The sequence below is a fragment of the Brevibacterium gallinarum genome (genome assembly GCF_014836885.1).
Lineage (GTDB): Bacteria > Actinomycetota > Actinomycetes > Actinomycetales > Brevibacteriaceae > Brevibacterium > Brevibacterium gallinarum.
Map to the genome: position 1 here is coordinate 227,164 of NZ_JACSPY010000002.1, position 57,671 is coordinate 284,834.

General features: G+C 67.7%; 47 protein-coding genes (2 of these 47 only partly in view). 22 read left to right on the forward strand and 25 right to left on the reverse strand.

What is annotated here, in order from left to right:
- Positions 1-1,255, forward strand: the 3' portion of a protein-coding gene (allB, locus tag H9634_RS03305) for an allantoinase AllB (RefSeq protein ID WP_191725514.1). It extends 71 nt beyond the left edge of the window; 1,255 of the gene's 1,326 nt are visible here — the last part of the coding sequence; the start codon falls outside the window, past its left edge; its stop codon occupies positions 1,253-1,255.
- A 381-nt stretch (positions 1,256-1,636) separates the two neighbouring features.
- Here allB and bcp read toward each other — a convergent pair whose 3' ends face one another.
- The gene (bcp, locus tag H9634_RS03310) at positions 1,637-2,104 is read right to left on the reverse strand and encodes a thioredoxin-dependent thiol peroxidase (RefSeq protein WP_102163051.1); all 468 of its coding nucleotides are present in this window, start codon (positions 2,102-2,104) and stop codon (positions 1,637-1,639) included.
- A 50-nt stretch (positions 2,105-2,154) separates the two neighbouring features.
- On the reverse strand, positions 2,155-3,360 hold the full coding sequence (locus tag H9634_RS03315) for a glycerate kinase (RefSeq protein WP_191725358.1): 1,206 nt from the start codon (positions 3,358-3,360) through the stop codon (positions 2,155-2,157).
- Positions 3,361-3,856: 496 nt separating this feature from the next.
- Here H9634_RS03315 and uraD point away from each other — a divergent pair, with 496 nt between their 5' ends.
- The 3 genes from uraD (at position 3,857) to pucL (ending at position 5,623) form a co-directional block, all read left to right on the forward strand.
- Positions 3,857-4,351, forward strand: coding sequence for a 2-oxo-4-hydroxy-4-carboxy-5-ureidoimidazoline decarboxylase (gene uraD / locus H9634_RS03320; RefSeq protein ID WP_191725359.1), 495 nt, complete (start codon positions 3,857-3,859; stop codon positions 4,349-4,351).
- Positions 4,348-4,674: a hydroxyisourate hydrolase gene (uraH, locus tag H9634_RS03325; protein WP_191725360.1), complete on the forward strand. Its 327-nt coding sequence runs from the start codon at positions 4,348-4,350 to the stop codon at positions 4,672-4,674. Before uraD ends, uraH begins: the two co-directional genes overlap by 4 nt.
- 64 nt (positions 4,675-4,738) lie before the next feature.
- Positions 4,739-5,623, forward strand: a complete 885-nt coding sequence (gene pucL / locus H9634_RS03330; protein ID WP_191725361.1) for a factor-independent urate hydroxylase — start codon at positions 4,739-4,741, stop codon at positions 5,621-5,623.
- Positions 5,624-6,124: 501 nt separating this feature from the next.
- Here pucL and H9634_RS03335 read toward each other — a convergent pair.
- A complete protein-coding gene (locus H9634_RS03335) occupies positions 6,125-6,301 on the reverse strand; it encodes a hypothetical protein (RefSeq protein ID WP_191725362.1) in 177 nt (58 codons plus the stop codon).
- Positions 6,302-6,416: 115 nt separating this feature from the next.
- Positions 6,417-7,199, reverse strand: coding sequence for an IclR family transcriptional regulator (locus tag H9634_RS03340; protein WP_102163056.1), 783 nt, complete (start codon positions 7,197-7,199; stop codon positions 6,417-6,419).
- 178 nt (positions 7,200-7,377) lie between these two features.
- Between H9634_RS03340 and H9634_RS03345 the strand changes: the two genes are divergently transcribed.
- The 3 genes from H9634_RS03345 to H9634_RS03355 all read left to right on the forward strand — a co-directional run bounded on the left by H9634_RS03345 (position 7,378) and on the right by H9634_RS03355 (position 11,098).
- Positions 7,378-8,796 carry an NAD-dependent malic enzyme gene (locus H9634_RS03345; protein WP_191725363.1) on the forward strand — a complete coding sequence of 473 codons (1,419 nt, stop codon included), beginning with the start codon at positions 7,378-7,380 and terminating at the stop codon, positions 8,794-8,796.
- Positions 8,793-10,163, forward strand: a complete 1,371-nt coding sequence (locus H9634_RS03350) for a DUF6986 family protein (RefSeq protein WP_191725364.1) — start codon at positions 8,793-8,795, stop codon at positions 10,161-10,163. Before H9634_RS03345 ends, H9634_RS03350 begins: the two co-directional genes overlap by 4 nt.
- Positions 10,164-10,243: 80 nt before the next feature.
- A complete protein-coding gene (locus tag H9634_RS03355; protein ID WP_191725365.1) occupies positions 10,244-11,098 on the forward strand; it encodes a bifunctional allantoicase/(S)-ureidoglycine aminohydrolase in 855 nt (284 codons plus the stop codon).
- A gap of 94 nt (positions 11,099-11,192) precedes the next feature.
- On the opposite strand, the gene H9634_RS03360 is transcribed toward H9634_RS03355, so the two are convergent.
- The 3 genes from H9634_RS03360 to H9634_RS03370 are packed head-to-tail and all read right to left on the reverse strand — an operon-like array spanning position 11,193 to position 14,867.
- Positions 11,193-12,989, reverse strand: a complete 1,797-nt coding sequence (locus H9634_RS03360) for a cobaltochelatase CobT-related protein (protein WP_191725366.1) — start codon at positions 12,987-12,989, stop codon at positions 11,193-11,195.
- Positions 12,990-12,991: 2 nt separating this feature from the next.
- The gene (locus tag H9634_RS03365) at positions 12,992-13,984 is read right to left on the reverse strand and encodes an AAA family ATPase (RefSeq protein WP_191725367.1); all 993 of its coding nucleotides are present in this window, start codon (positions 13,982-13,984) and stop codon (positions 12,992-12,994) included.
- A gap of 10 nt (positions 13,985-13,994) precedes the next feature.
- Positions 13,995-14,867, reverse strand: a complete 873-nt coding sequence (locus tag H9634_RS03370) for an IclR family transcriptional regulator (protein WP_318244985.1) — start codon at positions 14,865-14,867, stop codon at positions 13,995-13,997.
- Between the two features lie 202 nt (positions 14,868-15,069).
- Between H9634_RS03370 and xsc the strand changes: the two genes are divergently transcribed.
- Complete coding sequence (gene xsc, locus H9634_RS03375; RefSeq protein ID WP_191725368.1) at positions 15,070-16,872, forward strand: sulfoacetaldehyde acetyltransferase; 1,803 nt, start codon at positions 15,070-15,072, stop codon at positions 16,870-16,872.
- Between the two features lie 431 nt (positions 16,873-17,303).
- Here xsc and pdxR read toward each other — a convergent pair whose 3' ends face one another.
- A complete protein-coding gene (gene pdxR / locus H9634_RS03380) occupies positions 17,304-18,845 on the reverse strand; it encodes a MocR-like pyridoxine biosynthesis transcription factor PdxR (RefSeq protein ID WP_191725369.1) in 1,542 nt (513 codons plus the stop codon).
- Between the two features lie 212 nt (positions 18,846-19,057).
- Positions 19,058-20,176, reverse strand: coding sequence for an alanine dehydrogenase (gene ald / locus H9634_RS03385; RefSeq protein ID WP_191725370.1), 1,119 nt, complete (start codon positions 20,174-20,176; stop codon positions 19,058-19,060).
- A gap of 351 nt (positions 20,177-20,527) precedes the next feature.
- Between ald and H9634_RS03390 the strand changes: the two genes are divergently transcribed.
- The 5 genes from H9634_RS03390 to cls all read left to right on the forward strand — a co-directional run bounded on the left by H9634_RS03390 (position 20,528) and on the right by cls (position 28,633).
- Complete coding sequence (locus H9634_RS03390; protein WP_225210531.1) at positions 20,528-21,931, forward strand: aspartate aminotransferase family protein; 1,404 nt, start codon at positions 20,528-20,530, stop codon at positions 21,929-21,931.
- A 336-nt stretch (positions 21,932-22,267) separates the two neighbouring features.
- Positions 22,268-23,947, forward strand: coding sequence for an APC family permease (locus tag H9634_RS03395; RefSeq protein ID WP_225210532.1), 1,680 nt, complete (start codon positions 22,268-22,270; stop codon positions 23,945-23,947).
- Positions 23,948-24,063: 116 nt separating this feature from the next.
- A complete protein-coding gene (pta, locus tag H9634_RS03400; protein ID WP_191725371.1) occupies positions 24,064-25,152 on the forward strand; it encodes a phosphate acetyltransferase in 1,089 nt (362 codons plus the stop codon).
- A 210-nt stretch (positions 25,153-25,362) separates the two neighbouring features.
- The gene (locus H9634_RS03405) at positions 25,363-27,000 is read left to right on the forward strand and encodes an FAD/NAD(P)-binding protein (RefSeq protein WP_191725372.1); all 1,638 of its coding nucleotides are present in this window, start codon (positions 25,363-25,365) and stop codon (positions 26,998-27,000) included.
- A 145-nt stretch (positions 27,001-27,145) separates the two neighbouring features.
- Positions 27,146-28,633 carry a cardiolipin synthase gene (cls, locus tag H9634_RS03410; protein ID WP_191725373.1) on the forward strand — a complete coding sequence of 496 codons (1,488 nt, stop codon included), beginning with the start codon at positions 27,146-27,148 and terminating at the stop codon, positions 28,631-28,633.
- A gap of 135 nt (positions 28,634-28,768) precedes the next feature.
- Here the strand turns inward: cls and H9634_RS03415 are convergent, their stop codons facing one another.
- Together H9634_RS03415 and H9634_RS03420 are read right to left on the reverse strand one after the other, a co-directional pair.
- Positions 28,769-29,230, reverse strand: coding sequence for a YtxH domain-containing protein (locus H9634_RS03415; RefSeq protein WP_191725374.1), 462 nt, complete (start codon positions 29,228-29,230; stop codon positions 28,769-28,771).
- Between the two features lie 156 nt (positions 29,231-29,386).
- Positions 29,387-30,409, reverse strand: a complete 1,023-nt coding sequence (locus H9634_RS03420) for a YihY/virulence factor BrkB family protein (protein ID WP_191725375.1) — start codon at positions 30,407-30,409, stop codon at positions 29,387-29,389.
- A gap of 56 nt (positions 30,410-30,465) precedes the next feature.
- Here H9634_RS03420 and H9634_RS03425 point away from each other — a divergent pair, with 56 nt between their 5' ends.
- A complete protein-coding gene (locus H9634_RS03425; protein WP_191725376.1) occupies positions 30,466-31,926 on the forward strand; it encodes an FGGY family carbohydrate kinase in 1,461 nt (486 codons plus the stop codon).
- Positions 31,927-32,071: 145 nt separating this feature from the next.
- Here H9634_RS03425 and H9634_RS03430 read toward each other — a convergent pair whose 3' ends face one another.
- The 4 genes from H9634_RS03430 to H9634_RS03445 form a co-directional block, all read right to left on the reverse strand.
- On the reverse strand, positions 32,072-33,022 hold the full coding sequence (locus tag H9634_RS03430; RefSeq protein ID WP_175293673.1) for an electron transfer flavoprotein subunit alpha/FixB family protein: 951 nt from the start codon (positions 33,020-33,022) through the stop codon (positions 32,072-32,074).
- Positions 33,023-33,059: 37 nt separating this feature from the next.
- Positions 33,060-33,854 (reverse strand): electron transfer flavoprotein subunit beta/FixA family protein, encoded by a 795-nt coding sequence (locus H9634_RS03435; protein WP_191725377.1) that lies wholly within the window; start codon positions 33,852-33,854, stop codon positions 33,060-33,062.
- 435 nt (positions 33,855-34,289) lie between these two features.
- A complete protein-coding gene (locus H9634_RS03440) occupies positions 34,290-35,513 on the reverse strand; it encodes an acetyl-CoA C-acetyltransferase (RefSeq protein ID WP_318244986.1) in 1,224 nt (407 codons plus the stop codon).
- A gap of 75 nt (positions 35,514-35,588) precedes the next feature.
- Positions 35,589-35,978, reverse strand: a complete 390-nt coding sequence (locus H9634_RS03445; protein WP_191725378.1) for a hypothetical protein — start codon at positions 35,976-35,978, stop codon at positions 35,589-35,591.
- A gap of 211 nt (positions 35,979-36,189) precedes the next feature.
- Here H9634_RS03445 and H9634_RS03450 point away from each other — a divergent pair, with 211 nt between their 5' ends.
- Entirely contained in the window at positions 36,190-37,401 is a 1,212-nt protein-coding gene (locus H9634_RS03450; protein WP_191725379.1) for a CaiB/BaiF CoA transferase family protein, read from the forward strand.
- Positions 37,402-37,646: 245 nt separating this feature from the next.
- Here the strand turns inward: H9634_RS03450 and H9634_RS03455 are convergent, their stop codons facing one another.
- Positions 37,647-38,687, reverse strand: coding sequence for a PRC and DUF2382 domain-containing protein (locus tag H9634_RS03455; RefSeq protein WP_191725380.1), 1,041 nt, complete (start codon positions 38,685-38,687; stop codon positions 37,647-37,649).
- A gap of 232 nt (positions 38,688-38,919) precedes the next feature.
- Here H9634_RS03455 and H9634_RS14850 point away from each other — a divergent pair, with 232 nt between their 5' ends.
- The gene (locus H9634_RS14850; protein WP_191725381.1) at positions 38,920-39,774 is read left to right on the forward strand and encodes a phosphatase PAP2 family protein; all 855 of its coding nucleotides are present in this window, start codon (positions 38,920-38,922) and stop codon (positions 39,772-39,774) included.
- Between the two features lie 64 nt (positions 39,775-39,838).
- Positions 39,839-40,858 (forward strand): hypothetical protein, encoded by a 1,020-nt coding sequence (locus tag H9634_RS03465; protein WP_191725382.1) that lies wholly within the window; start codon positions 39,839-39,841, stop codon positions 40,856-40,858.
- Positions 40,859-40,880: 22 nt separating this feature from the next.
- Here the strand turns inward: H9634_RS03465 and H9634_RS03470 are convergent, their stop codons facing one another.
- From H9634_RS03470 to H9634_RS03505, 8 genes are all read right to left on the reverse strand, one after another.
- The gene (locus H9634_RS03470; protein WP_191725383.1) at positions 40,881-41,636 is read right to left on the reverse strand and encodes an iron ABC transporter ATP-binding protein; all 756 of its coding nucleotides are present in this window, start codon (positions 41,634-41,636) and stop codon (positions 40,881-40,883) included.
- Positions 41,633-42,862 (reverse strand): iron chelate uptake ABC transporter family permease subunit, encoded by a 1,230-nt coding sequence (locus tag H9634_RS03475; RefSeq protein ID WP_225210533.1) that lies wholly within the window; start codon positions 42,860-42,862, stop codon positions 41,633-41,635. The genes H9634_RS03470 and H9634_RS03475 overlap by 4 nt, the downstream gene beginning before the upstream one ends.
- Entirely contained in the window at positions 42,855-43,973 is a 1,119-nt protein-coding gene (locus tag H9634_RS03480; RefSeq protein ID WP_175293682.1) for an ABC transporter permease, read from the reverse strand. Before H9634_RS03480 ends, H9634_RS03475 begins: the two co-directional genes overlap by 8 nt.
- A gap of 76 nt (positions 43,974-44,049) precedes the next feature.
- Entirely contained in the window at positions 44,050-45,036 is a 987-nt protein-coding gene (locus H9634_RS03485) for a siderophore ABC transporter substrate-binding protein (RefSeq protein ID WP_191725384.1), read from the reverse strand.
- 304 nt (positions 45,037-45,340) lie between these two features.
- Positions 45,341-46,480, reverse strand: a complete 1,140-nt coding sequence (locus H9634_RS03490) for a tyramine oxidase subunit B (RefSeq protein ID WP_191725385.1) — start codon at positions 46,478-46,480, stop codon at positions 45,341-45,343.
- Positions 46,477-48,099 (reverse strand): hydantoinase B/oxoprolinase family protein, encoded by a 1,623-nt coding sequence (locus H9634_RS03495; protein ID WP_191725386.1) that lies wholly within the window; start codon positions 48,097-48,099, stop codon positions 46,477-46,479. Before H9634_RS03495 ends, H9634_RS03490 begins: the two co-directional genes overlap by 4 nt.
- Positions 48,096-50,123 carry a hydantoinase/oxoprolinase family protein gene (locus tag H9634_RS03500; protein WP_191725387.1) on the reverse strand — a complete coding sequence of 676 codons (2,028 nt, stop codon included), beginning with the start codon at positions 50,121-50,123 and terminating at the stop codon, positions 48,096-48,098. The genes H9634_RS03495 and H9634_RS03500 overlap by 4 nt, the downstream gene beginning before the upstream one ends.
- Positions 50,116-51,420 (reverse strand): MFS transporter, encoded by a 1,305-nt coding sequence (locus H9634_RS03505; protein WP_191725388.1) that lies wholly within the window; start codon positions 51,418-51,420, stop codon positions 50,116-50,118. The genes H9634_RS03500 and H9634_RS03505 overlap by 8 nt, the downstream gene beginning before the upstream one ends.
- A gap of 143 nt (positions 51,421-51,563) precedes the next feature.
- On the opposite strand from H9634_RS03505, the gene H9634_RS03510 reads away from it, so the two are divergent.
- Positions 51,564-52,301, forward strand: coding sequence for a GntR family transcriptional regulator (locus H9634_RS03510; protein WP_191725389.1), 738 nt, complete (start codon positions 51,564-51,566; stop codon positions 52,299-52,301).
- A gap of 102 nt (positions 52,302-52,403) precedes the next feature.
- On the opposite strand, the gene H9634_RS03515 is transcribed toward H9634_RS03510, so the two are convergent.
- On the reverse strand, positions 52,404-53,159 hold the full coding sequence (locus H9634_RS03515; protein WP_191725390.1) for an SDR family oxidoreductase: 756 nt from the start codon (positions 53,157-53,159) through the stop codon (positions 52,404-52,406).
- A gap of 274 nt (positions 53,160-53,433) precedes the next feature.
- Between H9634_RS03515 and H9634_RS03520 the strand changes: the two genes are divergently transcribed.
- The 4 genes in view from H9634_RS03520 to H9634_RS03535 are tightly spaced (each overlapping or abutting the next) and all read left to right on the forward strand, a layout consistent with a single transcriptional unit that may run on beyond the window.
- The gene (locus tag H9634_RS03520; RefSeq protein WP_191725391.1) at positions 53,434-54,522 is read left to right on the forward strand and encodes a TetR/AcrR family transcriptional regulator; all 1,089 of its coding nucleotides are present in this window, start codon (positions 53,434-53,436) and stop codon (positions 54,520-54,522) included.
- Positions 54,519-56,108: an ABC transporter substrate-binding protein gene (locus H9634_RS03525; protein WP_225210534.1), complete on the forward strand. Its 1,590-nt coding sequence runs from the start codon at positions 54,519-54,521 to the stop codon at positions 56,106-56,108. The genes H9634_RS03520 and H9634_RS03525 overlap by 4 nt, the downstream gene beginning before the upstream one ends.
- The gene (locus H9634_RS03530) at positions 56,105-57,064 is read left to right on the forward strand and encodes an ABC transporter permease (RefSeq protein WP_225210535.1); all 960 of its coding nucleotides are present in this window, start codon (positions 56,105-56,107) and stop codon (positions 57,062-57,064) included. The genes H9634_RS03525 and H9634_RS03530 overlap by 4 nt, the downstream gene beginning before the upstream one ends.
- Positions 57,064-57,671, forward strand: the 5' portion of a protein-coding gene (locus H9634_RS03535; RefSeq protein WP_191725392.1) for an ABC transporter permease. It continues 370 nt past the right edge of the window; the window shows 608 of its 978 coding nt (coding positions 1-608); it begins with the start codon at positions 57,064-57,066; its stop codon lies beyond the right edge, outside the window. The genes H9634_RS03530 and H9634_RS03535 overlap by 1 nt, the downstream gene beginning before the upstream one ends.

Here is a 57,671-nt window from a genome sequence, read left to right on the forward strand (position 1 = left end):
GGACGGCATCATCGCCGCCGTGGCCGACCTCGGCTCCGGCCTCGCAGGTGCCGAGATCATCGACATCCCCGCAGGCCAGGTGCTGCTGCCCGGCCTCGTCGACAGCCACGTCCACGTCAACGACCCGGGACGCACGGAGTGGGAGGGCTTCGGCACGGCCACCCGGGCAGCCGCAGCCGGTGGCGTCACGACGATCGTCGACATGCCGCTCAATTCGCTGCCGCCCACCGTCGACGTCGAGGCACTGGAGACGAAGCGTGAGGCTGCGGGTCCTGCGGCGTTCGTCGACGTCGGATTCTGGGGCGGGGCGATCCCGGGCAACAGCGAGAACCTCGTGCCGCTGCACCGTCAGGGCGTCTACGGCTTCAAGAGCTTCCTCGCCGATTCCGGTGTCGAGGAGTTCCCGCCGCTGACGGCTGAGGAGCTCGAGCGCGACATGGCGATCCTGGCCGAGGTCGACTCGGTCATGATTGTGCACGCCGAAGCCTCCGGGGTGCTGGAGGCCGCTCCCCAGGCGCAGGGCCGGGAGTACAGCAGCTTCCTCAGCTCACGGCCGCAGGAAGCCGAAGACGAGGCGATCCGCACCGTCATCGAAGCCGCCCGCCGCACCGGTTGCCGCGCACATATCCTCCATCTGTCCTCAGCCGCAGCGCTGAAGGAGATCGCGGCGGCACGCGAAGACGGCGTCCGGCTGACGGTCGAGACCTGCCCGCACTACCTGGTGCTCGCCGCCGAGGATATCCCCGGAGGCGCGACGACCTTCAAGTGCTGCCCGCCGATCCGTGAGGAGTCGAACCGGACGGCGCTGTGGGAGGGGCTGCGCAGCGGCATCATCGACTGCGTGGTCTCGGACCACTCACCGTCGACTGCTGAGCTCAAGCTGCTCGACAGCGGCGATTTCGGCGCAGCCTGGGGCGGCATCTCGTCTCTGCAGCTCGGCCTCTCGCTGCTCTGGACCGAAGCCCGGCAGCAGGGCATCGACCTCGCCGAGGTCGTCGGCTGGATGTCCGAGGCGCCAGCCCGGGTCGCCGGCGTCGAGGGCAAGGGCCGGATCGCTGCAGGCGCGTCGGCTGACTTCGCCGTCTTCGATCCGGAGTGCCGCTGGGAAGTCCGGGCTGAGGATCTCTGGCACCGCAACCCGATCACCGCCTATGAGACTCGCGAGGTGCTCGGGAAGGTCGAGCAGACCATCCTGCGCGGTCAGCGCGTGGACTTCACGAACCCACACGGTCAGCTTCTCCGCCGCCAGGGCTGAACCTGCCGCCAGGGCTGAACCCGCCGTCGCTGGAGAACGGCTTGTGAACTCCCGACGGACATGGCCTCCGATCCCGCCGGTGCGGGACCGGAGGCCATTCTGATTCCGGAGACGACCGCTCACATACCGAATACGACCGCGGCGGAGTTCGGGGAGTCCTGCGGTGCGGCGATCACCCCTGACTGTGCCACCGCATGCTGAAGGCCCGGAATCACGAGAGAGGATTCCGGGCCTTCTGCCGTCAGCGCCGAGCCGAGCCGAGTCGCGTTCGCTGCCGCGGCTCGGGGCGAGTGCGCTCAGCCTTCGAGAGCGCATAGCCCTCGAGTGCGCACCGCTCTCACGCGCGCACCGCTCTCACGCGCGCTCCGCTCTCGTGTGCGCTCAGCCTTCGAGTGCGCTGCGGAGGCGGCCGACGTGGCCTTCGGGATCGACGTCGTACTCGGCATAGGTCAGTGTGCCCTCGCCGTCGATGGCGAAGGTCGAGCGCAGCGTGCCCTCCACGGTGCGGCCCTGGAGCGTCTTCTCTCCGAAGGCACCGAAGGCCTTGGCCGTGGCGTTTCCCGGATCCGACAGCAGGGGGAAGGGCAGGCTCTCGGCTGCGGCGAAGTCGCGGATCGCATCCTGGTCATCGGGGGAGATGCCCAGCACCTGGTATCCGGCGGACTGCAGGGAGCCTAGGTTGTCGCGGAAGTCGCACGCTTCGGTAGTGCAGCCAGGCGTCGCCGCCTTGGGATAGAAGTACACGATGACGCGTGTGCCGGAGTAGTCGGCGAGCGAAACGCTGCGTCCCTCGGCGTCGCTGAGGGTGAAATCAGGTGCGGTGTCGCCTGCGGTGAGATGACGGGTCATGGTCCATCCTTCCTGAGTACGGGGGCGTGAGAGCGCCCGCCGAGTATCCATTAGTTGGAGAATCGTGTCTCTGATTCGGTTTCAGCTGAGGTGTGTCCGAGGGCCGCCAGGGCGCAGACGTGGGCCGCGGTGTTTTCGATGAGCGACTCCGCCTCCGTCAGCAGGTCCTCCAGTGAAGCGGCTCCGGGTGCGATGGAGAATGCAGCGGCCAGCCCGGCTTCACGGCATTCGGCAGGGGAGAGCTTCACGGTTCCGGCTACTGCGATGACCGGAACCCCCTGCGGGGTGTGGTGCAGGACGGCGTCGACGACCTTGCCGGCCAGCGACTGCGAATCCAGCGACCCCTCACCGGTGAGCACCAGGTCCGCCGGCGCCAGTGCCTCGGCCAGGCCGACCGCCTCGGCGACCAGCTGTGAACCGGGCACTGTCTCTGCTCCCAGCAGGGTCGTCATCGTGACGGGGATTCCCCCGGCGGCGCCGAACCCCGCGCGGGCGCAGAGCTGTTCGGCAGCGTCGGCGTCGGAGCCGCTGCCGAGGTGGGCGCTGAGCACCTGGGCAAGCTGGGTCAGGCCGGCGTCAAGGGTCGTGATGTCCTCGCTGGTGGCGCCCTTCTGCGGCCCGAAGACGGCGGCTGCGCCGCGGGGCCCGGTCAGCGGATTGTCGACGTCCACGGCGATCCGCCACCGCACCTGCCCGGCGCGCGGGTGCAGGCCGGAGGCGTCGATCTCGGCGACGGCGGCCAGCCCCTGGCCGCCTGCCTCCACCTCCTGACCTTCTGAGTCGAGGAACCGTGCGCCGAGGGCGCGCAGCAGGCCGGTGCCGCCGTCGGTGCTGGCCGAGCCGCCGATGCACAGCAGGATCTCGTCGACCTCATCGAGTACGCCAGCGGCGATCAGCCCGACGCCGTAGGTATCGGCCCGCAGCGGCTGCAGCTCGACATCGGAGACCTGGGGCAGACCGTTGGCCTGAGCTGCCTCGATGACGGCCGTGCGACCGTCAGCCGAACGGCCGAAGCGAGCAGTCGCCGGACGTCCGATGGCGTCGACCACACGGGCCTCCTCAGGCTCGGTGCCCCACGCGGCCAGCAGCGCCTCCAGCGTCCCCTCACCGCCATCGGCGAACGGCAGCTCGACCACCTCGGCGGCGGGGAAGACCTGCCGGGCGCCGCGAGCCAGGGCAGCAGCAGCCTCCGCAGCCGAGGCAGAGCCCTTGAAGGAGTCCGGGACGCAGACGATGTGCGGGGGCGAAGCGGTCATCGGAGAATCCTCTGTGAGTTGCGGTGCGGTAGTCGCCAGCGGCGTGCAGCGCGCGCGGTTCTGCCACGGCAGTCCATGCTGTCACGTCGAGCACCCGGGGCGCATCGTGCCGGCACGGCGGGGAGCTTGAGCGCTCCGGCGGAGCGCTCCCTCGGGGATCCGCTGCTGGCACCATGCGCCTGCGTGCTCGCGATGCTCATCGTGTTCCTCCAGGCGGTGAATGCGTCGAATGGGGTGCAAGCTGATAGAGCAAGTATCCGAGATATGGAAATGAAAGTCCAGTGTGTGGATAAGTGCACTGGTGGCTGCGGGTCGCTGTCTGCCGCGGCGCGCGTTCAGTTGTGCGGCGAAGGCGGCTTCGATAGATATGAGTAGGGGTCTCCAGCGGGTGCCGCATCGGGCCGCTCGGTTGACAGGAAATGGAGTCCTGGGTCACACTTTCACACAACACGGAATAAGTATTCCGTAGTGCGAAATCCGGCAACGAGGAGGTTGTGTGGACCTGGAAGACTTCAACCGGCTCTCCGGCGAGGAGGTGCGATCGCTGCTGCGGCCCTGTCTCGATGTGGACCGGTGGATCGACGCCGTGGCGCAGGGACGCCCCTACGCCGATGTCGATGCATGCCTGAGTGTCGCACGCACCGGCGCCCACCCGCTGAGTCCCGAGGAGATCGAATCGGCGATGGCCCATCATCCGCGCATCGGCGAACGCGCCGGCGGTGATTCGGTCGAGGCGAAGCAGTCGCGCCAGGAGCAGGCCGGCCTCGGCTCGCTTGAAGGCTCCGTCAGCGAGCGCCTCGCAGAAGGCAACAAAGCCTATGAGGAGCGCTTCGACCGCGTCTTCCTCATCCGCGCCGCAGGACGCACTCCCGAGGAGATCCTCGCCGAGCTCGAACGGCGCATGCAGAACTCCCCTGAAGACGAGCTCACGGAGACGGGCGAGCAACTGGAGCAGATCGCCGCCCTCAGACTGGAAGGAATCCTCAGATGAGCCATATCACCGCTCATGTTCTCGACTCGATGCTCGGCGTGCCGGCGCGCGGCGTTGAGATCACCCTCATGTCCGCAGCCGGAGAGACGATCGCCACCGCGACGACCAACGACGACGGCCGCGTCGGCGAACTGGGCCCCGAAACCCTCGAGCCGGGGGACTACCGGATCGTCTTCGCAGTCGGAGACTACTTCCGCCATCGCGGACAGGATCACTTCCATCCCTCGGTCACGATCGACTTCAGCGTCCAGGCGGGCGAGGCGCACTACCACATCCCGCTGCTGCTGAGCCCCTTCGCCTACACGACCTACCGCGGCAGCTGAACGCCGCCGCCTCCCCAATCCACCCCCGTCAACCCAACTCGAACTTTCCTGACAGGAGACCATCATGACCGCAGTACGACTCGGCAAGAACCAGTTCGGCAAGGCAGAGAATCGCGTCGTGCGCGTCTACCGCGACACCGACCGCCACGAGATCCGCGACCTCAACGTCACCTCCCAGCTGTGGGGCGACTTCACCACGGCCCACACCGAGGGCAACAACGAGCACGTCGTGCCGACCGACACGCAGAAGAACACCATCTTCGCCAAGGCGAAGGAAGAGGGCATCACCTCCCCGGAGGACTTCCTCAAGGTCCTCGCCGAGCACTTCACCGCCGGTTTCGACTGGGTCTCCGGCGGCCGCTGGGCAGCTGAGGAATACGGCTGGTCGCGGATCAACGACCACGACCACTCCTTCTACCGCTCCGCCCCCGAGGTGCGCACCGCAGTGCTGACCCGCGACGGCGACGTCGACCACCTCATCTCCGGCTTCTACGGACTGACCGTCCTCAAGTCGACCGGCTCGGGCTTCGTCGGCTACCCGAAGGACACCTACACCACCCTGCCGGAGACCGAAGACCGGATCCTGGCCACCGACATCGCCACCCGGTGGCGCTACAACACCACCTCGATGGACTTCGAAGCCGTGTACGCGCGCGTCAAAGAGCTCATCCTCTCGACCTTCACCGACCACTATTCCCACGCACTGCAGCAGACGCTGTACAAGATGGGTGAGAAGGTCATCGCCGAGGTGCCGGAGATCGACGAGATCCGGTTCTCCTGCCCGAACAAGCATCACTTCGCACAGGATCTCTCGCCCTTCGGCCTGGAGAACCCCAACGAGGTGTTCTACGCAGCCGATCGCCCGTACGGCCTGATCGAGGCCAGCATCGTGCGCGACTCCGCACCGGACGTCCCTGAGGCCTGGATGGGCATCGCCGGATTCTGCTGAGCCGGCCGCGACGCTGCTGAGCTCTGCTGAGCCGGCAGCGTCCTTCTCACGCACCGCGGCCCTCCCCGATTCCTTCGGGGAGGGCCGCGGATCTGCATGGGCTGCCGTGCGGTGCGGGCTCCTCATCGAGCGGCGGCGCTTCGTCGCCTTGTCAGCTCCTCGCCTGACGCAGCGGTGCCGCGACCGGGCGCTGCCGGGCCGTCACGCGCTCGCGTGCGCTCCGGGTTGAGCTCGCGTGCCCTCCGGGTTGGGGTCGTCGCTCCCGGTTGGGGTCGTCGCTCCCGGCTGGAACCGCTCCCGAGGTGTCGATGGACAGTGCATCGACGGGCAGTGAGTCGATGGGCAGTGTGTCGATGTGCAGTGTCAGGAACGTCTGCCGCGTGCGCGCCGAGCCCTGAACGCGCTGTGGCCCTCCCCGAGGTTGTCGGGAAGGGCCACGGCTCTGTGCGGGCTCTGCGCTGAGCGGCGGTGTCTGACCGGCTGCTCGGCGCCTCGGCTGCCTCAGCGGCACTGCGGAAGCATGCCGCCGATGACGGGCACGTAGCAGACGAACGGGCGCTGCGGAGTGCCTGCCGGCCGCAGGACGAAGTCGGGGTCCTCGCTGCCGACGACGAACTCCTCAGCGGCCGTATGGGCCTTCTCCGGCGAGACAGCGCGATCAGGTGTGGTGGGGTTCATTGGACTCTCCTTCCAGTGGCAGGAAGCGGCGACTCTGCTGAACTTCCGCAAAGTGAAATTATGATTCCGCTTCGTGGTTACCAGTTTCCGCTATCCCCGGAGGAGAGTCAAGGGGTCAGTCGGTGCGAAGTTCCTCAGCGATCTTGGCGGCTGCGGCCTGCAGCAGCGGAACCGCCCTGTCGGCGAACTTCTGATCCACCCGGCTCGTCGGCCCGGAGACCGAGATCGCCATGGGTGTGGGCGCCTCGGGTACGGCGACGGCAAAGCAGCGGACCCCGAGTTCCTGTTCCTGCTCATCGACGGCATAGCCCTGCTGGCGGATCCGCTCCAGCTCGGCCTCGAGCTCCTCGATCGTGCCGATGCTGTGCGACGTCGGCGTCGGCATGCCGGCGGTCTCGACGATCCGGCGGACCTGCTCGGCGGGGAGCCCGGCGAGGATCGCCTTGCCCACTCCGGTGTCGTGGGTGTGCGTCCGGCGCCCGACCTCGGTGAACATCCGCATCTGCTGCTGCGAGGGCACCTGGTCTGCATAGACGACCATGTCGCCGTCGAGCACCGCGACATTGGCGCTCTCGCTCAGGTCCTGGACGAGGGTGCGCAGGTAAGGGCGGGCGATGGCGCCCAGCTGTTCGCCGGCCAGGTTCCCGAGGCGGATGAGACCAGGGCCCAGGGCGTAGCCCCGGTCGGGGAGCTGGCGGACGGCGCCGAGGCCCACAAGCGTCTTGAGCAGCCGGTGGATCGTGGGCATCGGCAGGTCGACAGCCGCGCCCAGTTCGCTGAGCGTGGTGTGGCCGCCGGCGTCTGCGATGAGATTCAGCAGGTCAAAGGCGCGCTCGACGGACTGAACGCCGCCCCGGGCGGGGCGGTTGGGTGATTTTTCGTCTGCGTTGCGCGACATGATGCGAGGTCCCTCCTGGCGAGAAGTGGGCCGAGATCCCGGTGAGCAGCACGGCGGGTCGGGGATCAGCGTGCCTGTGAAACAGATTGTGAGATGAGTCTATCGGCTGGTCGCTTTTTCGCATAACAGAAGGTATTGTTCGGCATACGGAAACTCGAACCCTATGGAAGGACCCCCCATGGCTGCACCGAGCCCCGGATACTCGATCACACTGCGGGTGGCCGCACCGGCCGGACTGACCGCCTCCTCTGACCTCGTCAGGGCGGTCGCGGAGACCGGAGCGGTCCTGACGGCACTCGACGTCGCGGACTCGACCCCGCACTCACTCATCGTCGACGTCAGCTGCGACACCCGCGACGCCGCCCACGCCGACGAAGTCGCAGGCGCACTCGGCGCCCTCGACGGCGTCGACGTCCACAAGGTCTCCGACCGCACCTTCCTCCTGCACCTGGGCGGAAAGCTCGAAGCAGTGGCAAAGGCGCCGCTGCGCAACCGCGACGACCTCTCCCGTGCCTACACCCCGGGCGTCGCCCGCGTCTGCCAGGCGATCGCCGCTGATCGCCGGGATGCCCGCCGGCTCACCATCAAACGCAACACCGTCGCCGTCGTCACCGACGGCTCAGCCGTCCTCGGCCTGGGCAACATCGGCCCGGAAGCCGCCATGCCGGTGATGGAGGGCAAGGCCGTGCTGTTCAAGCAGTTCGCCGGCGTCGACGCCTGGCCGGTCGCCCTGGACACCCAGGACACTGAAGAGCTCATCAGCATCTGCAAGGCCATCGCCCCGGCCTACGGCGGCATCAACCTCGAAGACATCTCCGCTCCGCGCTGCTTCGAGATCGAAGCGCGGCTGCGCGAAGAGCTCGACATCCCGGTCTTCCACGATGACCAGCACGGCACCGCCATCGTCACCCTCGCCGCCCTGGAGAACGCTCTGCGCGTCGTCGGCAAGCGCATCGCAGACGCCAAGATCGTCGTCTCCGGCGTCGGCGCAGCCGGCCATGCGATCATCCGCCTGCTCATCGCCGCCGGCGCCGAACACATCGTGGCCTGCGGTCGCCACGGCGCGATCGAACGCGGCTCCGAGCAGAGCGACGAGCACCGGGCGTGGATCGCTGAGAACACCAACGCCGACGGCTTCACCGGCACCCTCAAGGAAGCCGTCGCCGGTGCTGACGTCTTCATCGGCGTCTCAGCACCCAACCTGCTCGACGGTGACGACATCGCCGCCATGAACGAGGGCGCCATCGTCTTCGCGATGTCGAACCCGGACCCCGAGGTCGACCCGGTCGAAGCCGGCCGTCACGCCGCTGTCGTCGCCACCGGGCGCAGCGACTTCCCGAACCAGATCAACAACGTCCTGGCCTTCCCCGGGTTCTTCCGCGGTCTCCTCGACGCCGAGACCCCCGACATCACCGACGCCATGCTCGTCGGAGCAGCTGAGGCGATCGCCGCGTGCATCCCGTCAGACCAGCTGCATGCCGGGTATATTGTTCCCTCAGTGTTCGATCCCGAGGTAGCCGAGAAGGTCGCAGAGGCCGTCGTCGAAGCCGCACAGGCAGCGGATCAGGTCTCCGCGGTGGAAGGAGTTCCCGCATGAGCGGAGCACAGAGGACTGATGGCGCTGCAGCCCTCACCGATGAGGTGCTGACAGCCATCGACGCAAGCCTGGCCGCCACCGATGAGCTGCTGGAGCGCCGGTACCCCGGCGACCGGGACATCCGGCAGGCCGTGCACACCGTCTACGTTCCCGCCGACACCTACACCCCGGAGCTTCCGGCGCGCTGGGGTCAGCAGGCCTTGGAAGCCGTCGAGCAGCACGGCGGCATGCGCCGCCTGGCCGAACAGGTCATCACCGCAGCGGCCAGCGAACCCGGACTCGTCGCACGCGCCGACGCCGCGCCCGACTCCGACGACGACGGCAGCGCACTGGCCGCCGAAGCCGAGGCGCTGGCCGCCGCAGTGGAGAGAAAGCTGCGCACCGAACCCATCGAGGACCTGCGCATCGACTTCGAAGACGGCTTCGGCGACCGCCCCGATGACGAGGAGGACCGCTGGGCGCAGCAGGCCGCAGACGAGGCGGTGGCCGGGCTCAGGGTCGAGACCGCGCCTGCCTACATCGGCATCCGCTTCAAGTGCCTCGAAGCTGCGACCCGGCGCCGCGGACTGCGCACGCTCGACCTGTTCGTCTCGCGGCTCATCACCAGCTGGGGTTCAGTGCCCGAGCAGCTCGTCCTCACACTGCCCAAGGTCAGCACGCCGGATCAGGTGACCGCGATGGTCACCGCCTGCCGGACGATCGAATCGAGCCTCGGGCTCTCCGAGGGTGCGATCGGCTTCGAGGTGCAGGTCGAGACCCCGCAGATCATCCAGGCAGCCGACGGCACCGTCCCGCTCGGGGCGGTGCTCGATGCCGGTGAGGGACGCGTGACCTCGCTGCACTACGGCACCTACGACTACTCGGCCTCCCTCGGCATCGCCGCGGCCTACCAGGCGATGGACCACCCGGTCGCCGACTTCGCCAAACAGCAGATGCTGCTGGCGACTGCCGGCACCGGCGTGCATGTCTCGGACGGGTCGACGAACATCCTGCCGATCGGCCAGCCGCAGGCGGTGCATGCCGCCTGGGATCTGCATGCCCGGCTCGTGCGCCGCCACCTGCAGCACGGCATCTACCAGGGGTGGGATCTGCATCCGCACCAGCTGCCCACCCGCTTCCTGGCGACGTTCCACTTCTACCGCGAGGGCTTCGGCTCCGCAGCGCAGCGGCTGCGCAACTACGTCCACGGCACGGACTCCGCTGTGCTCGACGAGCCGGCCACAGCCAAGGCGCTGGCCCGGTACCTCGAGCGGGCCCTGGCCTGCGGAGCGGTGTCCGCCGCTGAGGTGAACGCCGCTGCCGGCATCGCGCCGGCTCAGCTGCGGGGCCTGGCCCGCACCGGGCAGCTGCCCGCCGAGGAGAACTAAGGTGAGATCGGCAGGCGAGCGATCGCCGCGCGAGCACTCGCACGAACCCGACGACGGACTTGAGAAAGGCAGATTCAACGATGAATGACGCTGAACCCACCGCACAGCAGGCAAGCGCCGGCACCGGTGCCACCTACTATGCACCGCACGGCGGGCACCCGCCGCAGACCGATCTGCTCACCGACCGGGCGGTCATCCGCACCGCCTACAGCGTCATCCCCCGCGGGGTGCTGCGCGATATCGTCACCACCGTGCTGCCCGAGTGGCGCGACACCCGCGCGTGGGTGCTCAACCGTCCGGCCCACGGCGGGCCGGTGACGTTCTCGCAGACGATCCTCGAAGTCGCCCCTGGCGGCGGATCGGACGCTCCGGAGCCCCAGCCGGAGGTCGAGGGCTTCCTCTTCATCATGGAGGGCGAGGCCGAGGTGACCCTCGATGGTGAGACCCACCGCCTCGGGCCCGGCGGATTCGCGTTCCTGCCGGCAGGTGCGCAGTGGACGCTGTCGTCGGTGGGGCAGGAGGCCGTCCGGCTGCACTGGCTGCGCAAGCGCTACCAGCCGCTGGCCGGACACACCCCGGCGCCGCTGTTCGGCAACGAGAACGACATCGAACCCTCCCCGATGCCGGGCACCGAGGGTCGCTGGCGGACCACCCGGATGATCGATCCGGCTGATCTCGCCTACGACATGCACGTCAACATCGTCACCTTCGAACCCGGTGCCTCGATTCCGTTCGCTGAGACGCACGAGATGGAGCACGGGCTCTACATTCTGCAGGGCAAGGGCGTCTACCGGCTCAACGACGACTGGGTCGAGGTGCAGGAAGGCGATTTCCTCGCCCTGCGCGCGTTCTGCCCGCAGGCCTGCTATGCCGGCGGGCCGGAGCCGTTCCGGTACCTGCTGTACAAGGACGTCAACCGCCAGGTCGAACTCTGATCTGAGCCGCACGCCGCCCAGCGCCGAACCGGACGCCGCCCAGCGTGGAGCTGGGCGGCGCAGGGCTGAGCTGGGCGGCTCGGCATACCAGCCGTCATCGCCGGGAGAGCAGTTCGACCATCCCGGTGATGACGGCGTTGGCGTCTCCGGCGTCGATGTCGACGGTCTGGTGCCGGTCGTAGAAGACGCTGAGATCGAGCCCGACGCCCAGGCCGGCGATCTCGACCTGGCCGGTGGCCGTCCATTGATCGACGGTGCGGCGCAGGTGGGCGCCGAGGTATTCCTCGTCATTGGCGTTGGCCGTCACCGCATCCGAGGGGCTGCCGTCGGAGATGACGAGCACGGCCCTGCGTTCGGCTTCGCGGCGGGCCAGCCGGGCCGCCGCCCAGTCGAGCGCCTCCCCGTCGAGGCCCTCCTTGTACAGGTCGGAGCGCAGCAGTGCCGCGAGTCCTGCCCGCCCGCGCCGGTAGCCGGCATCAGCGTCGAGGAGCACGATGTGCCGGCGTTCGGCGATCCGCCCGGCACCCAGGGGCGAACCGGCCTTCTGCCAGTCCTTCTTCGCCCGCCCACCGGTCCACGACCGGGTGGTGAAGCCGAGCACCTCGACACTCATGCCGAGCGCATCGCCGGCCCGGGCGAAGGTGTCGACGGCCGAGGCGATGGCGAACTGGTGGGTGCGCATCGAACCGGAGCAGTCGATGAGCACAGTGAGGGCAAGCTCGGTGCGCGGGACGATCCGCTCGGTCTCGAAGACCAGCGTCTGGCTCGGGGCGGCGATGAGCTGGGCGAGCCGGCGCCGGTCGAGCCGGCCCTCCGGCTGCCCGGCATCGAAGCCGTCGGTGCCCGGGCGGGCGAGCTCACGCTCGAGCCGGTGGGTCAGCCGGTGGACTGAGAGCCCGCGTTCGCTGATCGCCTCATCGAGCCGGCGGCGCAGCTCCCGCAGCCTGACCGGGCGCACGAGCTTGAGGGCGGTCGTCGTCTCGTCATAGGCGCGGGTGAACACCGCATACTGTCCGGCGGCGGCACTGAGGGTCTGCGACTGCCCGAGCCTTGCGACCGCAGCGTCGTCATCGTCGTCTTCAGCCTCACGCTCCTCATCGAAGAGCGCCAGCTCCGGGGCGCGCCCGCTCCGCCCGCCGCGGGCCAGCTCATCCTCAGCCGCAGCCTCCTCGGCCAGGGCTGCGACGATGTCCGCCAGCTCACGAGCCGGGCCGGCGAAGGCCTCTTGATTGTGGCGGGTCCGCCGCAGCTGCCGCAGCGGCGCACCGATCTTCTCGGCCAACTCGAAGCGCGTGTGCTCGAGCAGATCCTCCAGGTGCGCTGGGATCGCGACAGCGAGGATCCTCGAGCGGGCGGTGTGGGCGAGGGCGAAGATGATGAGCCCGACCTTCGTGTCGATGAGCCCGGAGGCGAGGAACTCATCAGACCACTCCGTAAAGCGCAGCGCCAGATTCCGCCGGGCCCCCGGCGCCGAATCCGGCACAAGCGACTCCACCCGCAGCTGCTCGAGCAGGTCGAACACCGTCCGCGCGGCAGGCTCGGCCGGGCGCAGCCGCCGGTGCAGCTGCCGGTCCGAGGCCTCCCGCCGCAGCCACACGGCGTCGGCGACCGCCCGCAGGGAGGCAAGGGACGCCTCGGGCGCGGGATCGAGGTGCAGGGCCGGCACCGCCAGCCGCTTGGGCCCGTCGTAGAGCCGGCCGCCGCGGTGATGCAGGCCCGGCCGGCCGGTCGCAGCGCGGGCCTGCGCGTCAGCGAGCTCGCGGAAGTGCTCGCGCCGGCGCGTGGTCCGCGGGCTCTCCTGGGCACCCGGCGGCGGCCCGCCGGTCGCGGTCGTCGGGTCGGCGGTCAGCGGGCCACCCGCGCCCGAGGCGGTGGTCGGCTGGGTGCTCATGCTCAGGCTCCGGCTGGGGTCAGCGACCCGGGTGCCGCCTCGGCGATCTCGGCGTCGAAGCAGCGCTGGTAGTACTCGGCGACGATGCCCTTCTCGTACTCATCGCAGCGGTTGAGGAAGGACAGGCGGAAGGCGCGTTCGCGCTCGCCGAAGATCTCGATGTTCTCCGCCCAGGTCACCACGGTGCGCGGGGACATGAGGGTGGAGAGGTCACCGACCCTGAAGCCCTCGCGGGTGAGGTTGGCCAGGCGCACCATCGCCGCGATCGTCTCCGCTTCCAGGCCCGGGACGCGGGCGGCGACGATTGACGCCTCGACATCCGGGTCGAGGGCCGAGAGGTGGGCGACGACCGACCAGCGGTCGAGCTGGGCGTGGTTGAGCCGCTGCACGCCGTGGTACATGCCGGTGACATTGCCCAGCCCCACGGTGTTGGCAGTCGCGAAGAGCCGGAAGGCCGGGTGCGGGGCGATGACGGTGGACTGGTCGAGCAGGGTCAGCCGGCCGTCGCGCTCGAGCAGACGCTGGATGACGAACATGATGTCCGGCCGGCCGGCATCGTACTCATCGAGCAGCAGCGCGACCGGGCGGCGCACGGCCCACGGCAGGATGCCCTCGCGGAACTCGGTGATCTGCTTGCCGTCTTCGAGGGTGACGACATCACGGCCGATGAGGTCGAGGCGCGAGATCTGCCCGTCGAGGTTCACGCGCATGCACGGCCAGTTCAGGCAGGCGGCGACCTGCTCGATGTGGCTGGACTTGCCGGTGCCGTGCAGGCCCTGGACGAGGACCCGGCGGTTCTTCGCGTAGCCGGAGAGGATCGCCAGGGTCACATCCGGGTCGAAGTGGTGGGCCGGATCGATCGCCGGGACGAGCTCGTTGGGCTCAGAGAACGCCGGGACGTTAAGGTCGCGGTCGATGCCGAAGACCTCGCGGGCGCTGACGGTGGTGTCCGGGACGCATGCGGTGTCGGTCAGGTCCGGTGTCGTCGGGGTCATGGGAGCCTCCTCAGGTGGTCGCGGCAGCATCGTCGCTGCCCTGATCGGCGCTGCTGTCGTCGGTCGGGTGGCTGTGGGCGGCGATCTGCTCGGCGGCCCGGCGCAGCACCGGCACCAGGTCGACGCAGTCGGCGGTGCTCAGCCGCAGGGCCGGGGCCTGCACGGCCACGCACAGGTTCGAGATCCCGGACGGATCCGGGATGAGCACGGCGGCGCACACGAGCCCGGCGAGGTACTCCTCGTCGTCGATCCCGTAGCCGAGCTCGGCGGCGCGCGCCACCTCAGCCTCGACCGCCTCGGGATCGGTGATCGTGTTCGGGGTGAAGCTGCGCAGCGGGGCGGTGCCGAGCAGCTGGCGGCGGGCAGCCGGGCGCAGCTGGGAGAGCAGCAGCTTGCCCGAGGCCGAGGCGTGGGCCGGCACGCGCGAACCGGGCGCCAGGGTCACGCGCAGGGGCTCGGTGGTCTCGACGCGGTCGAGGTAGACGACCTCGTGACCGGACAGGGCGGTGATGTTGCAGCTCTCGCCGATCTCGGCGACGAGCTCGGCGAGGATCCGGTTGCGGTTGCCGAAGTGCACATCGGTCAGCAGGGTCCGTTCGGCCATCCGCCGCATCCGCGGGCCGGTGCGGAACCGGCGGCCGTCGCCGTCGCGCAGGACCATGCCGGCGTCTTCGAGCTGCTGGAGCATCCGGTGCAGGGTGGGCTTCGGCAGGCCGGTCTCCTCGGTCAGGCCCTGCAGGGTCGAGGGCGTCTCACGGGTGGCGATGAGCTCGAGGAGGGACAGATGCCGCTGGACCGGGGTGTCACCGATGAGTCCGCGGCCGGTCTCCACCGCCTCGGCGGCGGGATGGGCGGCGGTCCCCACGATCTCTGCGGTGCTCACGATTCCTCCAGTCTGCGCCCCGGATCGGCGACGCCAGCGAACGTTCTGTCTCGAAAAGTATTGCAGACTGTTCGCAATTTTGGAATATGTGTTGACGTGTGGGGTGCTCGGTCTCTAGAGTGAAGCACGCAACAGTAATCGGAACAGACTGTTCCGTTATCGGGAACATTGGAGTTCACGGACCAGAAGGAGGTCGGGAGCAATGGCTTCGACCAAGACAGGACGCGAGGTCGTCAAGGGCGTACAGCGAATGACGCCGTCGGAGGCCTTCGTCGAGACCCTCGTCGCCAACGACGTTGAGACGATCTTCGGCATCATGGGATCGGCATTCATGGATGCGATGGACATCTTCGCCCCGGCCGGCATCGAGCTGGTGCCCGTCGTGCACGAGCAGGGCGCGGCCCACATGGCCGACGGCTACTCGCGCGCCTCCGGCCGCCACGGCGTGGTCATCGGCCAGAACGGCCCGGGCATCTCGAACTGCGTGACCGCGATCGCCGCCGCCTACTGGGCGCACAGCCCGGTCGTCATCGTCACTCCGGAGGCCGGCACCAACGGCATCGGCCTCGGCGGCTTCCAGGAAGCCAACCAGCTGCCGATGTTCCAGGAGTTCACCAAGTACCAGGGCCACGTGTCCAACCCGGCCCGGATGGCCGAGTTCACCGCCCGCTGCTTCGACCGCGCCAAGGCGGAGATGGGCCCGACCCAGCTCAACATCCCGCGCGACTACTTCTACGGCGAGATCGAGACCGAGATCCGCGAACCGGCCGTCATCGACCGCGGCCCCGGCGGCCCCGAGTCCCTCGACCGTGCCGCCAAGCTGTTGGCCGAGGCGGAGTTCCCCGTCATCGTCTCCGGCGGCGGCGTCGTGTTCGCCGATGGAGTCGAGGAGTGCAAGGCTCTGGCCGAGCGCCTCGGCGCCCCGGTCGTCAACTCCTACCAGCACAACGACTCCTTCCCCGCCTCCCACCCGCTGTGGTGCGGACCGCTGGGCTACCAGGGCTCGAAGGCCGGCATGAAGCTCATCAAGGACGCCGACGTCGTCCTCGCCCTCGGCACCCGTCTGGGCCCCTTCGGCACCCTGCCGCAGCACGGCCTGAACTACTGGCCGGAGGACGCCAAGATCATCCAGGTCGACGCCGATGCCGACATGCTCGGACTGGTGAAGAAGATCGAGGTCGGCGTGCTCGGCGATGCCAAGCAGGCAGCCTCGGCACTGCTGGAGCGGCTGAATAACCTCGACGTCGCCTCGGACAAGACCAAGGACGAGCGCGCTGAGCGGATCCGGTCCGAGAAGGACGCCTGGGAGAAGGAGCTCTCGGAGTGGACCGAGGAGCGCGACGACTTCTCACAGGACATGATCGCCGAAGCCGAGGAAGAAGAGGGCAACTGGCTGCACCCGCGCCAGGTGCTGCGCGCCCTCGAAGAGGCGATGCCCGAGCGCGTCATGGTCTCGACCGACATCGGCAACATCAACTCGGTTGCGCACTCCTACCTGCGCTTCGAGGAGCCGCGGTCGTTCTTCGCCCCGATGTCGTTCGGCAACTGCGGCTACGCCCTGCCGACGATCATCGGCGCCAAGAAGGCCTGCCCGGAGCGCCCGGCGATCGCCTACGCCGGCGACGGCGCCTGGGGCATGTCGATGGTCGAGGTCATGACGGCTGTCCGCCACGACATCCCGGTCACCGCGGTCGTGTTCCACAACCGCCAGTGGGGTGCGGAGAAGAAGAACCAGGTGGAGTTCTACAACCGCCGCTTCGTGGCTGCTGAGATCGACACCGACTCCTTCGCTGAGATCGCCCGCGCGATGGGCGCCGAGGGTGTGACCGTCGACCAGCTCGACGAGGTCGGCCCCGCACTCAAGGCCGCGATCGATGCGCAGATGAACGAAGGCAAGACGACCGTCATCGAGATCATGTGCAACCGTGAGCTCGGCGACCCGTTCCGCCGCGACGCGCTCAAGAAGCCGGTCCGCCTGCTCGACAAGTACAAGGACTACGTCTGATCCACTCGGTGCGATCCACTCCGTGTGATCCCTGTGCTGAAGCAGCGACCACGTGTGATCAGCCGGTGACCGACTGCTGGGCCGCGCGGTCCCGCTGACGCACCTGAGGCGCAGCGCCGACTCCCGTCAAGGGGGCCGGCGCTGCGCCTCTTCTATGCGCGCCGCTGCCTGGCCTGCTCCCGCGGTAGGCGAGCCACGGCAACCGCCGGCGACTAGCGGGGATGGCGGCGTCTGGCGGCGGCATTGGCCCGATCCGGCCGCTCGTCGGGAAAAGTTAGCAAAGTTGTTGACGGTTTGAAGCGCGAAAAACGTGAATAACTTTACTAACTTTCCCAATCACGGCGTTCCAGCTGCGGCGCCCCGGCCGCGACGCCCCCGCCGCCCCGGCTGCCCAGGCTACCGCGCCCCGGCTGCGACGGCAGCCCCAGCCTTTACAGCACTTCGCGGGCGACCTCGGCGAGGAGCTCGAGCCCAGGCCTGATGGCCCGGGTCGGGATCGCGGCGTAGCCCAGCCGCAGGGTCGCCCACGGGTAGCGCTCGATCCCGCCCGGGTGCGCCGGCACCTCGCGCGAGCCGAACCCGTGCTCCGCAGTTGCGGCGAAGAAGTAGTCACCGGGTTCCACGAGGATCCCGCGCTGGCAGGCCGCCTCCTGCAGTACGCGCGCATCGAGCTCGGCCGGACCCTCGAACCACAGGCTCATCCCACCGGACGGGAACCGGCACCGCGACTCGAACGGCAGCAGCTCGGCGGCACCCTCGCACATGAGCGTGAACTTCTTGCGCATCCGCTCCCGGTTGAGCCGCAGCGTGCGGTGATAGTCCCCGGAATCGAGGAACAGCGCCATCGCCCGCTGCAGCACGCCCGGCGCATGCCGCACCGTGTACCGCGTCGAGTGGCGCAGCGCGGCGACCAGCTCGGCGGGCCCGACGAGGAATCCCAGCCGCAGGCCCGGGGCGAGGAACTTCGAGAACGACCCCAGGTGCACGACGTCGCCGCTCGGGTCGATCGCCTTGAGCGAGGGGGAGGGCTGGCCGGAGTAGCGGAACTCGGCATCGTAGTCGTCTTCGACGACGACCGTGCCCGAGGCGGCGGCCGCCTCGAGTGCCGCCTGCCGCCGGTCCATCGACATCGTCACGTTCGTCGGATGGTGGTGACTGGGGGTGAGGAACACCGCCTGCACGCCGGCGAGGTCGGCGGGCACGATCGCACCGTCGGCGTCGACGGGCATCTCGCCGATCTCGGCCTGGTGGCGGGTCATGATGTGCCGGATGTCGAGGTAGCCGGGGTCCTCCATGAGGACCCGGTCACCGGGTTTCAGCAGCGCCTCGGCGATGAGGTCGAGGCCGTGCTGGGTGCCCAGCGTGATCATGATCTCCTCGGGCTGCGCATGCACCCCGCGCGAGGGCAGCAGCCGGGTGCGGATCATCTCGACGAGCATGTCGTCATCGCAGCCGGCGGAGTCCTGCAGCGCATGGGCCAGGTGCGGCTGGAACAGCGCCTCGCGCAAACACCGGGTCCACGAGCGGGCCGGGAACTGGGCGAGCTCGATCTGCCCGGGCAGGAACGGGTACGGGTACTCGCTCCAGTCCGGCGGCTTGATGAGCTCCGGCAGGCTGGCATCCCCGGCCGGGGCCAGGCGGGCGGCCCAGTCGATCCGCGCGACCGGCGCCTCGGGCCTGGTGTCCGCCGCCGAGGTGGTGAAGGCCTCGAGCTGGTCGGGGGTCAGGTCGGGATTGACGAAGATCCCGCGCCGCTCCTGGCTGATGAGCAGGCCCTGGGCGAGCAGCTCCTGGTAGGCGAGGTTGATGGTGTTGCGCGAGACTTCGAGCTCGGCGGCGAGCTCGCGGGAGCTGGGCAGGCGGCGTTTGACATCGAAGACGCCGGCGGCGATGCCGGCCACGATCGCCTCCTGCACCTGCCGGTACAGGGCGATGGGCGAGGACGGGTCGATGCGGATGAGCGTTTCGGCCATCGGTCCCTCCTGTGCCTGCCGTCAGCGGTGACGCCCCGCCGCAGGAGGCGTGCCGGAGCGGGCAGGCCGGTGCGGCGGCGTGGCTGACAGTCTATGCCAGCCACGCCGCCGCGGCATCGCCTGACTGCAGGCTGGACGGCGCCCCTGCGGGCAGAGGTGCGGTGTACCCGGTGTTGTGCTGGCCGGCCTCGTCCTGATGAGGCCGGCCAGCCTCACATGCCGAGCGCCTCCTCAGGGGTGACCGATTCGATGCCGAGGTCGGCACCGACCGGCGGGCTGGTGAGCGCGCCCTGGTAGGTCGACAGGCCGGCGCGCAGCGCGTCGCTGCGCTTGGCGGCCTCGGCGACACCGTGATCGGCGATGAGCGTGGCGTACGGGCTGGTGACGTTGTTCAGCGCCACCGTCGAGGTGTGTGCGACCGCACCGGGCATGTTGGTCACACAGTAGAAGATCGAGTCATGGACGGTGAACGTCGGATCCGCATGCGTGGTGGGCTTCGAGTCCTCGAAGCAGCCGCCCTGGTCGATGGCGATGTCGACGAGCACCGAACCGGGCTTCATCCGCCGGACCATGTCATTGGTCACCAGCTTCGGGGCGCGGGAGCCGGGGATGAGCACACAGCCGATGACGAGGTCGGCCTCGAGCACCTCCTGCTCGAGCGTGAACGCCGTCGAGGCGACGGTGCGGATGCGGCCCTGGTACATCCGGTCGGCTGCGCGCAGCTTGTCGATGTCCTTGTCCAGCAGCACGACATCGGCCCACAGGCCGACGGCCACCGCGACCGCGTTCATGCCCGAGACGCCGGCACCGATGACGACGACGCGGGTGGGCCGGACCCCGGAGACCCCGCCGATGAGCTTGCCGGGCCCGCCGGCCGGGCTCATGAGCGCCTGCGTGCCGACCAGCGGTGCCAGCCGCCCGGCGACCTCGGACATGGGGAACAGCAGCGGCAGCGTACCGTTCGGGGAGCGGACGAGCTCATAGGCGATCGAATCGACCTGCTTGTCCAACAGCGCACGCGTGCACTCCTCGCTGGCGGCCAAGTGCAGGAAGGTGAACAGCGCCTGGCCCGGCCGCATCCGGTGGAACTCCTCAGCCACCGGCTCCTTGACCTTGAGGATGAGCTCAGCGGCCTCCCACACCTCGTCGGCGGTGGCGAGGATCGTCGCCCCGGCTGCGCGGAAGTCCTCATCGGTCATCGCCGAGCCTGCGCCGGCACCGGATTCGACGACGACCTCATGGCCGCGGCTGACGAGTTCGTGGACACCGGCAGGGGTCGATCCGACCCGGTGCTCGTTGTTCTTCAGTTCCTTCGGGACGCCGATCTTCATGCGGATCCTCCTTGTCTGGGATGTGGCCGCCGTGCCCGGGGCACAGGCGCTGACTGGGGTGGCGCCCGTGCCGGAGGCGTGGGCGCGGGTGTGCCGCTCAGCGCTGAACGGCACCTGCTCTTCGAAGCGTGCGCCTCAGCCGGCGTCTGCGCCAGCACCAGATGATGCCCGCATGAGGGGTCCACCCTGGATCCCCGAAGTCGTCGGCATCTGGCCCTCCCACACTGTGACGCCGGTCTCTAGGCTCGAGGGACAGACGGGCACGGTCAGCGCCGACCCAGCCCGCGCACCAGTGCCACCAGCAGAAGTCGCGGCACACCTGCCGCACCTGCCCAGCAGCAAGGAGACGCAATGACGACCATGGACACGTCAACCACCACCTCGGCGACGAGAACCGACACCGGCCGCCTGCGCGACAGCGCCCGCCGCCACCTGTTCCAGCACTTCACGCGCCGCGATCAGCGCGACGCCGACTTCCCCGTCTTCACCCGGGCGGAGGGCTGCCACCTCATCTCCACCGACGGCAAGCGCTACCTCGACGGGCTCGCAGGCCTGTTCTGCGTCAACATGGGCCACGGCCGCTCCGACATTGCCGAGGCCGGGGCCAAGCAGATCCACCAGCTCGCCTACGCCTCGAACTGGGGCATGGTCCACGAGCCGGCCGTGGCTGCCGCTGAGCTCATCGCCGAGCTCGCCCCCGGCGACCTGGGCACCACCTTCTTCGTCAACTCCGGCTCCGAGGCCGTCGAGACGGCGATCAAGTTCGCCCGCCAGTACCACCGCAGCCAGGGCCAGCCGCAGCGCACCAAGTTCATCTCCCGGGAGATGGCCTACCACGGCGTGACGATGGGTGCGCTGTCGGTCACCCAGCTGCCGAAGATCAAGGCCCCGTTCGAGCCGCTGCTCGACGGCGTGCGCTCGGTGCCCAACACGCTCGGCTACACCGGCGACTGCGGCCCGGCCGAAGAGCTCGACATCATCCAGGCCTACGAGAAGGTCATCCAGGAGGAGGGCCCGGAGACGATCGCGGCGATCTTCGCCGAGCCGGTCCAGAACGGCCGCGGTGCCCTCGTCGCCCCGGACGGCTACTGGAAGGCCCTGCGCGCGATCTGCGACAAGTACGGCATCCTGCTCGTCTCCGATGAGGTCATCTGCTCCTTCGGCCGCCTCGGCTACTGGTTCGGCGAGGGACTGACCGGTGTCGTGCCCGACATCATCACCTTCGCCAAGGGCTCGACCTCGGGCTACGCGCCGCTCGGCGGCATGATCGCCCGCGAGGAGCTCGTCGACCAGCTCTACGCCTCCGAGCAGGGCGGCGTGTTCACCCACGGCGCCACCTGGGGCGGCCACCCCGTCGCCACCGCCGTGGCGCACGCGAACATCTCGGCGATGCGCGATGAGGACGTGCTCGGCAACGTGCAGCGCCGCGGGCCGGGCCTGCGCGCCGACCTCGACAAGCTCGCCGCAGCCCACCGCAGCGTCAAGGACGTCCGCGGCACCGGCTACTTCTACGCCCTCGAGCTCATGGCCGACCGCGACTCCGGCCGCGAGTTCACCGACGAGGAATCGCTCAAGGTGCTGCGCGAGATCCTGCCGGCCTCCTTCGAGCGCACCGGCGTGATCCTGCGCGGTGACGACCGCGGCGCGACGATGCTCATGGTCTCACCGCCGCTGGTGGCAGGCGAGGAGGAGCTCAGCGAACTCGTCCACGGCATCGACGGCATGCTCAGCGACGTCGAAGCCGCGATCGGCTGACCGGCACCCGATGGTGCGCCGGAAGGGGAGGGGCGCATGCGTCCCTCCCCTTCCGCGTCCCCGCAGGCTGCCCCGCAGCCTGGCCTGGGGCTGGTCTGGACTGGGCTGGCCTGGACTGGAGGCTGGCCTGGGCCTGGACTGGGCCCGTCGCCGAGGCGGTGGCGTGGACCCAGCGAATGGTCGCCGTCTGGCACTGAAGCCCGGCGGCAGGTGTCGGTAATGTGGCCGGCACAGTGATGCACATCACGCAGGTGATGAGGGTGTGGACCGGCAGGCTGGACAGCGGCCGAGACCCGCACCCGACATCACCCCACGGAACGGAAGGAGGTCGCCCGCATGACTGCCCGCGACCCGAATATGAGCACCACCCGAGCGACCGGCCCCGGCGCCTCCGCTGCAGCGACGCGCGGACAGGCTGCGGCCGCCCCCGCGACCACCGCAGGAGCCGCGACGAGCGCAGGAGCCGGCAACCCGGCAGGCCCAGCCGACACCGGCGAGATCACCCGCCTGCAGAAGAACCTCAAACCGCACTGGGTGTGGGCGATCGCGCTCGGCTCAGCCGTCGGCTGGGGCGCGTTCGTGCTGCCGACGGACTGGATGGCCGCTGCCGGCCCGATGGGTGCACTGCTCGGCCTGGCGATCGGCGGTGGACTCATGATCCTCGTCGGCGTCAGCTACGGCTTCCTCGCCCGCACCTTCCCCGTCTCCGGCGGCGCGTTCGCCTACACGCTCGTGGGCTTCGGGCGCACACACGCCTTCATCTGCGCGTGGTTCATGACCCTGGGCTACACCTCGATCGTCGCCCTCAACGCCTCCGCGCTCGCCCTGCTCGGCAGGCGCGTGTTCCCGCAGGTCGCCGAACTCGGCTACCTCTACAGCGTCGCCGGCTGGGATGTGTACTTCGGTGAGGTGATGATCGCGACCGTCGCGCTCGTCGTCTTCGCCTTCATCAACATCTCCGGGGCCAGCTTCTCCGGGCGTGCGCAGTTCATCTTCTGCGTCATCATGGTCACCGCCGTCGTCGTCGTGCTCATCGGCGTCATCGTCTCCCCGGCCGGGCAGCTGTCGAACGTCGACCCGGTCTTCCACCCCGACATCAACCCGCTGGCCGGCATCATGGCGATCGTCGCGATCGCGCCGTGGGCCTACATCGGCTTCGACAACATCCCGCAGGCGGCAGAGGAGTTCGACTTCCCCGCCAAGAAGGCCTTCAGCCTCATCGTCTGGTCGCTGCTGGCCGCGACGTTCCTGTACTGCGCGATGATCCTCGCCACCGCCTCGGCCTACCCGTGGCAGGACCTCATGGGCGAGAACCATGTGTGGGCGACCGCTGATGCGATCATGGCCTCGATGGGCGTGTTCGGTCTCGTGCTGCTCGTCATCGCCGCCTCGATGGGCATCTTCACCGGTCTCAACGGCTTCTTCGTCTCCGGCTCCCGCGTGCTGCTGGCGATGGGCCGGGCGGAGATGATCCCAGCGGTGTTCTCCCGCGTGCACCGCAAGTACGGCACCCCGCACATCGGCATCTTCTTCGTCATGGCCTTCTGCCTCGTCGCCCCGTGGTTCGGGCGCACCGCACTGAGCTGGATCGTCGACATGGCCTCGATCGGCTTCACCTTCGCGTTCCTCTACACGTGCTCGTGCGCCTTCAAGCTCTTCCGCTGGTCGCACCAGGAGGACCACGCCGATGTCGAAGGCGCCCGCTCGACCCCGCGCAAGCTCATGGCCGCTGCCGGTGTCGTCGTCGCGATCGCCTTCTGCCTGCTGCTGCTCGTGCCCGGCTCACCGGCCCAGCTGACGCTGCCGTCGATGATCGCGATGGGCATCTGGATCCTCGTCGGCGTCGTGTTCTACTTCCTGCGCCGCGGCCACAACCGCACGCTCAGCGACGACTACGTCGATCAGGCCGTGCTCGGCGGGCCGCGCCCGGAGTTCCTGCGCCGCCCAACCGGCACGTCGGCCGGCACGACGACTGGTGCAACGACCAGCACGTCGCCCGGCACGACGACCAGCTGACACACCCAGCTCACACCAGCACACCACCACAACCGCACGGCACGGTCGGCCGGGAGCGATCCCGGCCGGCCGGTGCCCCGAGTGCGCCCGCAAACACCGGAAGGGAGCCGGCCACCATGACCACCGCACCAGCCCAGCCGACCGTCACCTCGGCCTCGTCCCCGGCCGCGGAGACCAGCGCAGCGACGTCGCCCGGCGACTTCCCCGAGCGGTTCCTCACCGGCCTCATCGATCAGGCAGCCGCCGACCGCAAGCACATCATCCTGCCCGAATGCGACGACCCGCGCGTGCTCACCGCCGCCGCACGCATCACCGACCGCGACTTCTGCGAGCTCACCATCCTCGGTGAGCGCGCGGCGATCACCGCGCTCGCCGTCGAACACGACATCGCCCTCGACCTCGACCGCGTGCGCACCCTCGACCTGCACGCCGATGAGCACCAGGAGCTCAGGGACGAGCTGGCCGCCGGCTACTACGCCGCGCGCAAGCACAAGGGCATCAGCGAAGCCGAGGCCGCCGAACGCGTGAGCGCCCCGGCCTATGCCGCGACGATGCTCGTCGAACTCGGCCACGCCGACGGCTTCGTCTCCGGGGCCCGGCACACGACCGCCGAGACCATCCGCCCGGCACTCGAGGTCATCGGCACCCGCGACGGGGTCGCCTCAGTGTCCTCGGTGTTCCTCATGCTCTTCGGCCACGGCGCACTCGTGTTCGGCGACTGCGCGGTCAACCCGCAGCCCGGGCCCGAGCAGCTGGCCGAGATCGCTGCCGAATCCGCCGCCACCGCCCGCAGCTTCGGTCTCGAACCCAAGGTGGCGATGCTCAGCTACGCGACCGGCACCTCGGGCACGGGCGATGCCGTCGACGCCGTGAGCGAGGCGACCGCCGCAGTGCGCCGGGCCCACCCGGACCTGCCGGTCGTCGGCCCGATCCAGTACGACGCCGCCGTCCACCCCGACATCGCCGCCCAGAAGCTGCCTGGCGACGAGGTCGCAGGCCGGGCCAACGTGCTCATCTTCCCCAGCCTGGAGGCCGGCAACATCACCTACAAGGCCGTCCAGCAGTCCTCCGGCGCGGTGGCCGTCGGCCCGGTCCTGCAGGGCCTGGCCAAAGCGGTCAACGACCTCTCCCGCGGCTGCACCGTCGAGGACATCGTCACGACCGTCGCCGTCACCGCCGTGCAGGCCCAGCACGCCGCGGACTAGGCCCCGACTGCCGGCCGTGCGCCGTCGACGTATCTGCCCGCGCACTCGGGCTGCGAGGTGCTGCCTGCGTCGCCGCCCGTTCGTCTCACGCTCATGTCTTTGTCAGCCGACGCCTGTAGGCTGAGGAGTGCAGCAGCTCGTTCACCAGCTGACACTTGAGCGCCCGGTCGGCGCCGGCCGCAGCGTCGCCACGCAGATTGCGAGAGACCCGTGAACTCCACAGCACTGAGAGTTGCGATCGTCGGAGGAGGCCCCAGAGGTCTCTACGCCCTGGAAAGCCTGTCGGCAGCTGTGCGCGACCACCCGGCTGCCGGCCAGCAGCACCTGAACGTCGACATCTACGAACAGGACACCCCAGGTGCCGGGCGCATCTGGCGCACCGACCAGCCCAGCTGCTTCGTCCTCAACGTCACCTCAGCGATCGTCAGCGCCTGGCCGGCTTCCCGTGCCGCCGCCAGCAAGGCCCGCAAGTCCTTCTCCGCATGGGCCGAGGTCCACGCCCCCGAACACCGCCTCGACCCGTTCCCGCCGCGCGCAGCCATCGGCGCCTACCTCGCGTGGGCGTTCGAGACCGTCGTCGCCGAGCTGCCCGAGTCGATGACCGTCACCGTCGTGCCCGCGCGGGTGCGCCGGCTGTGCTGCGCGGCTGAGGGCTGGCAGGTCCACGCCGGGCCCGAGGTGCCGGAACCGTACGACGAAGTGCTGCTGGCCACCGGCCACGCTCGCCGCCACAGCCGGCCGCTGACCACCCGTGACGTCCACGACGAGACCCGCACACTCAGCCACGACGACTACTCCACCGTCGCGCGCATCTCACCCGGCCAGCGGGTGCTCACCAGCGGGGCGGCGCTGACGTTCATCGACTTCGCGCTCATGGTCACCGAGAACCGCTGCGGGCACTTCGAACGCAACGTCGTCACCGGCGACCTCATCTACCGCGCCTGCGGAGCCGAGCCGGTGCTGCTGCCGACCTGCCTGTCCGGCCGCTTTTACAACGCCAAGCCGCCGAGCATCTACATTCCTGCCGACGGCGGCCAGCAGCAGGCCGACCTCGACGAGCTCACCGGCCATCACGCCGCCGCACTCGCCGACGATGCGAGCCCGCGCGAGGTGGCGGCCGCGCTGCGCCACCTGGCAGCCGACATCCTCATCGGCCGGCCCGGCGCATGGGAGGATCCCGCCGGCGCCGAGGTGGTCGCTGTCATCGACGAGACCGCCGAGTCCGGCTGGGGTCCGGGTCTGGCGACCTCGGCGAAGGCCGCCCTGGAGCGTTCGGTGCTCATCGCCCGCGGCCTGCAGGCGCCCGATGCCGAGTGCGCCCTCGGCCAGGCCTGGACCGGTCTGCTGCCCCGGATCCGTGAGGTGCTGTCCTTCCGCACCCACGACCCGGCCCAGTGGGAGGAGTTCCTGGCGCTGAGTGCGAAGCTCATGCGCTTTGCCGAGGGCCCGCCGCTGGTGAATGCCGAGAAGCTGCTCGCTCTCATCCGCGCCGGGGTCATCGACCTGGAGATGATGAGCCCAGGACCAGGGGAGGAGGCCGCGCACATGTTCGGCCACCCGGACCTGCACGTGCTCGCCGTGCTCGCCCCGCCCGGCGCGGTGCACGCCCGCACCGAGGTCATCGACTCGCTCATCGCCGAGGGCATCGTCGCCAAACCGGCCGTCCAGCGCGGCATCCAGGTCACCGAGTCCCTCCAGCTCGTCGGCGCCGATGGCCAGCCGGTGCGCGGGCTCTCGGCGATCGGCCGGGCGACAGAGGACTGGACGATCGGCAATGACTCCCTCAACCGGGCCGTCCTGCCCGAACCCGAGGTGTGGTCCGCCCGGATCGTCGCCAGTCTGGGCTGAGGCGGCCACCGCCTCGGGGACGGGACCGCCGCCTCGGGGCCGCGACCACCGCCTCGGGGCCGCGACCACGGCCTCGGGGCCGGGACCACTGCTGCGGCAGCGGATGCGCCAGCGCGGCCGCAGCGGCGGCCAGTAGGATGGAGCGGTGAACTTCTTCACCTTCATCCCCGTCGAACCGGGATGGCCGCTGTGGGTGATCATCGCGCTCATCGCCGTCGACTTCATCATCCGCGTCGTTGCGCTGGGTGCGATCCCCTACCGCCGCAAGCCGTCGGTGGCCCTCGGCTGGCTGCTGGCGGTCTTCCTCATCCCCTATATCGGGCTGCTGGCATTCTGGATGTTCGGGTCCTCGAAGCTGCCGCGCAAGCGCCGGGAGATGCAGACGGAGATCAACCGGCTCATCAAACATGAGACCGGCGGCCAGTCGATCCTCGGCCGCGACGACCACCTGCCCGAGCCGCTGTCAACGGCTGCGCAGCTGAACTACTCACTCGGTGCCCTGCCGATGGTCCACGGCAATGAATTCACCCTCGAAGGCGACAACCACCAGTGCATGCTCGACATGGCCCGCGAGGTCGATCAGGCCCAGAAGTACGTGCACTTCGAGTTCTACATCGTCGCCATCGACGACGCCTCCCGGCCGCTGCTTGACGCGCTGCTGCGCGCTCACGCCCGCGGGGTGACGGTGCGCATCTTCATCGACCACGTCGGCTCACTCGGCTACCCCGGGTATTCCGATCTCGTCAAGGAGCTCGACGCCTCGGGAGTGCCGTGGCGGCGCAGCCTGCCGCTGCGGCCGTGGAAGGGCGAATACCAGCGCCCGGATCTGCGCAACCACCGCAAGATCCTCGTCATCGACGGCGAGATCGCCTACACCGGCAGCCAGAACGTCATCCACCGCTCGTACAACAAGCGCGCGAACCTGCGCAAGGGCTTCGAATGGAAGGACCTGTCGGTGCGCTGCACCGGCCCGATCGTCGCCGAGCTCAACGCCGTGTTCGCCTCCGACTGGTACTCCGAGACCGAGGTCATCCTGTTCGAGGAGTTCGACACCGAACTCGACCCGATCCACGAGGGCGGGGCGATGGCGCAGGTGGTGCCCAGCGGGCCGGGCTTCGAGCTGGAGAACAACCTGCGGCTGTTCAACCACCTCATCTACAACGCCAATGAGCAGATCGTCATCTGCTCGCCATACTTCGTACCCGATGAGTCGCTCATGCACGCACTCGTCACCGAGGCCCACTCCGGGGTCGACGTGCGCATCTACGTCGGGGCCACGAGCGATCACTGGGTGACGCAGAAGGCCCAGGAGTCCTACTACGCCGACCTGCTCGATGCCGGCGTGCAGATCTTCCAGTACCACGAGCCGACCGTGCTGCACTCGAAGTTCCTGCTCATCGACGACGAGGTCACGATCATCGGCTCGTCGAACATGGACGCCAGATCCTTTGCGATGAACCTCGAGGTCTCGATGTTCATCGTCGACCGCGCCTTCACGCAGGAGATGTACGACCTCGAGACTGACGACTACCGGGCCAACAGCGTCAAGGTCGACCGGCAGGAGTGGATGGAGCGCTCGACGGGACAGAAGTACCTGGAGAACGTCTGCCGGCTGACGAGCTCGCTGTTGTAAACAGCGGCCGGCGGGTTCCGGGGCCGAGCGTGAGGGCCGGACTGCGGCAAGCTGGAACCAGCCCACCAGACAGCGCAAATGCGCGCCGGCACATGCCGGCGCGCATTCACTACAGCTTCAGTGTCGCGTCAGGAATCAGCGCTTCGGGTTGCCGCCCTCAGCCAGGGGATCCTGCGACGGATCGGCGACAGCGTCGTTGAGGACGACCGGATCCTCGACAGCACCGGCGTTCTTCGCATCCTTCTCAACCTGCGATGACGCTTTGTCGGCTGCCTTCTGAGCATCCTTCTCAGCCTTCTTCTGCTGCACATTCGACTTCACGTCGTCGGCCTTGGCCTGTGCGGCACCCGCCGCCGAGGTGGCAGCGGACTGGACCTTGCCGGCAACCTCAGGAGCCTTGTCCTTGACCATCTCGGCGACCTCGGGGGCCTTCTCCTTGACGGTGTCGGTTGCCTGCTGGACGCCCTCCTGGACGCGTGGGTTCTGCCAGAATTCTTCGACCTGGGTCTTGAGGCGCTCATAGCTCTGGCGGCCGGCGCGCGAACCGAGGACGAAACCGATGCCAATTCCAACGAGCAGAGTCAGACGCTTCTTCATAATCCCCTCCTGTGGGAGTCGATTCCAGCAAGCCACATTGTCTCCCGCGCGGGCGGGTATGACTGGCTGAGGCTGTTACCGACATCATATACCGGCAAGCCGTGCTGTCACGATGCGATATCCCAGGTGGGGTGAGCTGTGCTCACCCGCAGGCGGTCACGGAAGCGGTCGCGGTGCCTCGGGATCGGAAACCGGCTCGTCATCGGTCTCTCCGCGGCTGCGCCACAGAGCGTGGGCCTTGCGACGCATGCGGGCCTGGATCCGGGCATCAGAGACGATCCGGCGGGTGTCGCGCGGGGGCACCTGGACGACGTCGTCGGCGCGGATGCCGTCGCGCAGCTGGCGGGCGCGCTCGACCTCGGCGTCGAAGTGCACCCCGAACAGCAGCGCCATATTCGACAGCCACACCCAGAACAGCGCGATGAGCACACCGGCCAGCGAACCGTAGGTCGATTCGAAGCCGCCGAACACGACCGCGTAGAGGTAGATGCCCACGCTCAGCAGCGCCCAGGCAACCAGTGCGATGAGCGCACCGAGGGACGACAGCGTGACATGCGCGCGCTTGACGTTGCTCGTGGCGATGTAGAGCAGCGTGGTGATGAGCAGGATGAAGATCGCCGCCAGCGGGAACCGCACCCACGCCCACACCGCGACGAACTGCTCACCGAGCCCGAACGGCAGGATGATGCTCGGCGAGCTCACGAGGCTGAGCACCGCGGCGACGGTGAGCAGGATGACGACGACGGTGACGAGGTAGGTCTGCAGGCGCTGCTTCCACGCCGGCCGGCCCTCGGTCATCGCGTAGATCTCGTTGACGGCATGGCCGAAGGCGTTGACGAACTTCGATGCCGACCACATCGCCACGAGGATGCCGACGACGAAGAACGGCCCGCCGGCCGGTGACTTCGCCAGATCCTGCAGCGGCTCCTCCATCTGCGTGACGTTCGAACCGGCGCCGGCCTGCTGCGCCCAGTTGAGCACCTTCGACACCGTGTCTGGGCCCTCGCCGAAGACGTTGAGGATCGACAGGATCGCGGTGAGTGCCGGCAGCAAGGCGAGCAGGAAGTAAAACGACAGCGTCGCTGCCGTATCGGTGCGCCGGCTGCGGGCAAACGACATGATCGTCCGCTCCCACACATAGCGCCACGCCGCTGGAGACAAGTTCTTCTTCCGGGTCACACTCCGAGTCTACGGCAGGGCACCCTGACCTGCGCAGCAGCGCTACAGTGGCGAGCATGCACGTCCTCTGCCTCGACCTCGGCACCAGCACCCTCAAGGCCGCGCTCATCGACACGACCGGCCGCACACGCGCAGCGGCACAGGCCGCGATCGACACCCGGCACGGCGGCCCGGACACTCCGCTGACCGGGGCGATCGAGCAGTCCTCCTCCCAGTGGTGGCAGGCCGTCGCCGAGGCGGTGGGCGCCATGCGTGCAGGCGGGCACCTCGGTGGAGGCGGGCACCTCGGTGGAGGCGGGCACCTCGGTGGAGGCGGGCAGCTGCCGGCCGCGATCGCGCTCACCGGCCAGATGCAGGACCTGGTGCCTCTCACCGGCAGCCCGGCAGGGGAGCAGGAGCTGCCGGTCATCCTCTACTCCGACACGCGGGCAGCCGCTGAGCTCGACGAGCTGCGCGCAGCCGACCCCGGCTGGGAAGCGCGCCTGCTGACGACACCGGGCCCGGACTGCCTGCCGGCGAAGATCGCGTGGCTCACCCGCCACCAACCCGGCGCCCAGATCGAGGCGCTCGCCCTCAGCGCGGCCGGGTTCCTCGGCTTCGCCCTGACTGGGCGTCTCACCTGCGACCGGCTGAGCGCATCGACCACCTCGCTCTACGACGCCACCGCCGATGCCTGGATGCTGCCGAGCCCACTGGCCAGCACACCTGCAGCCGCCTGGCAGCTGCCCGAACTCGTCGACCCGGGCATCATCGGCACGCTGACCCCGGCAGCCGCCTGCCACCTCGGGTTCGGTGCTGCGGCGGCCGGCATTCCGGTCGTCACCGGCCTCGGCGATGCCGGGGCTGCCAGCGACGGGATCATCGGCAGCACGCCGGGTGCCGCCTACGCCTACCTCGGCACCTCCGGCTGGGTCGCCCACATCGACCCGCACAGCCCGCGCCCGCTGGCAGGGGCCGCCTCGGAGGTCCACCGGCTGGCCCACCCGGCCGGGACGCTGGAGATCGCTGCGATGGTCAACGCCGGCTCCACCCTGGCCTGGGGCCGGCGCGTGCTGCTCGGGATGACGGCTGGAGATGAGCACACGCCGGCCGCCCATGCCGCCGCCGAGGCGGCCCTGGACCAGGCGCTGGCGGCAGGCCGGTGGCAGGACCTCACCTGCGATCCCGCCCTGGCGGGCGAACGCACCCCGGCACTCGGCAGCGCGGCCTCAACCGGCAGCCTGACCGGCATCCGGCCGGCGACCACCGCAGCCGATCTCTACGCCGGTCTGGTCGCCGGGATCGCCGCCAATCTCGGGCGCCTGTGCGATGCCCTCGGCACGGACCCGTCCGCCGCGCTGCCGGTCACCGGCGGACTGACCGCCTCACCCGGCATCTGCCGGATCCTGGGGATCGTCTTCGACCGGCCCATCGTGCCTGTCGCCGAGGCCGATGCCGGGTTGCGTTCGTGCGCCCGCGCCGCATGGGAGGCCCTCGGCATCGAACACACCATCACCCCGCTCGGCGCCACCGCCTGACTCGGAGAGGGCACGCGAAAGAGCTGGGACCAGGCATGCGAAAGGGCTGATGGAGACCAGGCATGAGCAAAGGGCAGGTGCCGTGCGGCACCTGCCCTTTGCTCATGTGAGCCGGTGGCCAGGCGAAGCCGGCCTGACGGTCACATCACTTGCGTGCGTTGATCGCGTCGGTGGCCTGCGGCAGCACCGTGAAGAGGTCGCCGACCACGCCGAAGTCGGCGAGTTCGAAGATCGGGGCCTCTTCGTCCTTGTTGATCGCCACGATGTTCTTCGAGGTCTGCATGCCGGCCCGGTGCTGGATCGCACCGGAGATGCCGCAGGCGACGTAGAGCTGCGGCGAGACCGTCTTGCCGGTCTGGCCGACCTGCGCCGAGTGCGGGTACCAGTCGGCGTCGACGGCGGCACGGGATGCGCCGACGGCAGCGCCGAGAGCGTCGGCCAGCGCCTCGACCGGGGCGAAGTCGCCGCCGGTGCCGCGACCACCGGAGACCACGGTGGCGGCCTCGGTCAGCTGCGGACGGCCGGAGGCCGGCTTCTCCTCGGTGGCGGTGATGCGGGCAGCCTTGGCGGCGTCGCTCGGGGCGAAGCTGACCGACTCGACAGCAGCCGCACCGGCAGCCGGCTCAGCTGCCACCGAGTTCGGCTTGATCGCGATGATCGGGGTGCCGCGGGTGACCTTCGACTCGACGGTGTAGCCGCCGGCGAACACCGACTGGGTGGCGACGAAGCCCTCGGCAACGCCGGTAGCGTCGGTCAGGATGCCCGAGCCGGTCTTGATCGCTGCCAGGCCTGCGATCTCCTTGCCCTCGGCGCTGGCCGGGACGAGGACACCGGCCGGCTGGCGGGTGGAGATGAGCTCGGCGAGCAGCTCGGCCTTCGGGCCGACGAGGAACTCGTCGTATGCCGGGTCCGAGGCGACGAGCACCTTCTCGGCACCGTATTCGCCGAGCTTGGCGGCAGCGGCCTCGCCCTGGGCGGCATCGCCGATGAACAGTGCGGTCGGCTCACCGAGTGCCTTGGCGGCGGTGAGGAGTTCGAAGGTGGACTTGCGCACGTCGCCGTCCACATGGTCTACGAGAACGAGAACTTCAGACATAAGTGTGTATTCGCTTCCTCTGCGTTCAGATAGTGGATCAGACGAGCTTCTTCGAGGCCAGCCACTCGACGAGCTGGTTGCCGCCCTCGCCTTCGTCGGTGATGACCTCACCGGCGGTGCGCGGCGGACGCTCGGTCAGCGTGACGACTTCGGTGGTGGCACCGGCAGCGCCGACCTCGCCGGCGTCGAGGCCGAGCTCTTCGATGTCGTACTCGTCCAGCGGCTTGCGCTTGGCGGCCATGATGCCCTTGAACGACGGGTAGCGCGGCTCGTTGATCTGGTCGGTCACTGACACGAGTGCCGGCAGCGGCACCTCGACGTACTGCGAGGCGGTGTCGCCGTCGCGGCGGATCTTGGCGACTCCGCCGGCGACCTCCAGGTGCGAGGCCTGGGTGGCGGCCGGGCGGCCGAGCAGCTCGGCGACCATGACCGGCACGACCGACATCGCACCGTCAGTCGAGGACAGGCCGGTGATGATGAGGTCGACCGGGCCCTCTTCCTCTTCGACGACCTTGACGGCAGCGGCCAGGGTCTTGGCGGTGCCGACAGCGCAGGAGGCTTCGAGGCTGTCGTCGCAGATGTGCACGCCCTTGTTCGCGCCCATCTGGAGGGACTTGCGCACAGCGTCGACGGCATCGTCGGGTCCGACGGTCAGGGCGATGACCTCCGTGCCCTTCTTGTCACCGTCAGCGATCTTGAGAGCTTCTTCAACAGCGTATTCGTCGAGCTCCGACAGCAGGCCGTCGACCGAGCGGTCGACGGTGTTGTCCGACTCGAAGGTACGGTCACCGGCAGCATCCGGGACGTACTTGACAAAAGTGACAATCCGCATGTGGGTAGTTCATCCTTCCTGAGAACCGAGGATCACCCTCGAAACAGGGCGTCGCTTCTCTAACGTTACCAAGTGGCGTCCGTCTCACTTCACAGCGGTGGGGCCGTTCGCCTGGGCCTGGTCCGACTCCCCTGGCCAGTGACGTGGGTCACTGCTGAGGGTGAGCATATCCGACAGTGGGGAGTCGGGTTCGAACGCGGCGACTTATCGATCGTTCAGCGCCAGTATCTCATGTCACATCCGCGGTACCCAAACCTGCCCCCGCCGGCCTGCCCGGCGGCTCGGTCACCTGCTGTGATGGCTGGTCACCGGCTTCGAAGAAGCAGTCACTGGCCCCTAGGGGTGGTCACCGGCTGCGAGGGGGTGGTCACCGGCTGCGGGGAGCCGGTCGCGCCGGCTGCCGGGTCCAGGCGGGCGGCATGCCGCGCCCCAGGCTCAGTCTCCGACCCGCTGGACGATCATTGCCAGGCCCTGCCCGCCGCCGATGCACATCGTCTCCAGCCCGTAGCGGGCCTGCCGGCGGTCCATCTCCCGCAGCAGGGTCGCCAGGATCCTCGCACCGGTCGCCCCAACGGGGTGGCCGAGTGAGATCCCGGAGCCGTTGACGTTGAGGCGGTCGAAGTCGCCTGTGCCGAAGCCCCATTCTCGGGTGCAGGCCAGGGTCTGGGCGGCGAAAGCCTCATTCAGCTCAATGAGGTCGATGTCTGACAGCTGCAGTCCTGCCCGCTGAAGTGCCTGCGCGGTCGCTGGGACCGGGCCGATGCCCATCGTGGCCGGATCGACTCCGGCGACAGCCCACGACACGATCGTGGCCAGCGGCCGGAGCCCGAGCTGCTCGGCCTTCGAGGCGGTGGTGATGAGGCAGGCGGCAGCACCGTCGTTCTGGCCGGAGGCATTGCCGGCGGTCACGGTCGCTGCCTCGTCGACCTTTGCGCGGATCGGGGTGAGCTTCGCAAGCTTTTCGAGGCTGGCATCAGGACGGATGTGCTCATCGGCGGTGACCTCATAGGCTGCCGTCTTGCGGGTGGCCGGCATCTGAATCGGCACGATCTCGTCAGCGAAGCGCCCAGCGGCACTCGCCGTGGCGGCCCGCCGATGGGATTCGACGGCGAGCTCGTCCTGTTCCTGACGGCAGATGTCGTAGATGCGGCGGAGGTTCTCCGCGGTCTCGATCATGCCGCCGGGCACCGGATGGTTCTTGCCGCCCGCGGTCACGCGCCCGCGGGTCAGGCTGTCCTTGAGGTCGATGCCGGGCCCGCGCACTCCCCACCGGATCTCCTCGTTGAAGAACGGGGCGCGGCTCATCGACTCGGCCCCGCCGGCGATGACGACCTCAGCCCCGCCGGTGGCGATCATGCCCATCGCGTCGATGACTGCCTGCAGGCCCGAGCCGCAGCGCCGGTCGAGTTGCCTGCCGGGCACACTGACCGGCAGCCCTGCGTCGAGTGCGACGACGCGGCCGAGTGCGGGGGCCTCCATGTGCGGGAAGCACTGACCGAAGACGACATCGTCGATGACGCTGGGGTCGATGCCGGTGCGTTCGATGAGCGCGGCGACGACCTGCCGGCCGAGCTCCTGCGGCGGGGTGGTCGTGAACTGGCCGCCGTAGCCTCCGACGGGGGAGCGCAGCGGTTCGCAGATGACGATGGGCTCGGACACGGGTTCTCCTTCGACGGTGACATGGCTCATAGTAGTCGGGCCCACGGACACACCGTGGCCGAGGCGGTTCTCGCCTCAGTCGGTGTCAGCGCCGGCGGCGGTGTCCGGGGGAGCGTAGAACCAGCGCTTGAGCAGGAACAGCACCAGCAGCCCGAGGATGACGGCGAGGAAGCCGGTGAGCGCCGCATCGAGCGGATCGAAGCCGGTCACCATCAGGCCGGGCAGCCCATAGCCGATGACGATGAGGCACACGAGACCGAAACCCAGCCTCTGACTGCCGATGAACGGCAGGATCGCGGGCCTGGCGCCTCGGGAGTGGAACACGAGCGCTGCGACCGCCGCGGCCGCAGCCGCTCCGACCAGCCACAGCCACAGCCACCAGGAGACTGCGATGTCCTCGCCGCGCAGCAGGATCTTGACCACCTCGCCGCCGGCCCCACATGCGGCGGCGAGCAGGACGCTCATGAGCTCCGTCATGAGCTTCGAGGGCTGGGCGGCAGACGGAATGCGCAGAGTCGCTTCCGATCGGGCAGGCGGGGTGTGCTTGGCAGGCTAACAGCCGCAGCCGTGAACCGGACTGCCGGGCGCGGTGGGCGACTTGCTACCGTGGCTGTGAGCAACAGCACGGCGAGGGCCGCGCCGGCAGGCACGCCGCAGCGGCAGGAGGGCGAGGGGCATGAGCGCATCGCATGAGGACAACCGCACCATCGACCAGGCGTTCGCACGCACCGGCAGCGGGCCGCTGGCCGGCATCGTCGTCGCCGACTTCTCCCGCGTGCTCGCCGGCCCCTATGCCACGATGATGCTCGCCGATCTCGGCGCGACCGTCATCAAGGTCGAAAGCCCCGGCGGGGACGACACGCGTGCCTGGAAGCCTCCGGTCCGCGACGACGACGCCACCTACTACCTGTCGGCCAACCGCAATAAGTTCGACGTCGTCCTCGACTTCAAGGATCCCGACGATCTCGCGCTCGCCCACGAACTCGCCCGCCGCGCCGATGTGCTCGTCGAGAACTTCAAGCCCGGTGGGCTTGCGAAGTACGGCCTCGACTACGACGCCGTCGTGCAGACCAACCCGGCGGTCATCTACGCCTCGGTCACCGGCTTCGGCCCACAGAACCCGCAGCCCGGCTACGACCTCCTCGTCCAGGGGCTCTCGGGATTCATGAGCCTCACCGGCGAAGCCGACGGCAAACCGTATCGGGCCGGTGTGGCGATCTTCGACGTCATCACCGGCCTGCACACCACCATCGGCATCCTCGCCGCGCTGCGCCATCGCAGCCAGACCGGTGAGGGCCAGAAGGTCGACACGAACCTGCTGTCCTCAGCCCTGTCGGGCCTGGCGAACCAGACGAGCGCCTATGTCGCCGGCGGCATCGTGCCGCACCGGATGGGCAACGAGCACCCGAGCCTGTACCCGTACCAGCCGATGCCCACCGGCGACGGCGAACTCATCGTCGCCGTCGGCAACAACCGGCAGTTCGAGATCCTGTGCACCGTCATCGATCGTCGTGAGCTGCTCGACGACCCGCGGTTCACCCACAACGCCGACCGCAACGCCAATCGCCGCGAACTCGAGCCGCTGCTCATCGAGGCGCTGTCGGCGAAGTCCGCGCAGGAGTGGTTCACGCTGCTGAGCGACGCCGGCCTGCCGTGCGCGCCGATCAACACGATCGAACAGGGTGTCCAGCTCGCCGCCGACCTCGGCCTCGAACCCGTCGTCGACGCCGGCTCCGGTGACCGTGTCATCCCGACGGTGAGGAACCCGATCACGCTCTCGGCGACCCCGGTCAGCTACGACCTCGCCCCGCCGGCTCTCGGTGCCGATTCCGAGGCGGTGCGCGCCTGGCTGCAGCAGCCGGCCGACCCGCAGGCAGACGCGCAGTAACCTGTCCACCGGCCCACCGCCTCGGGCGCTGACCGTTCCCGAGGCGGTGGGCCGCTGTCATGTCCGCACGGCAGACCGGGATGCTGGGCAGCGGTCACCTGCACATGACAGCGGCACCCTGCCGGGATCCGGTGCGGGCGCACCGTCACCTGGCAGGGTGCCGTGTTCTGATCGCTCAGCCGGTGGCTGACTGCTCAGCCGCCGACTCGGCGGTTGGGGTGGTGCTGAAGCTCAGCAGGTACAGCTCAGCGCAGCGGGCGTCCGTCAGCGTCGGGACCCGGGCCATCAACCCCGCGTCCGTCCACGCCGCGGCCGTCGACCCCGCGTCCGGCAGCATCGCGGCCCTCAGCGCCGTCGATGTCGATCTGCTCCTTGCGGACCTCACCGCCGACGGTCTCCTTGTCTTCGACGACGCGCTTGCCGACGTTGACCTTCTCCGTGGCCACGGTCTCCTTGTCGACGACCGGGCGCTCCTCGCGCAGCGTCACGGTCTCTTCGACATCACCGCGATCGGCGTCGATGCCGCCGCCCCTGCGGGCCTCAGGCGAGTTCGGGTCGATCGACTCGCGCTCGACGACGAGCTCCTCGCGCTGCACCGGAACCTCAACCTGCTGCTTCTCGGTGACAACGTGCTTGCGCAGACGCGCCCGGCCGGTCTCGACCTGCTCCTTGCCGACGTTGAGGCGCTCCTCGTGGGCGACGACCTGCTGCTGGTCACCAGCAGCGGCGCGATCGTGGTCGCGCACACCGTCACGGTCGTGGTCACGCAGGCCGTCACGGTCGCGGTCGTGCGTGTCGTGACGGTCGCGGTCGAGCAGTCCGTCACGGTCGCGATCACGGTCATGGCCGGCTGCACCGGCGACGCCACCGGCAGCGCCGGCTGCACCGGCATCACGGACGCCGTCGCGGTCGCGGTCGTGCGTGCCGTGGCGGTCGTGGTCGCGCACACCGTCCCGGTCACGGTCACGGCCGGTGCCGGAATCGAGGCTGTAGTAGCGGAAGATCTCTTCCTCTTCCTCCGGCGTCAGGCTGCCGTCAGCGGCGATGTTCGGAGCGTCCTTGACGAAGGACTTCTCGAACGGGGCGACGAGGTTGTCGCCGTCACGCGAGACGCTCTGGTAGGGAACGAAAGTCTCGTTCATGCCGAAGAGACCGGTGTTGACGGTCAGGAATGCTGGTTCATTGGTCTGGTCATCGAGGTAGACCTCCCCGATGCTGCCGATCTTGCTTCCGGTCTGATCGTAGAGGTCGGATCCGCGAAGCTGGTCGATGTCGATGTTTTCCATGCTGAACTCCTGTGGTGTGACGTTTCACCGTCGAGGAACCTTTCCCCAACGGGTGGTGCCTATCAGCACTGTCGTGCTGTATCCGGAGTGACATCGGATGAGTTCACGCTAACACCTCACCCACTATGACAACAGTCCTTGTTTCTTAGCGCTTCCTCAGACTTTCCAGCCGGCAGGTCTCCCTGCGGCGGGGCACCAGGCGGTGTGCACCGAATTCGGTGAGAATGGAACGGTGATTGACAAGCACACCAGCACCGATCGGCTGCACTCTTCGGACGACCCGCTCATCCGCGAGGCCGCTGACTTCGTCCAACCGCACGGGCGCCGGCTGCCGGGATGGAAGCTGCTCGGCTGGATCGGCCAGCGGCTCAGCCGCTGGTTCGGCCCCTACACCGCGCTGATCCTCTTCACCAGCATCGGCCTGGGCATCATGCTCGGCTGCGTGGCCATCGCCGAGGAGATCTACGAAAGCCTCGACAACCCGCGCGACGGCATCACGGCCCTCGACCGGCCGATCCTGCACTGGATGCAGGAGCTGCGCACACCGGCACTCAACCGCGCAGTCACCGTCTTCACCAACCTCGGCGACATCGTCGGGATGACCGTCATCGCGCTCATCATCACCGGCATCCTCACGATCGTCTACCGGCGCCGCACACCGCTGCTGCTCATGCTCATCACCGCCCTCGGCTCGGTCGCGTTCACGGTGCTCGGCAAGAACCTCATCGGCCGCCCGCGCCCAGCACATGCCGATGCGGTCCCGCCGTACGAAGGCGGGTTCTCCTTCCCCAGCGGCCACTCGCTCAACTCCCTGGCGCTGTACGGCATGATCGCCTACCTGGTGCTCATCCTCATCCGCCAGTGGTGGCTGAAGATCCTCATCGTCCTCGGCTGCCTGACCTTCGCCGCCTGCATGGGACTCAGCCGCATCTACCTCGGTCAGCACTGGACGACCGATGTGCTCACCGCCTGGCTCGTCGCCATCGCCTGGATCATCGTCGTCATCACCGGCCACCGCATCTTCCTCGCCGTCGCAGCCGCCCGCAGCCGCCGGCAGCCTGGTGCCGACGGCCATGCCGCTGGCTGAGATTCGGGTGCTCACCTCTCGCCGCTGCCGAAGCGGTGTCTACGCGGCATGAGACGCTGGGGATATGCAATCCTCCCTCCAGCAGACATCCCCACCCGTTGTGCGCACCGCCGATCACCGGTCGCGATCCCACACACTGCTCGTTGCCGCTCTGGCAGCCGCCGGAGTGGTCTTCTCTGCGATGTCGCTCATCGAGGCCATCTCCCGCAGCGGCCTGCCGGAGGCGGCCGCGCTCATCAGCAGCCTCATCTTCGATCTGCTGCCCTCGCTCATGGCAGCGGGCGCAGTGGCGCTGCTGTCCCGCCGCGCCGTGTGGGAGTGGATCGCAGCAGCTGTCATCACCGTCTACGCCGTCATCTGGACAGCCATGCTCGTGTTGGAGAGCCCGCTCTGGTCAGGAGGCTTCACCTTGGCTGGCCTGGGCAACTATGTCTATCCGCTCGTCTTCGGTCTGCCCCCGCTGCTCATCGCCATCGCGCTCTGGGTGCTGGGCCTCGCGATCCGGGCGTTCCTCTCCGGCCGGCGCACCAACCGCGCCGCGCAGCCTGCACCCAGTGACGGTGACGATGATGAGCCCGAAGAGGCCGCTGGTTCCACCAGCAGCGAGGCCGCCAGCGCAGACGGCCCCCGTGATGACGACCCGGCTGGTGCTGACAGTGCTGAGTCCGTGCGGCTGCTCGGCACGAGCATGCTCATCGGCGCGCTCGCCTACAGCGTGGTGTGCGCAGGTGCACTGCTGGCCGCTGACATGACGGAGACGAAGACGGTGATGATGTGTCTGTTCGCCATCGCTCTGCCGGGGATCCTCGCGGCCATCCTGCTGTGGACGCTCAAGCCGGCGACTGCCCAGCCGGGCCTGGCGGCGCTGCTGTCGATGCTGGTGTTCGCTGTTCCGGGTGTCGTCGCCGGCAGGCTGTTCGATGTCTCGGAGTTCATGCTGCCGTTGAGCCTGGCGGCGTGTGCTCTCGGGCTTGTGACGTGGTGGGTGCTCTCCGCGGTGCTGCGGGTGCCGCGTCCGGCGCCGCTGCAGTCGCCGCCTCGGGCACGGCAGGCGAGTCCGGCGCAGCCGCGTCCGGCGCGGTAGCAGCCACCGCCTCGGGCCCGGTTCAGTAGTAGACGGCCAGCGGCCCGCGCGGGCCGTCGATGACGTCGACGGGGGTGTCGAAGACATCGGAGAGCACCTCGGGACGCATGATCTCGGCCGGGGTGCCGAAGTAGCAGACCTGCCCGTCCTTGACCGCGCAGATCCGCTTGGCGTAGTGGGCGGCGAAGTTGATGTCATGCAGCACGATGACAACGGTGCGGCCGAGCTCCTCGGCGGCGCGTTCGAGGTGCTGCATCATCTGCACCGAATGGCGCATGTCGAGGTTGTTCAGCGGCTCATCGAGGAGCACATAGTCGGTGTCCTGCGCCAGCACCATCGCGACGTAGGCGCGCTGCCGCTGCCCGCCGGAGAGCTCATCGAGGTACCGGCCCTCCAGCGGCCCAAGGCCCAAGAAGTCGATCGAGCGGGTGATGACCGCATCATCGGCGCCCGTCAGCCGGCCCTGCGAGTACGGGAACCGGCCGAAGCCCACAAGCTGGCGGACGGTGAGCCGGGTGACGAAGTGGTTCTCCTGCCGCAGGATCGACACGATCTTCGCCAGATCCTTCGACTTCGTCGTCGCGACGTCGTAGCCGGCGATCTCGATCGCACCCTCGTCCATGCCCATGAGCCGGCCGATCATCGTCAGCAGCGTCGATTTGCCGGCCCCGTTGGGCCCGACGAGGGCGGTGACGCCGCCGGCGGGAATCTGCAGGTCGACCGGGCCGATCGAAACCTCGGTCGAGTAGCTCTTGCGCACAGCGGAGAGGGTGATCACAGGCGGCCCTTTCGCAGGATGTAGAGCAGGAAGAACGAACCGCCGACGACCTCGATGATGATGCCCACGGCACCCTCGGCGTAAAACAGGTGCTTGAGGGAGAAGTAGGCGCCGGCGAGCACGGCGATGCCGGTGAGCCAGGCGAGCGGGAAGACGTAGCGGTGGTCGTGAGTGTCGGCGAGCTGGTAGGCCAGCATCGCGACGAGGAACCCGAAGAACGTCATCGGCCCGATGAGGGCGGTCGAGATCGCCATGAGCACGGAGACGAGCAGCAGCACGATGATGTTGTAGGCCCGCTGGTTGAGCCCGAGGTTGACGGCCGCGTCATGGCCGAGGGCGAGCACGTTGAGCTTGGGCGCCAGCAGCCAGAGTGCGCCACCGGCGACGGCGACGATGGGGACTGCGATCCACAGGTGGCTGGCCTCGGCGTTGGAGATCGAGCCGATGAGCCGGGCGGTGAGCAGATCGAACTCACCAGGGGTCATGAGCCGCTGCATGAACGTCGACAGCGAGCCGAGCCCAGCACCCAGGATGATGCCGATGAGCAGCATGATCTGCATGTTCGCGTACCGGCCCGAGAGCAGCCAGCCGTAGAGGAACGCGGCGAAGACGACCATGGTCCCGACGGTGGTGAGGAACATGCTCGTCGACCCGGCGGCGACGATGCCGGCTGCGCCGAAGAAGAACACCATCGAGGTGTGGATGAGCGTGTACAGCGACTCGAAGCCCATGATCGAGGGCGTGATGATCCGGTTGTGGGTCACCGTCTGGAAGGCCACGGTCGCCATCGCCTGGCAGAAGGCCACGATGACGATGACGGCGATGTTCGTCGCGCGCAGGTTGGCGATGAGCCAGAACCCCTCCGAGCCGACCGGCATCGGATTGTCCCAGGCCAGCAGTGCGAAGCAGGCGGCCAGCGCGAAGGCGCCCATCCCGGTCAGGATCGCGAAGTAGCGCACCCGCGCGGCCCGCGTCGGCAGGGCGCCCTGGTGGCGGGCGTCGCGCGCCGGTGCCGGCGTGTGGGTGCGTGCGGTGGTGGCCTGTGCTGCCGCGCCCGAGGCGGTGGTGAGGGTCTCGTCTGCCGTGCCCGAGGCGGTGGTGGCCTGTGCGGTGCCGGCGGTGGGGGTGGCGCCGCTGACGTCGGGCAGGGTGGACGGGCCGAGCTGGCCGGCCCGGCGGGCCAGCGATGCCGGGTCGGTGTAGGTCGCTTCGTACAGGTCAGCCATTCCGGCGCCTCCGCAGCAGCAGGGTGATGAAGACCGCTGCGCCGACGACAGCGAGGATGAGCGAGACGGGGATCTCGAAGGGGGCGACGATCGTGCGGCCGATGATGTCGCAGATGGTGACGATCGCAATGCCGAGCAGGCACACCCACGGCAGGTTCGAGCGCAGGTCGTCGCCGCGGAACAGGGAGACGATGTTGGGCACGATGAGGCCGATGAACGGCAGGTTGCCGACGACGACGGTGACGATGCCGGTGGCGATCGCGATGAGCCCGGTGCCCAGCAGCAGCACCTGGTTGTAGTTCAGGCCGACGTTCGTGGCGATCTCCTGGCCGAGCCCGGCGACGGTGAACCGGTCGGCGACGATGAACACGGCGATGACGACGATGAGCACGAACCACAGCGGCTCGTACTGGCCGCGCAGCACCGCGGTGAAGGAGCCGGCGAACCAGATGCCGACGGTCTGCAGCAGGTCGTTCTGCAGAGCCAGGAAGGTCGAGATCGCGCCGACGACGGCACCGAACATGAGCCCGATGATCGGCACGATGAGCGAGGACTTCAGCGTCACCCGGCGCAGGAAGGCGAAGAAGATGAGGGTGCCGATGAACGCGGTGATGATCGCCACGCTCATGGTGACGATGAGCGGGGCGCCGGGGAAGGCGATGAAGGCCAGCAGCAGGCCCAGGCCGGCCCATTCGGTGGTGCCGGTCGTCGTCGGCTCGACGAACCGGTTCTGCGTCAGCAGCTGCATGACGAGACCGCACATCGCCATCGCCGCCCCGGCGAGCACCAGGGCGATGGTGCGCGGCACGCGGGTGATGGCGAACATCTCCGAGCCGTCCTCGGCGCCGAAGATGTCGTAGACGCCGATGAACAGCGAGGAGGCGACGAGCGCTGCGGTGACGAGCACGCCGATGAGCAGCGGCCACGTGAACAGGCGCGACTTCGCAGCCGTGCCGGCGACTGCCTCGGGCGCGGTCACCGCAGGCGCCCCGGCGGATCCAGGTGCCCCGGCGGACGTGCCGTCGGATCCGGGTGCGCCGGTGGATCCGTGTGCGCCGGCAGCGGCACCGGACGCCGGTGCGGTTGCCTGGTGGCGTTCGTGGATGCTCATCGTCTCAATCGGTTGGGATCAGGTGGACCGCCGGGGGGGGGGGGGGGGGGCCCCCCCCCCCCCCCCCGGCGCGGTGTCACTTGGACTTCTCCATCGCGTCGGCGAGGTCGTTGAAGAAGGTGGTGTACGTCTGGATGCCTTCGGCGCGGTAGGTGTCCTTGGGCATGTAGACGATGTTGCTGTTCTTCACGGCGTTGACGTTCTTGAGCGCCTGCGACTCCTCGATGATGCTCTGGGCGGGCTTGGCATCGTCCTCGACTGCGGAATCGCGGTCCATCACGAGCAGCCAGTCCGGATTCGAGTCGGCGATCGCCTCCACGGAGATATCGTCACCGGTGTGGTCATCCGATGCGCCCTCCGGGGTGTCGATCGACGGGGTCAGGCCGAGGATGTCAAACACCGGGCCGAGCGTGCGGCCGACCTTCGGAGCGGAGTAGTTGATATCGCCGCCGGAGGTGATGACGCCCATGACCTTCTCATCGGAGTTGTAGGCCTTCTTCACCCGCTCGATCGAGGCATCGAAGTCCTCGTTGAGCTTCTTGGCCTCCTCCTGCTTGCCGAACACCTCGCCGAGCACCTCCGTCTGGCGCTTGAGCTCAGCATCGAAGGGCTGGTCATCGCGCGGATCGAGGTTGAGGATCGTGGCATCCGGGGCCAGCTTGGCGAGGTCCTCCTCGTACTGGGAGAAGCGCTGACCGTTGATGATGAGATCCGGCTGGGCTTCGACGACGGCTTCGAGGTTGGGCTCGCGGTGGTTGCCGAGGTCGATGACATCCTCGTTCTGGGTGTAGGAGACGCTCTCGGGCATAAGGGCCACGGCGCCGGCCTTGAGCTCCACGCCCCAGTCATCAAGAGTCTGGAAGGTGCGGTTGTCGGTGGCGACGACGCTCGTGGGCGGCGTCGCGATCTCGTGGGTGCCGTTGTTGTCTTCGACGGTCACGGTCGCGGAGTTCTCAGGGGTTTCCTCCGCCGAGGTGCCGGTGCCTGAACCGCAGGCGCTGAGGGTGAGTGCGACGGCTGAGAGAGCAGCGACGGCGCTCAGGCGGCGATGCTTGATCCGCATCAGGTGGGGCTCCTTTCAAGTGCGCGCAGCCGGTGGACTGCACCGGTGACGCGCGGGGACGTAGTGGCGTGGCTCGGGCAGACGGGACCTCCCAACTGCTTAGGCGAACCACACTAAGGCTACGCTCACCCATTTACGAAACGGAAACGTGTCCAAAGTTCGTTAGGCTAATGTTACCTAACTGCCTTCGCAGTGCACACCCCCGGGGGTCGGTTTGTGACGCGACACATATCTGCGCGCTGATTCCACGCAGCACGAACCCCCCGGCCGAGGCGGGCTCGACCGGGGGGGTTACTATCTGGCCTCAAGCGAGAGCCGGTGCATCCCATAGCGGTAGACAGCGGCCGATGTCCTGCTCCGTCGCTGTTCGGTAAAGATCCGTCGCCCAGGCCACGTCTTCGACGGGCATTCCGCCAGCCGAATACAGGATGATCTCGTCATCATACTGCCGGCCGGGAGCACGGCCAGTGGCGATGTCAGCTATCTCCTCAATGCGTTCTCCGGGGAGTTGGCCGTAGCGCATGAGGTCGTGCCAATGTGTTCCGGGTATACCGAGATCCTCGTAGGCCTGCTCGCCGTATTCCTCGGCCCATGCGTCATACAGGCGCCAGGAGTCAACACACAGACGTGCTCTGCCAGACACAAGAAACTCGTCATCGAAACGGGCTGCTGCTGGCAGCAGAAGAAGCGACCCCGGTTTGATCCATTCTTCGCGCACATACGGAAATCCAGCTGAACCAGCGCCATCTGTCGTGACGGTGACCGTCATGATGTCTGAGGCTTCACAAACCTCCTGCACCGAAGATGCAGGAATGACTTCGGAGATCTGTGGGAACCGATCGCGTACGTAATCGGAGTATCGGAGCACATCGTCATCATCTTTTCCTTTCGCGACGATGCGAGTGACAGACGGCCGAAGAGTCAGGACCGCCTCAGTCACCGCGCGCCCAATGACTCCAGGTCCGACGATCCCGAATGTCTGAGCGTCTTCGCGAGCCAGATGTTTGACAGCTACACCAGGCACTGCGCCGGTGCGGTAGGCCGAGAGGAGGTTGCCGGACATGATCGCCAGAGGTGCTCCCGTCTCAGTGTCGTTGAGGACGAATACGTGCACCGAGCGGGGAAGACCGCGATTCCGGTTTTCTATGTTGGATCCGTACCATTTGACTCCGGTGGTGCCGAAGCGTCCGCCCAGATAAGCGGGCATAGCCATGAAGCGTCGGTCGGGGCCGTCGGCTGGCATGCCGCTGAACTGGGGGTCGTCAGGGAACCCGATCATGGCGCCGTGGGACATGGCCGTCGAGCCGGCCATGCGGAAATCGCCCTCACGCAGAAGCACCAAGGCTTCTTCCATCACGTCAACACAACGGGCCATGTCCTTTACACCGGCGCGAATCATCTCTTCTTCACAGAGGTATCGGAAGTCAATCGCTGGGTCGATCATCTTGCAGCCTTTCGCGTTTCTGATTCATCGGTGTTCTGGCAGGATCCGTATCCGCCCCCGCCTGCAGTTCGGATGGACACTCCCTCTCCTGCTGAGAGATCAAATGCCGTCATCGCGGGTTGAGCTAGGTCCTCACCGCCGCGACACACATTCACCTGGGCGCTGGTGCCGGCTTCGCCACCGTGCAGTCCCCACGGCTGTGTTGTGGCACGGGATGTGCCGACGACCACGGATGCCGTTCCGCGGGACACGGTGATGTGTCGTTCAATTCCGTCTCCGCCTCGGTATCGCCCCTGGCCGCCGGTGCCGCGTGCAATGCGGTAGGCCTCAACTCGGAGGGGGTATTCGCGTTCAATCACTTCGCACGGAGTGTTGCGTGTGTTCGTCATATGGGTGTGAACTGCGTTCGCACCGTCTTGATCTGGGTGAGCCCCCTGGCCTCCTCCGTACGTCTCGACGTAGGAGTAGTAGCGGCCGGTGGCCGGGTCGACCCCGCCAACCGTGAGGATGGACATGCTTCCCGATGAAGCGGCCGGAACGAGCTCTTCGGTGAACTCCTCAAATGCTCCTAGCAGCGCGTCGACAAGCCTCTGCGAGGTCTGAGTATTGCCATGAGCTACCGGTGCGGGGAACTCCGCATGGACCAGACTTCCCGGTCTTGTCAGAAGCGTGATTGGAGCGGTGAGTCCTGCATTTGACGGCAGCGTCGGGTCCGCCAGCATTTTCACTACGTAAGCGGCGGCTGCCTGCGCAACCGCAAAGGAGCAGTTGACCGCGCCACGAGCCTGATCTGAAGTGTCCCGAAGGTCAATTGTGACCTCGTCGCCGCTCACAGTGACCGTGGCTGAAATGCGGAGCTCGGCTGGACCAATCCCATCGTGCTCGAGGATGTCGGTGAACTCGCCGGTGCCATCGGGCAGGGCGCTGATGGCTGCGCGTGTCCGACGCTCTCCGTACTCGACCAGTGCTCGACACGATCGTTCAAAGCCGTCAGTGCCCCATTCCTCGACAAGTTCGAGGAGACGGCGTTCGCCAAGCCGGTTTGCCGCGACTTGAGCCATGAGGTCGCCTCGGGTCTTGTCTGCTGTACGGAGATTCGTCACCACTACGTCAAGCAGTTCTCGCTGGAGTTCTCCGCGTTGGAAGAGCCGTACCGGAGGTAGGCGAATGCCTTCTTGAAAGATCTCGGTCGAGTGAGTCGCCATGGACCCAGGCGTCATGCCGCCGACATCTACGTGGTGTGCCATCGTAGCCACGAGAGCGATCTGCTCGTCGCCGGCAAAGACTGGACTGATGATGCAGACATCCGGCAGATGGGCACCGCCGAGATATGGGTTGTTCGTCATGAGAACGTCGCCGGGCTCCAGCTTCTCTGAGCCAAACTGTTTGATTGCTGCTGCGATCAGTGTCGGCATCAACCCGAGGTGAAGAGGGATGTGCTCGGCCTGGGAAATCAGCTGCCCGTCTGGTGCGTAGATTCCGGCAGAACAGTCTCGCCTGTCCTTGATGTTCGGTGAGTAGGCAGTCCGGATGAGTGCTGTTCCTACTTCTTCGGAGACGGAAGTCAGCCGGTTTCTCACGATTTCCAGTTCAACAGCGTTGAGGTCCTTGGTGGTCATTTCTGCTCCTTCTCGGTCAGATGGAGGAAGCCGGTATCGTCGCATCGGCACTGTTGCTCGGGGCGGACGTAAGTAGTGGTGTCGAACTGGTTGATCACAGCGGGGCCGGGAATGACGGTTCCTGCGCCGAAAGCAGAGCGGTCGTAGATCGGCGTCTTGACCCATTCGCCATCGACGTAGACGTCGCGATGTCCGTCGGGTTCAATGTGGTCCGACGCTGGCCCAGGGGAAGCAAAGGGCCGATCCTCTTGCGGGGCGATCGCGCTGAGCCTTGCCACAGCTATTTCCATTGCGGCATCTGGATCTCGGAACCCGTACCGCTCTTCGTGGGCGGAATCGAAGAGTTCGCGCTGCTCGTCCCAGTCCTTCTTCCATTCGATTGTCAGCTCGGTGCTCTGACCGATGTACCGGGCGTCGACGAAGAGATGGTGCTCCATGCCATCGACTTCAGCGTCGGCACGTGCCTGCTCGGCCATCTTCTCAAAGTCGCGTTTGAGCCCTTCCAGTCCATCAGCGTCTTCGGCCCGTACAGGCGTCGCGTAGTCTCGTCGGACCGGTGCATCGAGCATTCCGACGGCAGATGCGATACCTGGCAGAGGCGGAATCACAGCCGAAGCCATGCCGAGCTCATGCGACAGATCCGCGCCGTGGAGCGGCCCCGCGCCTCCGAAAGCCATGAGGTGACATGCACGCACGTCTACGCCGCGTTCGACGGATACCGCGCGAATGCCGCGGGCCATGGTGACCGTGATGACCTTGACGATGCCTTCAGCGCAGTCTTCTGCGCTCATCCCGAGCTTGTCGCCGAACTCGACCATTCGCTTGTGTGCGGCGGCGTAGTCCAATTCGAAGCGTCCTCCGAGTAACTCGCTTCCGAGTCGGCCGAGGACCAAGTGGGCGTCGGTGACGGTGAGGTCCACGCCCCCCTTGCCGTAGGAGATCGGACCGGGGTCCGCTCCTGCGCTGTGCGGCCCGACCCTCAGGCTTCCTCCGGAGTCGGTCCATGCGATTGAACCGCCGCCGGCACCAATCGTGTGGACGTCAACGCTAGGAAGGCGCATGGGTAGGGAGTCGATTTCTCCCGCCATAGTCTCGTCCGGTTGGCCGTCGCGAATCAATGCGATATCGGTGCTTGTGCCGCCGATGTCGAAACTGACGACGTGCTTGAGGTTCAGACTCTTCGCCCAGTTGGCCGCGCCTACGACGCCTCCGGCTAATCCCGAGAGGACGGTGCGGGCAGAATGCGTGCTTGCAGAATCAGGGTCTAGGAGCCCTCCGTTGGACTGCATGACCCAAAGCGGAGATGCGACATCGAGGTCCTTAACTCCGGTGACGAGACGATCCATGTATGCAGACACACCTGGACGAACGTAGGAGTTGATCGCTGCGGTCGAAGTCCGGTCGTACTCGCGCATTTCTGAGGTGACGTCGGTTGCTGCGGAGATCAACGGGGCGGCATCGAGATCTCGCAGAACTCGCACCGCTAGATCTTCATGCTGAGTATCGACGTACGCGTTGAGGAATGAAACCACTAGAGCGTCGAGTTTGAGCTCGCGGATCTGACTGGCAACCGTCCGGACTGCATCCTCGGTGAGCTCTGTGATGATCTCACCGTCGGGCCCCATGCGCTCGTCAACTTCGACGATCAGCTCGTCGGGGATCAAAGGCGCTGTTCGTGTCGCTCGGCCGTCGTAAATGCTGGGCCGAGCCTGGTGGGCAATAGCCAAAATGTCGCGAAAACCCGTATTCGTCAGTAACCCTACGCGGGCGCCAGTGCGGGTCAGGACCGTGTTCGTCGCAACAGTGGTGCCGTGGATGAGACGGCTGAGCTCCGCTGGAGACGAATTCTGCCGGTCGAGCCCTTCAGTCAGGCCTTTCAGGACAGCTTCGTCTGGGGCTGACGGAGTGGACGGTACTTTCCATACCCGGAGGACCCCGTCCGAATCTCGGATGCCGATGTCTGTGAAGGTTCCACCGGTATCAACTGCTGCTTGCGGTCCCGGACGCTGGATTTGGTCAGTCATCTGAGGTCTCCTTTCCGATTGCTTCAACGAGCTGAGCGTTCTTTGTTTCTGGAAGGAGTGAGAGCGCGATTATTCCGGTAATAGCGCCGGCGATGGCGATCGTCATAATGGCGTACCCCCATCCAATCGATGCGGCGAGGCTTCCAACAGTGAGCGGGCCGAACGCTGCAAGCCCGCGGCCGATGTTGTAGGAGAACCCCTGCCCGGTGCCGCGGACGGAAGTGGGAAACAGCTCTGCGAGGTAAGCTCCAGTTCCACCTGCCTGGCCGGACGCGAAGAAGCCGAGAAGCACGATGATTAGCACCGCAATCTCGGGGCGGGCCGCTGAAGTCAGCACGAACAGAGAGACGCTGCCGGCAGATCCGACGAAGAAGAACAGGAAGGTGGGACGTCGGCCGAAGCGGTCGAGCAGAAATCCTGAAGATACGTAACCAACGAACGATCCGAGGATGGCGGCCCAGGTGTAACCCGCTGTTCCGACGAAGCTGAGCCCGCGCTCTTCTTGCAGGTATGTCGGAAGGAAGATGAAAACGGAGTAGTAGATGCCCTGGACGCCGATGCCGAGCACTGTGGCGACAATCGTTCGGAACCGCAGCTCGGGCGTGAAGAGACTCCCAACGGTTGCCTTCGGTGCCTCGACCTTCTTCTCGCCAGTTACGACAGCGGCATCCTTGGTGGTGCGGCGGATAATGAAGGCCAAGACTGCCGGCAGGATGCCAACGAGGAACAGATAGCGCCAGGCGACCTCTGCGGGGAATACGGAGTAGAGGATCAGGTAGGCCAGCGTCGACAGCGCCCATCCCATGGCGTAAGTGCTCTGTACAAAGGCTAAGACTCGGCCGCGTCGGTCTGGGCGTGCATACTCAGCTACCAACGCAGCGCCGACGGCCCATTCGCCGCCGAAGAACAGGCCCTCCAAGGTTCTCCACAGCAGGAACTGGAGGCCGTCCTGTGACGTGGCAGTGAGTGCGGTGAAGACGGAGTAACCGAGAATGACGATGGCCAACATGTTGACGCGGCCGAACCGATCGGCGAGATTTCCGAAGATGATCCCGCCTACGGCTGAAGCGACGATGCTGACTGCCGTGATGATGCCGGTGTCGGTGCTGCTCATGCCCAACACGGGCATGGCTGCTGTGAGTGCGAAGCCGTACATGGTCCAGGTGAATCCATCTAGACCCCACCCAATGCCTGACGCGGCAACGGCCCGTCGTCGGTGCCTTCGAATCTGCTCGTTCTCACCGTGGGGATCCGTCCCGGATGCACCGGAGCGTGGGTCCTCGCTTTGTCTGTTCATGAGCGTCTCACCCGCTTACATTGTCGAAGTGACTGTGTATACAGCAGTGCATACAGCTTGCCTGGGAGTGAGGCGTATGTCACGTAGGTGTGTGCTAAGTCACAAAAAGAGGCGCCAGTGGCCACCTGATAGAAAATGGAGCTATGAACCTTCGCCGCCCGACTGCAGCGCAGCGTGCCTATGACATACTGCGCCGTCGAATTCTCAATCTTGATCTCGCCCCATCTGCACGCGTTGACGAGGTCTGGGCGGCAGCGGAGGTGGGTATGAGTCGAACTCCGGTCAGGGAAGCGCTGCAGAGACTGGCTGCCGATGAACTTCTGCAATTGGTTTCCAGCGGTGGTTATGTGGTGGCGGACATTAATCTGAACCGCATACACCAGCTTTTTGAGGCGCAGCACGTTCTAGTGCGAGCAATTGCGCGCTTACTCACAGTGAGGGCGCAGTCGAGTGACCTCGATCTTCTCGAGGTTGCGACTCAGGTGGTGGATGACGCTATCCGCAGCGAAGATGCCGAGTCTATTGCTGAGGCCAACTCGCGGTTGCACATTCTTGAGGCGCGCATTGCTGGCAACGACTACCTGTTGTCTCTTGCGGAGGTGGTGTACACCCACCTCCAGCGGCTTGCTTTCCTGTCGTTCGGTGGCACAAGCAGGCCCGATGCGGTGTACTCAAAGCGGCTACAAGAGCATTACGCCGAAGTCCATTCTGATCACTGGAGTCATCTGCGGGCGGTGAAGGCTGGAGATGCCGCGGCGGCGGAGACTATCGCTGTTCAGCACATGGAGCTCTTCCGTTCGCGCATGCTTGACTACTTGGGCTCTGACCTCATCGATGGAATTGATTTCTCGGATCTGCCCTCTCCTAACCGGTCGCGGTGATCTGCTGAAAGCAATCAGGAGTTACGTAACCCCCGGCCGAGGCAGGCTCGACCGGGGGTTGGCGGGGGATGTGCCAGCGGGTGGCTGGCTGTCGGATGTGTGTCAGACGCCGCCGCACAGCGTCATGCCGCCATCGAGGGTGAGGATCTGGCCAGTGATCCAGCCGGCCTCGTCGGAGAGCAGGAAGGCTGCGGCTGCTGCGATGTCCTCAGGGGTGCCGAGGCGTTTGAGCGGATAGGCCGCGGCCACACCCTCCTCATCGTGGGCGTAGAGCTTCTCGGCGAAGCGGGTCTTGACGACGGCCGGGGCCACGCCGTTGACGCGGATGTTGGGGCCGAGCTCCATCGCCAGCTGGCGGGTGATGTGCACTAGCATCGCCTTGGACGATCCGTAGAAGCCGATGCCCGCGGGCTGGCCGAGGCCTGCGACCGAGGCGACGTTGAGGACCGCGCCGCCACGCTCGGCCAGCGATGCAGCGTAGACCTTCTGGGTCCAGGAGAGGGCGGAGATGTCGTTGACTTCGAAGACCTTGCGGGCAGCATCGAGGTCGAGGTCGATCATGGGGCCGTAGACGGGGTTGATGCCGGTGTTGTTGACGAGGATGTCGATCGGGCCGAAGGCCTCGATCGTCTTGGCGATCGCCTCATCCTGGTGCTCGGGGCGGTCGGCCTTGCCGGCGACGTAGATCGCCTTGTCCGGCCCGCCGAGCTTCTCGGCTGCCTCGGCGAGTGCCTCCTCACCGCGAGCGGTGATGCACACCCGTGCTCCTTCGGCGACGAGGCGTTCGGCGATGCCGAAGCCGATGCCGCGCGATGCGCCCGTGACGATCGCAGTCTTCCCAGTGAAACGCTGGCCCATGGTGCCTCCCGGCAGATCGCTTGAATACTTGCTGAACGATTGTTTACTAACTTTATCTGCTCGGCGGTGCGCGTCAACAGCCTCTCGGCATCCGGTCAATGGAGTGGGCGCGTGGGAGTGGATGCAGCGTGATTGCCGGGCATCAGACGGGCTGCTGCCCGGAGGTGCGCGGCGGGGTCAGTGCGGCTGCCGCGGATGCGCTGTGACCCAGGTTTCAAACCGGTTGGCGACCGGCAACGTAGCGATTCTCGCAACTTCACTGTACGGTGAGGCCATGACTGCCGCGACACTGCCTGCCTCGGCGGCCACTGCATCGGTGGCTGCACGTGTTGCGCGCGCCCTGCGCGACAGCGAGTTCAGCCAGGTCGAGGCAGCCCGGCACATCGGTCTGGACAAGACGAAGCTGTCGAAGTCGCTCTCCGGTGCTCGCCGTTTCCGCATCGAGGAGCTTTCGGCCATCGCCGAGCTCACCGGTGTCTCCCTCGACTGGCTCAGCAGGGGAGTGACCGCCACCGCGCCCGCTTCCGATGCGCCCGCCTCCGATGCGCTCGCCGCACCGCAGGCCAGCACCCCCGCCGCCCCGGAGACGCGAGCGCCCAGCCCAGCCACCGCCTCGGGCCCGGCCGACAGCGCACCCGAGTCAAGCCGGCCGGGCGGAGCGAAGGCGCAGCGGATGCGCGCCAGGATCGCCGAGGCCGCCTGGCAGCTGTTCTCCGAATGGGGCTACCACCGGGTGCGGATGATCGACATCGCCCGCCAGGCCGGGATCAGCGCCGCCGGCCTGCACTACCACTACACCTCCAAGCAGGACGTCTTTGACGCAGCCCTGCAGCACTCCGCGCAACGGCTGGCCAACGAGCGCGCCGCCCTCCTGCAGGCCCGCGCCCCAGACGCCAGCGCACCAGCCGAGCACCTCGCGCTGCTGCAGACACTCATCGAGATGAAGATCCCGCGCGGCTTCGCAGCGCGCATCACCGACGCCGACACGGCCACCACGCTGGCCGGGGACTGGTCGATCTGGCTGCAGAACTACGCCGAGATCGCCGTGGGCGCCGGCTCCCGCAGCCAGGCAGCCGGACTCGCCGCTGACTGGGATGCGATCCTCACCGCCTGCCTGGCCGCCGGGCAGCGCGTCGGCGCCTTCGAGCTGACCGATCCGGCCGAGGCGGCCGCCCAGCTGACGATCTTCCTCGACGGACTCGTGCTGCGCACCCTCGCCGGGGCCGTCGACAGCCCGCACACACTCATCGACCGCTACCTCACCGACACCATCCTGGCTCCCGGCATGCCGGCGAGCGACGCGCACACCGCGCCCGCCGCTTCGGCGCGGGCGGCGAGGACGAAAGGAGAGCCCGCATCATGACAGCACCACCCTCACCCACACCCCCGCGGTGGCTGACCAGGCGGGCGGTGCTCGGCGGCGGCGTCGGCATGGGCGTCGGCCTCATGCTCGCCGGCTGCGTCACCGGCACCCAGCCGGCCGTCGGACCGGCCGCTGAGGTCACCGGGCCGCCGAAGAAGGGCGGGACGATGCGGGTCGGCTTCGTCGGCGGTGGTGCTGCTGACACCCTCGACGGTGCGGTGGCGACGAATCTGGGCGACGTCGCCCGCGCCGTGTGCATGTACGACTCCCTGCTCACCCGCGACGACGACTACAACCTGACCCCGATGCTCGCGACCGAGGTGACCCCGAACGACGATGCGACGGTGTGGACGGTGACGCTGCGCGAGGGGATCTCGTTCTGCGACGGCCGCCCGATCACGCCCGCCGATGTGCGCGCCAGCCTCGAGCGGATCATCGACCCCGACGACCCGAAGAACGGCGCCGCGCAGCTCTCAGCCCTCGAAGAGGTCCGCGAGATCGACGACCGCACCGTCGAGATCCACCTGAGCTCCCCGGACGCCTCCCTCGACGACACGCTCGGACAGTACTCCTGCACGATCGTCCCGGCCGACTACGACCCGCAGGACCCGGTCGGCACCGGACCCTTCATGCTGGAGAGCTTCACCCCGGCGCAGTCGACGATCCTGCGCGCCAACCCCCACTATTGGGGCGACGAGGGGCCGTACCTCGATGAGGTGCAGCTGCTGAACTTCAACGACACCGACGCACTCATCAACGCGCTGCTCTCCAGCCAGGTCGACGCGGTCGCGCAGATCCCGGCGGCACTGGCCGAGGTGATCGGCAGTGACGCGCGGATGCAGGTGCTCAACTCCGAGACCGGCATGTGGCTGCCCTTCACCATGCGGGTCGACGTCGAACCCTTCGACGACGAGCGGGTGCGGCAGGCCTTCCGGCTGGCGATCGACCGCGAGGAGATGGTCGAACAGGTGCTCTCCGGCTTCGGCCGCGTCGCCAACGACATGTACTCGCCCTACGATCCCGCCTACCCGGACTTCCCGCAGCGGCAGCAGGACATCGACGAGGCGAAGCGCCTCCTGGCAGAGGCCGGCTACCCCGACGGCATCGAAGTCGAACTCGTCACCGCGCCGATCCAGGCCGGTGTCGTCGAAGCCGCACAGGTGTTCGCCGAACAGGCCAGCGCCGCCGGCATCACCATCAACATCAAGCGCATGGACCTCACCTCCTATTGGGGCGACTACCTCAACTACCCGTTCTCCCAGTCCTTCTGGTACACCCGCAACTTCCTCGGCCAGACGAACTCCGGCACCATGCCCGATGCGCCGTTCAACGAAACGCACTGGGACGACGAGGAATTCAAGGACATCATCGCCGCCACCCGGCGGGAGACCGACGATGCGAAGCGCAGCGCGCTCGTCGAACAGGCACAGCGCATCCTCTATGACCGCGGAGGGCTCATCATCTGGGGCTTCGCCAATCAGGTCGACGCCTATCAGTCGTACCTCGGCGGCATCGTCGAGAACGCCACCGGACTGCCGCTCTCCGGCTTCAACCTGCATCGCGTATGGATCGGAGACGTCGCATGATCGCCAGACTCATACTCCAGCGGCTGGCGATCAGCATCGTCATCCTGTTCGCCGTCTCCCTCATCATCTTCTTCGCAACGGTGCTGCTGCCCGGCGACCCGGCCCGCGCGATCCTCGGCCAGCAGGCCACACCCGAGCGGATCGCAGCGATCAACGAGCAGATGAATCTCAACGAGCCGCCGCTCACGCGCTACTTCCTGTGGCTGGGCGGACTGTTCGTCGGCGACCTCGGCACCTCGGTGGCCACCGGCCAGCCGGTCAGCCAGCTGCTGTCCGACCGGGTCGGCTCCTCGGTGGTGCTCATGGTGGCCGCCGCCCTCATCAGCGTCCCGGCCGGTGTCATCCTGGGCATCGTGTCAGCCCTGCGCCGCGGCAAGGCCGTCGACAACACCGTCACCGGCCTGTCCCTCGTGCTGGCCGCACTGCCGGAGTTCGTCGTCGGCATCGCGCTCGTGGCGTTCTTCTCCACGACCGTGTTCACAATCCTGCCGGCGGTGACGATGCGCCCGCCGGGCACCCAGGTGTGGGACTTCCCCAGTCAGCTCATCCTGCCGATCGCGGTCCTCGTCCTCGTCGTCACGCCCTACATCGCCCGCATGATGCGCGCGACGATGCTCGAAGTCCTCGACTCCGGCTATGTCGAGATGGCCCGCCTCAAAGGGGTGCCCGAACGCCGCGTCATCTTCCGGCACGCGCTGCCGCACGCGATCGGCCCGGTGGCACAGGTGATCGCCATCCAGCTGGCCTGGATGGCCGGCGGTGTCGTCGTCGTCGAGTTCCTCTTCCGCTTCCCCGGCCTGGGGCAGGCGCTCATCGACGCCGTCGACTACCGCGATGTGCAGGTCGTGCAGGCGGTGACGATGATCGTCGCCCTCATCTACGTCATCGTCAACCTGCTCGCCGACATCGTCGGCATCCTCACCAACCCCAAGCTGCGCACCGGAGGTGACGCCTGATGACCACCACCCCGCCTCCGCACACCGGCGCGGCCGACCGCGACAGCTCCGTCGTCGAACAGCGCGCCGACCTCGACCCGGCGACCACCGCCTCGGCGGCGGCCCCGAGCCTGGCGACCAAGGACGCCCACACCGGCCAGCGCAACACCGTGCTCACCCGGTTCTGGGCGCAGAAGCAGGCGAAGGTCGGCGTCATCATCACCGCCGCAGTCGTGCTGCTGGCCTTCCTCGGCCCGCTCTTCGTGCCCTGGGCGACCGGATACACGACGACCGAATTCGTCGCCCGCCCCTTCCAGCCCGATGGGATCGCCGGGTCCGACAACCTCGGACGCGATGTCTTCACCCGGTTCATCGGCGGCGGTCTGACGCTCCTCCTCTACGCGCTGCTCGCCACCCTCATCGGCCTGATCCTCGGCGTGCTCTTCGGGATGACCGCGGCCTACACCGGCGGCTGGCTCGACTCGCTCATCATGCGCAGCAACGATGTGCTGCTGGCGATCCCGCAGCTCGTCTTCGCGCTGCTGGCGATCACCGTGCTCGGGCCGCAGGGCTGGGTGCTCGTCACCGTCATCGGCATCACCCACGCCCCGCGCATCGCCCGTGTGGC

Excerpts from the sequence above, each read along its gene's own strand:
- bcp (WP_102163051.1), bottom strand. The coding sequence starts at position 2,104 with ATGACCCGTCATCTCACCGCAGGCGACACCGCACCTGATTTCACCCTC.
- H9634_RS03315 (WP_191725358.1), bottom strand. The coding sequence starts at position 3,360 with ATGACCGCTTCGCCCCCGCACATCGTCTGCGTCCCGGACTCCTTCAAG.
- uraH (WP_191725360.1), top strand. The coding sequence starts at position 4,348 with ATGAGCCATATCACCGCTCATGTTCTCGACTCGATGCTCGGCGTGCCG.
- pucL (WP_191725361.1), top strand. The coding sequence starts at position 4,739 with ATGACCGCAGTACGACTCGGCAAGAACCAGTTCGGCAAGGCAGAGAAT.
- H9634_RS03335 (WP_191725362.1), bottom strand. The coding sequence starts at position 6,301 with ATGAACCCCACCACACCTGATCGCGCTGTCTCGCCGGAGAAGGCCCAT.
- H9634_RS03340 (WP_102163056.1), bottom strand. The coding sequence starts at position 7,199 with ATGTCGCGCAACGCAGACGAAAAATCACCCAACCGCCCCGCCCGGGGC.
- H9634_RS03345 (WP_191725363.1), top strand. The coding sequence starts at position 7,378 with ATGGCTGCACCGAGCCCCGGATACTCGATCACACTGCGGGTGGCCGCA.
- H9634_RS03350 (WP_191725364.1), top strand. The coding sequence starts at position 8,793 with ATGAGCGGAGCACAGAGGACTGATGGCGCTGCAGCCCTCACCGATGAG.
- H9634_RS03355 (WP_191725365.1), top strand. The coding sequence starts at position 10,244 with ATGAATGACGCTGAACCCACCGCACAGCAGGCAAGCGCCGGCACCGGT.
- H9634_RS03360 (WP_191725366.1), bottom strand. The coding sequence starts at position 12,989 with ATGAGCACCCAGCCGACCACCGCCTCGGGCGCGGGTGGCCCGCTGACC.
- H9634_RS03365 (WP_191725367.1), bottom strand. The coding sequence starts at position 13,984 with ATGACCCCGACGACACCGGACCTGACCGACACCGCATGCGTCCCGGAC.
- xsc (WP_191725368.1), top strand. The coding sequence starts at position 15,070 with ATGGCTTCGACCAAGACAGGACGCGAGGTCGTCAAGGGCGTACAGCGA.
- pdxR (WP_191725369.1), bottom strand. The coding sequence starts at position 18,845 with ATGGCCGAAACGCTCATCCGCATCGACCCGTCCTCGCCCATCGCCCTG.
- ald (WP_191725370.1), bottom strand. The coding sequence starts at position 20,176 with ATGAAGATCGGCGTCCCGAAGGAACTGAAGAACAACGAGCACCGGGTC.
- H9634_RS03390 (WP_225210531.1), top strand. The coding sequence starts at position 20,528 with ATGACGACCATGGACACGTCAACCACCACCTCGGCGACGAGAACCGAC.
- H9634_RS03395 (WP_225210532.1), top strand. The coding sequence starts at position 22,268 with ATGACTGCCCGCGACCCGAATATGAGCACCACCCGAGCGACCGGCCCC.
- pta (WP_191725371.1), top strand. The coding sequence starts at position 24,064 with ATGACCACCGCACCAGCCCAGCCGACCGTCACCTCGGCCTCGTCCCCG.
- H9634_RS03415 (WP_191725374.1), bottom strand. The coding sequence starts at position 29,230 with ATGAAGAAGCGTCTGACTCTGCTCGTTGGAATTGGCATCGGTTTCGTC.
- H9634_RS03425 (WP_191725376.1), top strand. The coding sequence starts at position 30,466 with ATGCACGTCCTCTGCCTCGACCTCGGCACCAGCACCCTCAAGGCCGCG.
- H9634_RS03430 (WP_175293673.1), bottom strand. The coding sequence starts at position 33,022 with ATGTCTGAAGTTCTCGTTCTCGTAGACCATGTGGACGGCGACGTGCGC.
- H9634_RS03435 (WP_191725377.1), bottom strand. The coding sequence starts at position 33,854 with ATGCGGATTGTCACTTTTGTCAAGTACGTCCCGGATGCTGCCGGTGAC.
- H9634_RS03445 (WP_191725378.1), bottom strand. The coding sequence starts at position 35,978 with ATGAGCGTCCTGCTCGCCGCCGCATGTGGGGCCGGCGGCGAGGTGGTC.
- H9634_RS03450 (WP_191725379.1), top strand. The coding sequence starts at position 36,190 with ATGAGCGCATCGCATGAGGACAACCGCACCATCGACCAGGCGTTCGCA.
- H9634_RS03455 (WP_191725380.1), bottom strand. The coding sequence starts at position 38,687 with ATGGAAAACATCGACATCGACCAGCTTCGCGGATCCGACCTCTACGAT.
- H9634_RS03465 (WP_191725382.1), top strand. The coding sequence starts at position 39,839 with ATGCAATCCTCCCTCCAGCAGACATCCCCACCCGTTGTGCGCACCGCC.
- H9634_RS03475 (WP_225210533.1), bottom strand. The coding sequence starts at position 42,862 with ATGGCTGACCTGTACGAAGCGACCTACACCGACCCGGCATCGCTGGCC.
- H9634_RS03480 (WP_175293682.1), bottom strand. The coding sequence starts at position 43,973 with ATGAGCATCCACGAACGCCACCAGGCAACCGCACCGGCGTCCGGTGCC.
- H9634_RS03485 (WP_191725384.1), bottom strand. The coding sequence starts at position 45,036 with ATGCGGATCAAGCATCGCCGCCTGAGCGCCGTCGCTGCTCTCTCAGCC.
- H9634_RS03490 (WP_191725385.1), bottom strand. The coding sequence starts at position 46,480 with ATGATCGACCCAGCGATTGACTTCCGATACCTCTGTGAAGAAGAGATG.
- H9634_RS03495 (WP_191725386.1), bottom strand. The coding sequence starts at position 48,099 with ATGACCACCAAGGACCTCAACGCTGTTGAACTGGAAATCGTGAGAAAC.
- H9634_RS03500 (WP_191725387.1), bottom strand. The coding sequence starts at position 50,123 with ATGACTGACCAAATCCAGCGTCCGGGACCGCAAGCAGCAGTTGATACC.
- H9634_RS03505 (WP_191725388.1), bottom strand. The coding sequence starts at position 51,420 with ATGAACAGACAAAGCGAGGACCCACGCTCCGGTGCATCCGGGACGGAT.
- H9634_RS03510 (WP_191725389.1), top strand. The coding sequence starts at position 51,564 with ATGAACCTTCGCCGCCCGACTGCAGCGCAGCGTGCCTATGACATACTG.
- H9634_RS03515 (WP_191725390.1), bottom strand. The coding sequence starts at position 53,159 with ATGGGCCAGCGTTTCACTGGGAAGACTGCGATCGTCACGGGCGCATCG.
- H9634_RS03520 (WP_191725391.1), top strand. The coding sequence starts at position 53,434 with ATGACTGCCGCGACACTGCCTGCCTCGGCGGCCACTGCATCGGTGGCT.
- H9634_RS03525 (WP_225210534.1), top strand. The coding sequence starts at position 54,519 with ATGACAGCACCACCCTCACCCACACCCCCGCGGTGGCTGACCAGGCGG.
- H9634_RS03530 (WP_225210535.1), top strand. The coding sequence starts at position 56,105 with ATGATCGCCAGACTCATACTCCAGCGGCTGGCGATCAGCATCGTCATC.